The sequence below is a fragment of the Desertihabitans brevis genome (assembly GCF_003327535.1).
Classification (GTDB): domain Bacteria; phylum Actinomycetota; class Actinomycetes; order Propionibacteriales; family Propionibacteriaceae; genus Desertihabitans; species Desertihabitans brevis.
Genome location: NZ_QOUI01000009.1, coordinates 111,754 through 168,153, shown reverse-complemented (window position 1 = coordinate 168,153; position 56,400 = coordinate 111,754). Strand labels below are relative to the sequence as shown.

Annotated in this window: 50 protein-coding genes (2 of these 50 cut by a window edge); 36 read left to right on the top strand and 14 right to left on the bottom strand. The window is 74.0% G+C overall.

Going from position 1 to position 56,400, the window contains the following annotated elements; translation table 11 throughout:
• From DT076_RS14770 to DT076_RS14755, 4 genes are all read left to right on the top strand, one after another.
• Nucleotides 1-884: the 3' portion of a LacI family DNA-binding transcriptional regulator gene (locus DT076_RS14770; protein WP_199539206.1), read on the top strand. The gene continues 130 nt to the left of window position 1, outside the view; the window shows 884 of its 1,014 coding nt (coding positions 131-1,014); its start codon lies beyond the left edge, outside the window; it ends in the stop codon at nt 882-884.
• A gap of 217 nt (nt 885-1,101) precedes the next feature.
• A complete protein-coding gene (locus DT076_RS14765) occupies nt 1,102-2,013 on the top strand; it encodes an endonuclease/exonuclease/phosphatase family protein (protein ID WP_114127452.1) in 912 nt (303 codons plus the stop codon).
• A 128-nt stretch (nt 2,014-2,141) separates the two neighbouring features.
• Nucleotides 2,142-2,609 carry a DUF6069 family protein gene (locus DT076_RS14760; protein ID WP_114127451.1) on the top strand — a complete coding sequence of 156 codons (468 nt, stop codon included), beginning with the start codon at nt 2,142-2,144 and terminating at the stop codon, nt 2,607-2,609.
• Nucleotides 2,610-2,653: 44 nt separating this feature from the next.
• Nucleotides 2,654-3,523, top strand: coding sequence for an aldo/keto reductase (locus DT076_RS14755; RefSeq protein WP_114127450.1), 870 nt, complete (start codon nt 2,654-2,656; stop codon nt 3,521-3,523).
• Nucleotides 3,524-3,634: 111 nt separating this feature from the next.
• Here DT076_RS14755 and DT076_RS14750 read toward each other — a convergent pair whose 3' ends face one another.
• Nucleotides 3,635-4,678, bottom strand: coding sequence for a 4-hydroxythreonine-4-phosphate dehydrogenase PdxA (locus DT076_RS14750; protein WP_114127449.1), 1,044 nt, complete (start codon nt 4,676-4,678; stop codon nt 3,635-3,637).
• 180 nt (nt 4,679-4,858) lie between these two features.
• Between DT076_RS14750 and DT076_RS14745 the strand changes: the two genes are divergently transcribed.
• A complete protein-coding gene (locus tag DT076_RS14745) occupies nt 4,859-6,331 on the top strand; it encodes a family 43 glycosylhydrolase (RefSeq protein ID WP_114127448.1) in 1,473 nt (490 codons plus the stop codon).
• 22 nt (nt 6,332-6,353) lie between these two features.
• On the opposite strand, the gene DT076_RS14740 is transcribed toward DT076_RS14745, so the two are convergent.
• The gene (locus DT076_RS14740; protein WP_114127447.1) at nt 6,354-6,773 is read right to left on the bottom strand and encodes a Rid family hydrolase; all 420 of its coding nucleotides are present in this window, start codon (nt 6,771-6,773) and stop codon (nt 6,354-6,356) included.
• Nucleotides 6,774-6,868: 95 nt separating this feature from the next.
• Here DT076_RS14740 and DT076_RS14735 point away from each other — a divergent pair, with 95 nt between their 5' ends.
• From DT076_RS14735 to DT076_RS14705, 7 genes are all read left to right on the top strand, one after another.
• Nucleotides 6,869-7,360, top strand: coding sequence for a MarR family winged helix-turn-helix transcriptional regulator (locus DT076_RS14735; protein ID WP_199539205.1), 492 nt, complete (start codon nt 6,869-6,871; stop codon nt 7,358-7,360).
• 122 nt (nt 7,361-7,482) lie between these two features.
• A complete protein-coding gene (locus tag DT076_RS14730) occupies nt 7,483-8,427 on the top strand; it encodes a nucleoside hydrolase (RefSeq protein WP_114127446.1) in 945 nt (314 codons plus the stop codon).
• Nucleotide 8,428: 1 nt separating this feature from the next.
• Complete coding sequence (locus tag DT076_RS14725; protein ID WP_114127445.1) at nt 8,429-9,757, top strand: ABC transporter substrate-binding protein; 1,329 nt, start codon at nt 8,429-8,431, stop codon at nt 9,755-9,757.
• Between the two features lie 34 nt (nt 9,758-9,791).
• A complete protein-coding gene (locus tag DT076_RS14720; RefSeq protein ID WP_233493977.1) occupies nt 9,792-10,706 on the top strand; it encodes a carbohydrate ABC transporter permease in 915 nt (304 codons plus the stop codon).
• The gene (locus DT076_RS14715) at nt 10,706-11,635 is read left to right on the top strand and encodes a carbohydrate ABC transporter permease (RefSeq protein WP_114127444.1); all 930 of its coding nucleotides are present in this window, start codon (nt 10,706-10,708) and stop codon (nt 11,633-11,635) included. Before DT076_RS14720 ends, DT076_RS14715 begins: the two co-directional genes overlap by 1 nt.
• Nucleotides 11,632-12,534 (top strand): ribokinase, encoded by a 903-nt coding sequence (locus DT076_RS14710; RefSeq protein WP_114127443.1) that lies wholly within the window; start codon nt 11,632-11,634, stop codon nt 12,532-12,534. Before DT076_RS14715 ends, DT076_RS14710 begins: the two co-directional genes overlap by 4 nt.
• A 3-nt stretch (nt 12,535-12,537) precedes the next feature.
• Nucleotides 12,538-13,545, top strand: a complete 1,008-nt coding sequence (locus DT076_RS14705) for a LacI family DNA-binding transcriptional regulator (RefSeq protein WP_114127442.1) — start codon at nt 12,538-12,540, stop codon at nt 13,543-13,545.
• 9 nt (nt 13,546-13,554) lie between these two features.
• On the opposite strand, the gene DT076_RS14700 is transcribed toward DT076_RS14705, so the two are convergent.
• Nucleotides 13,555-14,496: a LysR family transcriptional regulator gene (locus tag DT076_RS14700; RefSeq protein ID WP_114127441.1), complete on the bottom strand. Its 942-nt coding sequence runs from the start codon at nt 14,494-14,496 to the stop codon at nt 13,555-13,557.
• Nucleotides 14,497-14,582: 86 nt separating this feature from the next.
• On the opposite strand from DT076_RS14700, the gene DT076_RS14695 reads away from it, so the two are divergent.
• From DT076_RS14695 to rhmD, 6 genes are all read left to right on the top strand, one after another.
• Complete coding sequence (locus DT076_RS14695) at nt 14,583-15,740, top strand: TDT family transporter (RefSeq protein ID WP_114127440.1); 1,158 nt, start codon at nt 14,583-14,585, stop codon at nt 15,738-15,740.
• Between the two features lie 512 nt (nt 15,741-16,252).
• Nucleotides 16,253-16,849, top strand: a complete 597-nt coding sequence (locus DT076_RS14690; protein ID WP_114127439.1) for a M15 family metallopeptidase — start codon at nt 16,253-16,255, stop codon at nt 16,847-16,849.
• 14 nt (nt 16,850-16,863) lie between these two features.
• On the top strand, nt 16,864-17,454 hold the full coding sequence (locus tag DT076_RS14685) for a M23 family metallopeptidase (RefSeq protein WP_114127480.1): 591 nt from the start codon (nt 16,864-16,866) through the stop codon (nt 17,452-17,454).
• A gap of 100 nt (nt 17,455-17,554) precedes the next feature.
• Complete coding sequence (locus DT076_RS14680) at nt 17,555-18,334, top strand: IclR family transcriptional regulator (protein WP_114127438.1); 780 nt, start codon at nt 17,555-17,557, stop codon at nt 18,332-18,334.
• A gap of 104 nt (nt 18,335-18,438) precedes the next feature.
• Entirely contained in the window at nt 18,439-19,485 is a 1,047-nt protein-coding gene (locus DT076_RS14675; RefSeq protein ID WP_114127437.1) for a zinc-dependent alcohol dehydrogenase, read from the top strand.
• Nucleotides 19,482-20,657 carry an L-rhamnonate dehydratase gene (gene rhmD, locus DT076_RS14670; RefSeq protein WP_114127436.1) on the top strand — a complete coding sequence of 392 codons (1,176 nt, stop codon included), beginning with the start codon at nt 19,482-19,484 and terminating at the stop codon, nt 20,655-20,657. Before DT076_RS14675 ends, rhmD begins: the two co-directional genes overlap by 4 nt.
• A 41-nt stretch (nt 20,658-20,698) precedes the next feature.
• On the opposite strand, the gene DT076_RS14665 is transcribed toward rhmD, so the two are convergent.
• The 4 genes from DT076_RS14665 to DT076_RS14650 form a co-directional block, all read right to left on the bottom strand.
• The gene (locus DT076_RS14665) at nt 20,699-21,034 is read right to left on the bottom strand and encodes a YnfA family protein (RefSeq protein WP_114127435.1); all 336 of its coding nucleotides are present in this window, start codon (nt 21,032-21,034) and stop codon (nt 20,699-20,701) included.
• Between the two features lie 60 nt (nt 21,035-21,094).
• Entirely contained in the window at nt 21,095-25,714 is a 4,620-nt protein-coding gene (locus DT076_RS20275; RefSeq protein ID WP_114127434.1) for a putative Ig domain-containing protein, read from the bottom strand.
• Between the two features lie 126 nt (nt 25,715-25,840).
• Nucleotides 25,841-27,085 carry an MFS transporter gene (locus DT076_RS14655; RefSeq protein WP_114127433.1) on the bottom strand — a complete coding sequence of 415 codons (1,245 nt, stop codon included), beginning with the start codon at nt 27,083-27,085 and terminating at the stop codon, nt 25,841-25,843.
• A gap of 43 nt (nt 27,086-27,128) precedes the next feature.
• Nucleotides 27,129-30,482 (bottom strand): GH92 family glycosyl hydrolase, encoded by a 3,354-nt coding sequence (locus DT076_RS14650; RefSeq protein ID WP_233493980.1) that lies wholly within the window; start codon nt 30,480-30,482, stop codon nt 27,129-27,131.
• A gap of 128 nt (nt 30,483-30,610) precedes the next feature.
• On the opposite strand from DT076_RS14650, the gene DT076_RS14645 reads away from it, so the two are divergent.
• Nucleotides 30,611-31,312: a CDP-alcohol phosphatidyltransferase family protein gene (locus DT076_RS14645; protein ID WP_114127432.1), complete on the top strand. Its 702-nt coding sequence runs from the start codon at nt 30,611-30,613 to the stop codon at nt 31,310-31,312.
• 28 nt (nt 31,313-31,340) lie between these two features.
• Nucleotides 31,341-31,769, top strand: a complete 429-nt coding sequence (locus tag DT076_RS14640; RefSeq protein ID WP_114127431.1) for a MarR family winged helix-turn-helix transcriptional regulator — start codon at nt 31,341-31,343, stop codon at nt 31,767-31,769.
• A gap of 40 nt (nt 31,770-31,809) precedes the next feature.
• On the opposite strand, the gene DT076_RS14635 is transcribed toward DT076_RS14640, so the two are convergent.
• On the bottom strand, nt 31,810-32,661 hold the full coding sequence (locus DT076_RS14635; RefSeq protein WP_114127430.1) for an oxidoreductase: 852 nt from the start codon (nt 32,659-32,661) through the stop codon (nt 31,810-31,812).
• A 101-nt stretch (nt 32,662-32,762) separates the two neighbouring features.
• Here DT076_RS14635 and DT076_RS14630 point away from each other — a divergent pair, with 101 nt between their 5' ends.
• Both DT076_RS14630 and DT076_RS14625 read left to right on the top strand, forming a co-directional pair.
• Complete coding sequence (locus tag DT076_RS14630; RefSeq protein ID WP_114127429.1) at nt 32,763-33,608, top strand: helix-turn-helix domain-containing protein; 846 nt, start codon at nt 32,763-32,765, stop codon at nt 33,606-33,608.
• A gap of 35 nt (nt 33,609-33,643) precedes the next feature.
• Nucleotides 33,644-34,447 (top strand): tryptophan-rich sensory protein, encoded by an 804-nt coding sequence (locus DT076_RS14625; RefSeq protein WP_114127428.1) that lies wholly within the window; start codon nt 33,644-33,646, stop codon nt 34,445-34,447.
• Between the two features lie 30 nt (nt 34,448-34,477).
• On the opposite strand, the gene DT076_RS14620 is transcribed toward DT076_RS14625, so the two are convergent.
• Both DT076_RS14620 and DT076_RS14615 read right to left on the bottom strand, forming a co-directional pair.
• Entirely contained in the window at nt 34,478-35,413 is a 936-nt protein-coding gene (locus DT076_RS14620) for an intradiol ring-cleavage dioxygenase (protein WP_114127427.1), read from the bottom strand.
• Nucleotides 35,414-35,502: 89 nt separating this feature from the next.
• Nucleotides 35,503-36,387, bottom strand: a complete 885-nt coding sequence (locus DT076_RS14615) for an aldo/keto reductase (protein WP_114127426.1) — start codon at nt 36,385-36,387, stop codon at nt 35,503-35,505.
• A 158-nt stretch (nt 36,388-36,545) separates the two neighbouring features.
• On the opposite strand from DT076_RS14615, the gene DT076_RS14610 reads away from it, so the two are divergent.
• The 14 genes from DT076_RS14610 to DT076_RS14545 are packed head-to-tail and all read left to right on the top strand — an operon-like array spanning nt 36,546 to nt 52,121.
• Nucleotides 36,546-38,480: a glycoside hydrolase family 127 protein gene (locus tag DT076_RS14610; protein ID WP_114127425.1), complete on the top strand. Its 1,935-nt coding sequence runs from the start codon at nt 36,546-36,548 to the stop codon at nt 38,478-38,480.
• A gap of 37 nt (nt 38,481-38,517) precedes the next feature.
• Nucleotides 38,518-40,224 carry an ABC transporter substrate-binding protein gene (locus tag DT076_RS14605; protein ID WP_114127424.1) on the top strand — a complete coding sequence of 569 codons (1,707 nt, stop codon included), beginning with the start codon at nt 38,518-38,520 and terminating at the stop codon, nt 40,222-40,224.
• Between the two features lie 2 nt (nt 40,225-40,226).
• Entirely contained in the window at nt 40,227-41,189 is a 963-nt protein-coding gene (locus DT076_RS14600) for an ABC transporter permease (RefSeq protein ID WP_114127423.1), read from the top strand.
• Complete coding sequence (locus DT076_RS14595; RefSeq protein ID WP_114127422.1) at nt 41,189-42,172, top strand: ABC transporter permease; 984 nt, start codon at nt 41,189-41,191, stop codon at nt 42,170-42,172. Before DT076_RS14600 ends, DT076_RS14595 begins: the two co-directional genes overlap by 1 nt.
• On the top strand, nt 42,169-42,987 hold the full coding sequence (locus DT076_RS14590; RefSeq protein WP_114127421.1) for an ABC transporter ATP-binding protein: 819 nt from the start codon (nt 42,169-42,171) through the stop codon (nt 42,985-42,987). The genes DT076_RS14595 and DT076_RS14590 overlap by 4 nt, the downstream gene beginning before the upstream one ends.
• Nucleotides 42,984-43,829: an ATP-binding cassette domain-containing protein gene (locus DT076_RS20270; protein WP_325048374.1), complete on the top strand. Its 846-nt coding sequence runs from the start codon at nt 42,984-42,986 to the stop codon at nt 43,827-43,829. The genes DT076_RS14590 and DT076_RS20270 overlap by 4 nt, the downstream gene beginning before the upstream one ends.
• Nucleotides 43,826-45,118 (top strand): alpha/beta fold hydrolase, encoded by a 1,293-nt coding sequence (locus DT076_RS14580; RefSeq protein ID WP_114127420.1) that lies wholly within the window; start codon nt 43,826-43,828, stop codon nt 45,116-45,118. The genes DT076_RS20270 and DT076_RS14580 overlap by 4 nt, the downstream gene beginning before the upstream one ends.
• Nucleotides 45,115-46,506, top strand: a complete 1,392-nt coding sequence (locus DT076_RS14575) for an aminopeptidase P family protein (protein ID WP_114127419.1) — start codon at nt 45,115-45,117, stop codon at nt 46,504-46,506. The genes DT076_RS14580 and DT076_RS14575 overlap by 4 nt, the downstream gene beginning before the upstream one ends.
• Nucleotides 46,507-46,536: 30 nt before the next feature.
• Nucleotides 46,537-47,436 (top strand): dihydrodipicolinate synthase family protein, encoded by a 900-nt coding sequence (locus DT076_RS14570; RefSeq protein ID WP_114127418.1) that lies wholly within the window; start codon nt 46,537-46,539, stop codon nt 47,434-47,436.
• Between the two features lie 25 nt (nt 47,437-47,461).
• Complete coding sequence (locus DT076_RS14565; RefSeq protein ID WP_114127417.1) at nt 47,462-48,463, top strand: proline racemase family protein; 1,002 nt, start codon at nt 47,462-47,464, stop codon at nt 48,461-48,463.
• A 12-nt stretch (nt 48,464-48,475) separates the two neighbouring features.
• The gene (locus DT076_RS14560) at nt 48,476-49,159 is read left to right on the top strand and encodes a GntR family transcriptional regulator (RefSeq protein WP_233493976.1); all 684 of its coding nucleotides are present in this window, start codon (nt 48,476-48,478) and stop codon (nt 49,157-49,159) included.
• Nucleotides 49,160-49,172: 13 nt separating this feature from the next.
• On the top strand, nt 49,173-50,327 hold the full coding sequence (locus tag DT076_RS14555; RefSeq protein ID WP_199539202.1) for an NAD(P)/FAD-dependent oxidoreductase: 1,155 nt from the start codon (nt 49,173-49,175) through the stop codon (nt 50,325-50,327).
• Nucleotides 50,324-50,596: a (2Fe-2S)-binding protein gene (locus DT076_RS14550; protein WP_199539201.1), complete on the top strand. Its 273-nt coding sequence runs from the start codon at nt 50,324-50,326 to the stop codon at nt 50,594-50,596. Before DT076_RS14555 ends, DT076_RS14550 begins: the two co-directional genes overlap by 4 nt.
• Nucleotides 50,589-52,121, top strand: coding sequence for an FAD/NAD(P)-dependent oxidoreductase (locus tag DT076_RS14545; RefSeq protein ID WP_199539200.1), 1,533 nt, complete (start codon nt 50,589-50,591; stop codon nt 52,119-52,121). The genes DT076_RS14550 and DT076_RS14545 overlap by 8 nt, the downstream gene beginning before the upstream one ends.
• 27 nt (nt 52,122-52,148) lie before the next feature.
• Here DT076_RS14545 and DT076_RS14540 read toward each other — a convergent pair whose 3' ends face one another.
• The 4 genes from DT076_RS14540 to DT076_RS14525 form a co-directional block, all read right to left on the bottom strand.
• Nucleotides 52,149-53,390, bottom strand: a complete 1,242-nt coding sequence (locus tag DT076_RS14540; RefSeq protein WP_114127416.1) for a M6 family metalloprotease domain-containing protein — start codon at nt 53,388-53,390, stop codon at nt 52,149-52,151.
• A gap of 75 nt (nt 53,391-53,465) precedes the next feature.
• Entirely contained in the window at nt 53,466-55,085 is a 1,620-nt protein-coding gene (locus DT076_RS14535; RefSeq protein ID WP_233493975.1) for an alkaline phosphatase D family protein, read from the bottom strand.
• Nucleotides 55,086-55,278: 193 nt separating this feature from the next.
• Nucleotides 55,279-55,983 carry a GAF and ANTAR domain-containing protein gene (locus tag DT076_RS14530; protein ID WP_114127414.1) on the bottom strand — a complete coding sequence of 235 codons (705 nt, stop codon included), beginning with the start codon at nt 55,981-55,983 and terminating at the stop codon, nt 55,279-55,281.
• 196 nt (nt 55,984-56,179) lie between these two features.
• Nucleotides 56,180-56,400 carry the 3' portion of a DUF2804 family protein gene (locus DT076_RS14525; RefSeq protein ID WP_147264156.1) on the bottom strand. 634 nt of this gene lie beyond the right edge of the window, so the window shows 221 of its 855 coding nt (coding positions 635-855); the start codon falls outside the window, past its right edge; the stop codon is at nt 56,180-56,182.

Sequence of the window (56,400 nt, the reverse complement as noted above, 5' to 3'; positions counted from 1 at the left end):
CCCGTGAGCTCGGCTACGTGCCCGACGCCGCCGCGGTGGCGATGCGCACCCAGCGCACCCGCACCCTCGGCGTGGTCACCGACGCCATCGTCACCACCGCCTACGGCGGGGACGTGCTGGCCGGGGCGATGGACGCCGCGGCCCGGTCCGGCTACGTGACGATGGTGGTCGAGACCGAGGACGACCCCGAGCTGGAGCAGCGGGCCTTCGAGGCGCTGCGCCGCCGCCAGGTGGACGGCTACGTCTTCGCGGCCGCGTCGATGCGCACCTACTCGGTGGCCGAGGAGGTCGGCAGCACCCCCGCCGTCCTGGCCAACTGCATCGACCCCGACCGCAGCCACGCCGCCTGGTACCCCGACGACGTCGGCGGCGGACGGCTGGCCACCGAGGCGCTGCTGGTCAACGGCCACACCGAGCTGGTCTGCCTGGCCGGTGCGGAGGAGACGATGGCGACCGGGTTGCGGGTGCAGGGCTACCAGGAGGCGCTGGCCCGCGCCGGTCGGCGTCCTGGACCGGTGCACCCGACCGGGTGGGAGATCGCCGACGGCCACCGGGCCGCGATGGCGCTGCTGACCGGTCCGGACCGTCCCACCGGGATCGTCTGCGCCAACGACCGGGTCGCGGTCGGCGTCCTGCTGGCCGCCACCGCGCTGGGTCTGCGGGTGCCCGACGACCTCTCGCTGGTCGGCTACGACGACGACGTCAACGTTGCGCCCACGCTGGTCCCGGGGCTGACGACGATCGGGCTGCCGCACCGCGAGATGGGCCAGCGCGCCACCGACGCCCTGCTCGAGCGGCTCGCCGGCGGGCCGCTGGAGCCGGCGCAGGTGGCGGTCGAGGCGACGCTGGTGCAGCGGGCATCGGTGGCGGCGCCGCCGTTCTGACGAGGCCGTGACCGATATCGACGGTCGGCCGCCGCGCCGGCGGGTGCGGAGGCCGTGGTGGCGCGGAGTCGCTGGCCGGGTCGGGACGACTGACCGGCGGAATCAGTCCCCGGGGATGACCGGTCGGCGTCACCGGACGCTCATCGGGTGGTCACGTGGCGGCCAGCGACCGTGACTAGCGTCGGCGGCGTCCCTGACCACCCCAGGAAGGAATCCCATGTCCCGCCGTCCTCGCACGCCCCACCGCCGGTCCCGCCTCGGCGCCGTCGCCGCCACCCTGCTCGCCGCGCTGCTGGCGACCTCCTCGCTCGCCACGGCCCCGGCCTCGGCCGCCGTGGAGGAGGAGCTGGAGGTGATGTCGTTCAACCTGCGCTACGCCTCCGACACGCCGCCGAACTCCTGGCAGGAGCGCCGCCCGGTCACCCGGCAGCTGCTGCAGCGGGAGCGTCCGCACCTCATCGGCACCCAGGAGGGGCTGTACGAGCAGCTCCGCGACATCGAGGACGACCTGCGCTCGCGCTACGACTCGATCGGGCTCGGCCGCGAGGGCGGCAGCCGTGGCGAGTTCATGATGATCTTCTTCGACCAGACCCGGCTCGACCCGCTGGAGTACGACCACTTCTGGCTCTCCGACACCCCCGACGTGGTCGGCTCGCAGACCTGGGGCGGCTGCTGCCCGCGGATGGTCACCTGGGTCCGCTTCCTCGACCGGGTCACCGGCCAGGAGTTCTACGCGGTCAACACCCACCTCGAGGCCTTCGACGCCACCGCCCGCGCCAAGTCCGCCGATCTCATCCTGGAGCGGATGGCCGCGTTCGACCCCGAGCTGCCGGTGGTCATGACCGGTGACTTCAACGAGCCGGCCGGGGCCGGCGGCCGCGTCTACGACACCCTGGTCACCGACGGGCCGCTGGTCGACACCTGGGAGGCCGCCGAGGAGCGGGGCGAGCTGGTCGGGACGTTCCCCAACTACCAGACGCCGGTGCCGGGCGGTCCGCGGATCGACTGGATCCTCACCAGCCCCGAGGTGGACGTCCGCCGGGCCGAGATCAACACGTTCCGCCGCGCCGGGCAGTTCCCGAGCGACCACCTGCCGGTGCAGGCCTCGCTGGTGCTGCCCACCAGCTGAACCACGGAGGGCGCGGACCCGTCGACGGGTCCGCGCCCTGACTCCTGCTCTGGTGGGCGCGGCGGTGGCTGGGTAGGAAGCACCCGATCGGGCAGGGCGCCCGGTCGGAGCGAGCCGGAGGAGCGACCATGAGCACACCGACGGGTCGACGACTGCTGACGCCCAAGGCGGTGCTGGTCCGGGGTGTCGTGGCCGCGGTGCTGGCGACGGTGCTCAACATGCTGCTGTTCGTCACCGTCCGCGGCCAGGGTGCGTCCATGGAGGTCGCCCCCTTCGGCGGCCCGGCGATGGCGGTCGTGGTCTCGGCGGTCGCGGTCGTCACCGCGGTGGTGGTACTCGTCGGGGCCGGCATCGCAGCGCTGCTGGCTCGCTGGTCCTCCCGCTGGGTGATGCTGTGGGCGTGGGCGGCCGTCGTCATCGGCATCGCCACTGCTTTGGTGCCGCTGTCGGCCACCGACGAGTTCGGCACCGCGGTCGGCCTCGCCGTCCTGCACATCGTCCCCGGGGCGGTGCTGGCGGTCGCGCTGCTGCGGCGGACGATCCTGCCGCGGCGCGACAGCGGGCTGGACGCCGAGCGGCCGGGCACCGGCGCCTGAGGCCGGCCGGGAATACCCCCGTGTCCACCGGGGCTGTCCAGACCATGACCTCGACGACTCTGGACGCCCGCGCCTCCGGCACCTACGACATCTTGGACCTCGGCACCGTGCACCGCCTCGGCTTCGGGGCGATGCGGATCACCGGCGACGGCATCTGGGGTGAACCCGCTGACGCCGACGTGGCCCGCTCGGTGCTGCGCCGCGCCGTCGAGCTGGGGGTGGACTTCATCGACACCGCCGACGCCTACGGCCCCGACGTCAGCGAGCGGCTGATCGCCGAGGCGCTGCACCCCTACGGCGACGTCAAGATCGCCACCAAGGTCGGCAACACCCGCACCGGTCCGAACCAGTGGGTGCCGGTCGGCGTCCCGGCCTACCTGCGCCAGCAGACCGAGCTGAGCCTGCGCAAGCTCAAGGTCGAGACCATCGACCTGCTGCAGCTGCACCGGATCGACCCGAACACCCCGCGCGACGACCAGTTCGCCGAGCTCGCCGCCCTGCAGAAGGAGGGCAAGGTCCGCGCGCTCGGGCTGTCGGAGGTGACGGTCGAGGAGATCGAGGCCGCCAGCCAGCACTTCACCGTCGCCACGGTGCAGAACCGCTACAACCTCACCTACACCGACGCCCAGGACGTGGTCGACTACTGCGAGGCCAACGGCATCGGCTTCATCCCGTGGGCTCCGATCGCCAGCGGTGAGCTGGGCAAGCCCGGCGGCATCGTGGCCGAGATCGCCGACCGGCTGGGCGCCACCTCCTCCCAGGTCGCGCTGGCCTGGCTGCTGCGCAAGTCGCCGGCCATCCTGCCGATCCCTGGCACCGGCTCGATCGAGCACCTGGAGGAGAACATCGCCGCCGCCTCCCTCGAGCTCGACGACAACACCTTCGCCGCGATCGCCGAGGCCGCCCAGGCCTGAGTCGTCGCCGCACCAGCCTCGACGCCCGTCGTCCACCTCGGACGGCGGGCGTCGTCGCGTCCGGTGGGGGATCGCCCCGTTCGACATGCTCAGGACGACGCCTCGACAGGCTCAGGGCGCTGGGCGCCGGTCAGGCGTGGTCGTCGCGCGGGTGAGGGCGGCGGTGGCGGTCGAGACGGCGATGTCGAAGGCGTTGATGGTGGAGGTGGGGTCGGCGACGCCGCGGCCGACGATGTCGAAGGCCGTCCCGTGGGCCGGGGTGGCGATCGGGACGGGCAGGCCGCCCTGGACGGTGACGCCGCCGGAGAAGCCGATCAGTTTCATCGCGATCTGGCCCTGGTCGTGGAACATCGTGACGATCCCGTTGAAGTCGCCGCGGCGGGCGGCCAGGAAGATCGTGTCGGAGGGGAACGGTCCCGAGACGTCGATGCCGCGGGCGCGGGCGCGCTCGACCCCGGGCCGGATCTGGTCGATCTCCTCCCGCCCGAAGGCGCCGTTCTCGCCGTTGTGCGGGTTGAGCGCGCACACGCCGAGCCGGGGCTCGTGCCCGGCGTCGCGGAGCGCCTCGTGCAGCAGGGTGGTGATCGCCTCGACCCGTTCGGCGGTGACCTTCCCCGCCACCGCCGACAGCGGGATGTGGGAGGTCACCCGGGCCGTCCACAACCCGTCCAGCACGTTGAGCTCGCTGGTCGGTCCGCTGTGGCCGAGCCGGCTGGCGAACCAGCGCAGCTCGTCCTCCTCGACCATCCCGGCCAGGTGCAGCGAGGTCTTGTTGAGCGGGGCGAAGACGATCGCGTCGGCCCGTCCCTCGCGGACCAGCCCGACGGCGCGGTCGAGCTGGTGCAGCGCCCGCGCGCCGGCCTCGGCGCTGGTCCGGCCGGGTGCGACCTGCGCCGGGGGAGTGCCGTCGTCGAGCAGCACCACGGTGCCCGGCGCGCCGTCCGCCCCCACCGGCAGCGGCGGGACGCCAGCGGCGCGGTAGGCCGCCTCCAGCTCGGCCCGGGCGGCCAGCACCAGCACCCGCGCCCGCTCGGTGGTGCGGGGACGGTGCAGCAGCCGGGCGACGAGCTCGGGTCCGATACCGGCGGGGTCGCCCAGCGTCAGGGCGACGGTCGGCCGGTGGTGGGCGTCGACGGGCGTGTCGGTCGTGCTCACAGGTACTCCCTCGTCCGGTGGCGGTGCGCCCAGCCAACCACCTCCCGGCAGAGCACTCCGCGGAGGGTGATGCTTCCGCGCCACGACAGCGTTACAACGTTGGCAGAAGGGGTTCCGCCGGACCCGTCGGCAGCGTTACGGTGGCCGGACCACCCCCTGGAGACGACGAGGTCCCCGCCCATGCTGCGCACCGTCCTGCTGATGCTCACCGCCGCCCTGACGATCCTCGCCGCCGCGCCGTCCACCCCGGCCGACCGGTCGGCCGAGGACGAGCCGCGAGCGGTCTTCCGCGCCCCGCTCGACCCGGGCGCCGACCCGTTCATGGTCACCGCCGACGGTCGCTACCACCTGATGACCACCAAGGGGAACCGGCTGGCGATCAAGACCGCCGACACCATCGCCGACCTGCCGCGGGCGCGGGAGAGGACGATCTGGCGCGGCGCCGACGACGACCCCTCCCGCAGCACCCAGATCTGGGCGCCCGCGCTGTACCGCTCCACCTCGCCCGCGGACGGCCAGGCGCACTGGTACGTCTACTACACCGCCAGCGACGGCGTGGACGCCAACCACCGGATGTACGTGCTGGAGTCCGAGGGCGACGACCCGCTCGGCCCGTACACGTTCAAGGCCAAGATCGCCGACTACGGCGGCTACATGATCGACGGCGAGCCGATCACCGTCGGCGGACAGCAGTACTTCACCTGGAGCGCGCCCGGGCGCGGCTTCGAGGGCGGCCCGCAGCAGATCTACCTGCAGCCGATGGACACCCCGTGGTCGACCACCGGCGAGACCGTCGCCCTGCCGGTCGACATCGGCACCTGCCCCGAGGTGCGCGAGGGGCCGACCTCGATCGTCCACGACGGCCGGCTCGTCCTCACCTACTCCAGCTGTGACACCGGCAAACCCGACTACTCCCTCTACGCCATCTCCATCGACGTTGACGGCGACCCCACCGACCTCACCCAGTGGCAGCCCCACGAGCGTCCGCTGCTGCAGCGCAACGACGCCGAGGGAGTCTACGGCCCCGGACACCACTCCTTCTTCACCAGCCCCGACGGCACCGAGGACTGGATCGCCTACCACGCCAAGAACACCCCCGACTACACCTACGACCACCGCACCACCCGGGCCGCGCCGGTGCGCTGGGCCGAGGACGGGCTGCCGCTGATCGACCCGCCGGTGGCCCTCGGCACCGACGTGCCGCTGCCGTCGGGCGACCCCGGCCCGGGTCCGCGGGCGATCAACGACACCGACGAGGGCACCGGCGACTTCACGGTCGGCTACGCCGGTGACTGGCGCTCCGGGGACGCCTGCGGCCCCACCTGCTACCGCGGCGACGACCACTGGAGCTGGACGCCCGGCAGCACCGCCACCTTCCGCTTCACCGGCACCCAGATCGCCCTGTTCAGCGTCCGCGACACCGGCAACGGCATCGCCGCCATCTCGGTCGACGGCCGCAACGAGGAGCTGGTCGACCTCTACGCCAGCCCGCGCACCGGCCAGGTGCAGCAGTGGACCAGCCGACGGCTGCCGCCCGGGGAGCACACGGTCACGGTCCGCGTCACCGGCGAGCGGAACCCCCGCTCCTCCGGCGCGGTGGTGAGCATCGACCGCGCCGAGGTCTGGGATGACCGTCCCGGCCGGTCCGGCTGACCGCCGGCGCGGCGCACCGGTCTCAGCGCTGCTCGCCCAGGTGGGCCACCACGCTGATCTCGACGTTCATCTCGGCCAGCCCGAGGGCGGTGACGCCGACCTGGGTCCAGATCGGTGCCCGCTCGCCCATCCGGGCACGGAGCTGCTCGACCATGACCCGGTTGTGGTCGTCGCCGATCGCGCCGGCGGCGACGCGGTGGTAGGAGGTCACCGAGACCACGTCGGACCAGCTCGCACCGGCCGTGGCCAGCGTCCGTGCGACGTTCTCGAAGGCCTGCACGATCTCCTCCTCGAGGGTGCCGGTAACCCGCGACTCGTCGTCCCAGCCGCCCTGACCCGAGATCTCGACGCGGTCGCCGATGCGCACGGCCTGGCTGTAGTGCAGCAGGTCGCGGTGCCGCTGGCCGTAGCCCGGCGTGAGGGTGAACTGCGGCTCGGTCATGGGATACTCCTCGAAGGTTGACTTCAAGCGTGAACTGACAACGCGAGCATAGTCACTTCACGAATGAAGTCAATTGCCCCGGCTAGAGTGCACGGGTGGCGAGCGAGACGGAGCGCTCCGGCGACGGCGACCCGGTGCCGTGGCTGGACGCGGAGGAGAAGGAGGCCTGGACGGGCCTCATCTCGCTGGTGCTGCTGCTGCCGGGGCGGCTCGAGGCGCCGCTGCGCGCGACCTCCGGGCTCACCCTCTTCGAGTACATGGTGCTCAGCCAGGTCTCCGAGGCGCCCGACCGTCGGCTGCGGATGAGCGAGCTGGCGTTCCTGGCCAGCGGCTCGCTGTCGCGGCTGTCCAACGTCGTCACCCGGCTCGAGCGGCGCGGCTGGGTGCGCCGCGAGCCCGACCCCGACGACGGCCGCTACACCCTCGCCGTGCTCACCGACGAGGGCTACGACCTCGTCGTCGCCGCCGCCCCTGACCACGTCCGCACCGTGCGCCGGCTGGTGCTCGACCCGCTCACCGCGACCGAGCGCCGGACGCTGGCCCGGATCGCCGCGAAGCTCCGCGTCCGGCCCGCCGACCTCGCCTGACCGCCACCGCCACCTCCCGCAACCGGCTCCGCTGATCGTGGCGAGACGGGTTGCACGTCGGTTCAACACGTGTAAACTCCGGCGCAGTCAACCCGTGTTGAGGAGCGTTCACTGTGGAACGAATGATGTTGGACGTGGATCTGGCGATGGGTGCTCCCGGGAGCGACATCGACGACGGATTCGCCCTCGCCCTGGCCCTCGCGGACCCGGGCATCTCGCTCGAGCTCGTCACGACGGTCAACGGCAACACCGACGTGGCCACCGCGACCACGCTCACGCTGGAGCTGCTGCACCGCCTCGGCCATCCCGACGTCCCCGTGCACCGCGGCGCCCGGGACCCGCTGCTGCGGCCGCGGGTTCGTCAGGGTGAGGTGCCCGCGGGTGTCGAGCGCCGTGAGCCCCGCCCGGGTCCGGCGGCCATGGCCATGGTCGACCTCGTCCGTGCCAACCCCGGCGAGATCACCCTGGTCGCCGTCGGCCCGCTGACCAACGTGGCGCTGGCGATGCGGCTGGACCCGACCTTCGCCGCCAACCTCAAGAGCCTCGTCATCATGGGCGGGGTCTTCAACCAGCACACCCACGCCCTGGGGATGCCGGGTGAGTACAACGTGTGGTGCGACCCGGAGGCCGCCGCGGTCGTCCTGGGTTCTGGCGTCGTGGCGCGGTGGGTCGGCCTCGACGTCACCCTGAAGGTGCGGGTCACCAAGGAGCAGGCCGCGCAGATGGAGGCCAGTGGCCGTGCCTTCGCCTCCTTCGCCGGCCGCTACACCTCCGCCTGGATCGACCACATCGTGCAGCGCCACCCCGAGGAGGGGGAGTCCTGCGCCATGCACGACCCGCTCGCCGTCGCCGCGGTGACCCACCCCGACCTGCTGACCTGGCGGGAGGCGCACGTGGTGGTCGAGACCGGTGACCGGCTGCGCGGCGCGATGGTCACCGACTACCTCGGCAGCGACTGGCTGCCCGACGGGACCACGGCCCGTCCGACGGCGAACGCGCTGGTCGCCCAGACGGTGCGCGCCGACCAGTTCAACCAGCTGTTCCTCGACTCGATGATGGAGATGTGAGATGAAGCGATCGACGACGATCGGTGTGGGGCTCGTCCTCGGGGCGGTGCTGACGACCAGCGCGTGCGGCGGCGGCGCCGACAGCGCTGCCGGCGGCGGGGACGGCGACTGGGTGATCCCGTCGACCGATCCCACCGCGACCATCGACGTGGTCGGCATCGTCGACCCGGTGTCGGAGGGGATGGACGAGGTGGTGGCCGCCTTCGAGGCCGACCACCCCACCATCGACGTCAACTACCAGTACGTGCCCTTCGACGACCTCAACAGCGTCCTGGACTCCCGGATCACGAGCAAGACCGGTGACCCCGACCTCTTCTGGGTCGACCAGCCCCGGGTGCCCGCCCTCGCGGCGCGCGGCTACCTGGAGGACCTGACGGCCCAGTTCTCCCCGCACACCGGTGCCCTGCAGGAGGCCACGGTGGCCGCCAGCACCTACCAGGACAAGCTGTGGTCGCTGCCCATCTCCAACTCCACCCAGCTGCTCTACTACAACCTCGACCTGCTCGAGGCCGCCGGGGTCGAGCCGCCCTCCACCGATCCCGCCGAGCGGATCACCTGGCAGCAGCTCAAGGAGGACGCCGCCACGGTGCAGGCCGAGGGTGGCGCCGCCAACGGGCTCCTGCTCGGTCAGCCGAACCGCTACTACCAGCTCGAGCCCCTGCCGGTCTCGGCCGGCGGCGGGGTCGGCGCCACCGGGGAGGACAACCTGACCCCGGCGGTGGACAACGAGGGCTGGGTCGAGTCGATGACCTACTACGGCTCGCTCTTCGAGGACGGCGTGCACCCGCGCGGGATCCCGGCGGAGCAGACGAACGCCACCTTCCTCGCCGGTGACACCGCCTACATGGTCGAGGGCAACTGGATGGTCGGGAAGCTCGCCGACAGCGACCTCAACTGGGGTGCGGCGCTCAACCCGGTGTGGGAGGGCGGCGAGCCCGCCACGCCCAACGGCTCCTGGTCGGTCGGCATCAACCCCTTCTCCCAGGACAAGGAGGCCGCGGCGGTCTTCCTCAAGTGGCTGGCGCTCGACGGCGAGAGCGGGTACGCCGAGCACCGTCCGTACGCCGAGCTGCCCGCCAACCTCGCGGGGCTGGAGGCCTACCTCGCCGGCCCGGCGTTCACCGGCTCCGAGGCCGGCCAGCAGGCTGCCGAGGTGATCGCCCACGAGACTGCCAACACGTCGGTGCCGCGGGTGTCGACGGTGGGCTACATCGAGTTCGAGGAGATCCTCGGACGGGCCTTCTCCGACATCGCGAACGGTTCGGACCCGCAGGGAGCGCTCCAGGGTGCCCAGCAGGAGCTGGTGAACGCCTGGCAGCAGTACCAGTGAGCCCGTCGGCCGACCACCGAGGAGAGGTCCGATCGTGACCACCGTGACAGCACCGGACGCGTCGACGGCCCGCCCCGGCCGCCGGCGCGCCCGGGGGCTGGGGACCATCCTGGTGTTCCTGGCCCCGGCCGTGCTCGCCATCCTGCTGCTGCGGATCGTGCCCTTCGTCGGGGCCGTCCGGTCCACCCTGTTCACCCGCGAGGGTGTGGGTCTGCTGGCCGAGGAGCGGTTCTCGGGCCTGGCCAACTACGTCACGCTGTTCTCCGACGAGCTGTTCCGCGAGACGCTGGTGCGCACGCTGGTGTTCAACCTCGTGCTCAACCCGCTGCAGATCGCGCTGGCGATGCTGGTGGCGCTGCTGCTCACGCAGCGGCTGCCGGCGCGGGGCCTGTGGCGCACGGCGGTGTTCATCCCGTGCACCATCCCGCTGGTGGGCTCCTCCATCGCCTGGGGTGTCGCGCTGCGTCCCGACGGCCCGGCCAACGGCATCCTCTCGGCGCTCGGCATCGGTCCGCAGCCCTTCTTCACCTCGCCGTCGCAGGCGCTGGTGAGCATCATGGTGGTCGCCTCGTGGGTCGGCATCGGCTACTGGATGCTCTTCCTCATCGCCGGGCTGAACGACATCGGCGAGGAGTTCTACGAGGCGGCGGCGCTGGACGGCGCCGGCCGGTGGCGCACCTTCTGGTCGATCACGCTGCCGATGATGCGCCGGCCCCTGCTCTTCGTGCTGGTGGCCGACACGGTGGCCAACTTCGTGCTCTTCGTCCCCGTCCAGCTGCTCACCAACGGCGGGCCGGAGAACTCGACCACCCTGCTCATGTTCGACGCCTACCGGCGCACCTACACCTACTCCACGCCCAACCTCGGGGCGACGTCCACGGTCGTGCTGACCCTCATCATGCTGCTGATCGTGGCCGTCCAGTTCCGTCTGCTCAGGGATCGCGACTGATGTCAACGACCACCTCCCCGCCCGTGCCGGGCGCCCGGGCCGTCCCTGGTCCCGGCGCCGCCGCCCGCCGCCGACCGTCCTTCAGCGGCCCCCGCCTGCAGCGCGTCCTGCTGCTGGTCCTGCTGACCACCGCAGCCGCCCTGGTGGCGCTGGCGTTCATGCTGCCGACCGTGTGGATGCTGCTCGGCTCGCTGCGTCCCGGCTCGCAGGTCATCTCCAGCGTCAGCCCGCTGGGCTGGCACACCCTGGTGCCGGAGACCTGGACGCTGGAGAACTACGCCGCCCTGTTCGGCCAGCTCGGGTTCGGACGCAGCATGGCCAACTCGCTGTGGGTGGCGCTGTGGTCGGTGGTGATCGGCCTGGCGCTGTCGATCCCGGCCGCCTACGTGCTCAGCGTGCTGCGCTTCCGGGGCCGGGAGGCGGTGTTCGCGGTGCTCGTGGTCGGGTTCATGATCCCGTTCGAGGCCATCGCCATCCCGCTCGCGCAGGTGTTCACCGAGTGGAACCTCAACAACACCTACCTCGGGCTGATCCTGCCCGGCATCGGCAACGGCCTGGCGATCTTCAACATGCGTCAGTTCTTCCTCGGTGTCCCGATCTCCCTCCGCGAGGCGGCGCTGATCGACGGCGCCTCGGAGCTGCGGATCATGACCCGGCTCTACGTCCCGCTCAGCGTCACCACGATCATCAACTCCGCCCTGCTGATCTTCCTGGCGCAGTGGTCCTCCTACCTCTGGCCGCTCCTGGTCATCAGCGACCAGGCCAAGCAGGTCGCGCCGATCGCGATCGCCCGCACCTTCACCGACACCGAGTTCAACTTCGGCCAGATGTTCGGAGGGGCGCTGCTCATCTCGGTGGTGCCGGCCGTGCTGCTGCTCCTGCTGCAGCGCTACTTCGCCCAGTCCGTGGCCCGGAGCGGGGAGAAGTGAGCGGGCCGGTCGTCGTCGTCGGCTCCCTCAACGCGGACCTCCAGCTCGCCGTCGACGCCCTGCCCGCGCCGGGTGAGACGGCGCTGGCGACCCGGGTCGAGAGCCGGCCCGGAGGCAAGGGCGCCAACCAGGCCAGTGCCGTCGCGCTCTGCGGCGGTGAGTGCTGGATGGTCGGGGCGGTGGGTGACGACGAGGACGGACGGTCGCTGACCACCGCGCTGCACGAGGCCGGTGTGCGGACCGACGCGGTGGCGGTGCTCCCCGGCGTCCGCTCCGGGCGGGCGGTCGTCATGGTGGCCCCCAGCGGGGAGAACGCCATCGTGGTGCTGCCGGGTGCCAACTCCGAGCTCACCGCCTCCGACGTGCACCGGCTGGTGGCCGGACTGCCCCCGGCCGAGGTGCTGCTGGCCCAGGGCGAGCTGCCGGTCCCGTGCATCGTCGCGGCGGCCGAGGTCGCCGCGGCCACCGGGGCGCGGTTCGTCCTCAACCTCGCCCCCTACGTGGAGCTGCCGGTCGAGGTGCTGGCCGCCTGCGACCCGCTGGTGGTCAACGAGCACGAGGCCGCGGCCCTGGGCGTCCAGCTCGCCGGACAGCCGCTGGAGGACGAGCCGTTGCTCGACGTCCTGGTGCAGCACACCCGCTCGGTGGTCATCACCCTCGGGGGCGCCGGAGCGGCCTACGCCTCGACGACCGAGCGCGGCTCGGTGCCCGCGCCGCGGGTCCCGGTGGTCGACACCAGCGGGGCCGGGGACGCCTTCGTCGGCGCCGCCGCGGTCGAGCTCGGCCGGTCGGGCGGTCTGGCCGCCGCCTGCCGCGCCGGGGTGGCGGCCGGTTCCTTGGCGGTGCAGCACCGAGGGGCCAGAATGCCTCGTGTGGACGACAGCGTGCGGACGGCCTGACCGGTGGCCGTCACCAGGGCCGAGGTGGCCCGGGCCGCGGGGGTGTCGCCCGCGCTGGTGAGCTACGTGCTCAACGACGGCCCCCGGCCGGTCTCGGCCGACGCGCGGGCGCGGGTGCTGCGGGCCATCGAGACGCTCGGGTACCGCCCCAACCGCGTGGCCCGGGCGCTGCGTCAGAGCCGCACGAACTCCATCGCGATGCTGATGCCGGACCACCAGAACCCGCACTTCGCCGAGCTGGCGCAGGCCGTGGAGGACGAGGCCTTCGCCGCCGACTACGTGCTGATGATCGGCACCACCGCCAACGACCCCGAGCGCGAACGCAGCTACCTGCGCTCCTTCCTCGACCGGCAGGTGGACGGGCTGCTGCTCATCTCGGTCGGCGGGCGCCCGGACCTGGACCTGATCACCGGTGCCTCGATCCCGGTGGTCCTGCTCGACCGTGCCCCTGCCGGCTCCGACGGCTTCTCCACGGTGGTCATCGACAACGCCCGCGCGGCCGAGCTCGCCGTCCAGCACCTGCTGGGGCACGGGCGACGGTCCCTGGTCTGCCTGTCGGGGCCTCCGCACATCGAGGCGGTCCGGCAGCGTGAGCAGGGCTGGCGGCGGGCGCTGTCCGCGGCCGGCTGCGCGGCGTCCCCGCCCCGCAACGTGACGTTCTCCCGCGACGGGGGCTACCGGGCGGTGCAGGAGCTGCTGGCCGAGGGGGTGCCGGTCGACGGCATCTTCACCACCAGCGACGCCCAGGGGATCGGTGCGCTGCGGGCGCTGGCCGAGGCGGGTCGCCGGGTCCCCGAGGACGTCGCCGTGGTCTCCTTCGACGGCACCGAGGCCGGCCGCTACGCCCAGCCGGTGCTGACGTCGGTGGCCCAGGACGTGGGCACGCTGGCGCGGACCGCCATCGCGACCCTGCGGGCGCAGATCGAGGCGGGCCAGACCGCACCGGTGCACGAGGTGCTGGTGCCCGCGTTGCGGATCGGGGCCTCCTGCGGCTGCCACGCCGGCAGCTGACCGCCGGCCTCACCGGACGGCGGGAGGTCCCGGTGCGAACCCGGGAGCCGGCTGGCGCTGCGCGATCGCGAGCAGCAGCCGGGCCTCCTCACCGGGCCGTCCCCGCCACACCGCGGTGAGCGGGCGCCGCAGCGGCAGCCGGCAGGGCACCAGCACCAGGCGGGACGCCTGCAGGTCGACCGCCACCGACGTCCGGCTGATCACCGCCGGCGCCAGCCCGGAGGCGACCGCGGCGCGGATGCCGGTGCTCGAGGTGAGCTCGGCCGCCGGCGGCACCGGCTGCAGCGGCGGGTCGAGCGAGGCCAGCGCGCGCTCGAGCGTCCGGCGGGTGCCCGACCCGCTCTCCCGGCTGACCAGCGGGGTCCGGGCCAGCAGCGCCGCGGTGACCGGACGTCCGCGGGAGGCCCAGGGGTGCGTCGGCGCCACCACCAGCACCAGGTCGTCGTGGCCGACGGTGGCCGTGCTGAGGTCGTCCGGGACGTCGGGGGTCTCGACGAAGCCGAGGCTGCCGGGGTGGTGGCGCACGTGGTCGAGGACGAAGCTGCTGTTGCCCGAGAGCAGCCGGACGCCGGCACCTGCACCGACCGGGGTGGTGCGGAGGGTGGTCAGCCACTGCGGCAGCAGCTCCTCCGAGATGGTCTGGCTGGCGGCCACCTCCACCACCGGCTCGCCGCTGTGGTCCAGGGCGGCCATCGCCACCGCGAACCGGTCAGCCGCCTCCAGCAGCGGCCGGGCCCACTCCAGCACCAGCACACCGTCCTCGGTCAGCCGCGATCCGGTCCGGGTGCGGGTGGCGAGCACCCGTCCCAGCCGGCGCTCCTGACGGCGCAGCCGGGCCGAGGCCGCCTGCTGGCTCATCCCCAGCGCGGCGGCCGCGGTGCCCAGGCTCTCGTGGTCGGCGAGCAGCCGCAGCAGCCGCAACGTCACCAGGTCCGGCTCGTCGGCCAGCACGGCACTCCTCTCCCCACAACCGCTCGTTGTGACCTCCCAACGAGGAGACCGTAGTGCGTCGCCGCCCGCCGACGGAGGCTGGGCCCATGCTCCAGCCGCGCCCCACCGCCGACCCGGCACCCCTCCCGTCCCGCCGCCGCTGGCTGCGTGAGCTCGCCCACCCGGCGCTGGCGGTGGCGAACGTGACGCCGAACTGGTTCGCGGTGGTGATGGGGACGGGCATCGTCGCCACCGCCGCGGCCGGTCTGCCCTGGCAGCCCCCGGGGCTGCGTCCGGCGGCCACGGTGGTGTGGGGTCTCGCCGCCCTGCTGCTGCTCGTCCTGCTGCTGGCGACCGCGGCGCACTGGGTCTGGTTCGGCGCCACGGCGCGGCGTCACCACGACGACCCGGTGCTCGCCCACTTCTACGGCGCCCCGGCGATGGCGCTGATGACCGTGGGTGCCGGTTCGCTGCTGCTGGGCCCCGACGTGCTGGGGGAGCGGCTCGCGGTGGGTGTCGCCTGGGTGCTGTGGGCCGCGGGGACGCTGCTCGGGCTGGCGACCGCGGTGCTCGTGCCGTACCTGACGTTCACGCGGCACCGCACCACGGCCGACAGCGTCTTCGGCGGCTGGCTGATGCCCGTCGTGCCGCCGATGGTCTCGGCCGCCACCGGTGCGCTGCTCCTGCCGCACCTGCCCGCCGGCCAGCTGCGGCTCACCCTGTTCCACGGGTGCTATGCGATGTTCGGGCTCTCCCTGCTCGCCGCCTTCGCCATCATCACCCAGCTCTGGCAGCGGCTGGCCCTGCACAAGGTCGGGCTGGCGGCGATGGTGCCGACGCTGTGGATCGTGCTCGGACCGCTCGGGCAGTCGATCACCGCCGCCAACCTCCTCGGCGGGGACGCCGCCCTGGTGCTGGACCCGACCGCGGCCCGGGTGGTCGAGCTCGGCGGCGTCCTGTTCGGCGTCCCGGTGCTCGGCTTCGCGCTGCTCTGGGCCGCGATCGCGACGCTCATCACCCTGCGCGCCGTCGGTGGGCGGCTGCCGTTCGGCCTGACCTGGTGGTCCTTCACCTTCCCGGTCGGCACCTGCGTCACCGGGGCCAGCGCGCTGGCCCAGCACACCGGCGTGGTCGCCCTCGGCGTCCTGGCGACCGGGCTCTACCTGGCGCTCGTGGCAGCCTGGCTGGTGGTCGGCGTCCGCACCCTGCACGGCGCCCTGGTCACCGGCACCCTGCTCGCCCCGCCCGTCGCCCCGGCGCCGTGATCCCCGGGCCCCACCCGCCGGCCCGCGACTGTGGCCGACCCGCCCCATCCCGTCCGCGAGTGTGGCCGATCCGTCGCTTCGCCGACACCCATTCCGACGATTCCGCCACAGTCGCGCCATCGGTGCGGTGGGAACCCGGGGCGCGTGTGGTCGGAACGTCGGTGTGGGGCCCTGGCCCTTCTGACCGCCGGACTCCATCCGTCCCGTCCGCGACTGTGGCCGTCCCGTCGCTCCGGCGGCACCGATGCCGACGGTTCCGCCACACTCGCGCCACCGGGGCGGTGGGCACCGGCGGCGCTCGCGGATCCCGAGCGGCGGGGACGACCTGTCCCGCGCGGCTGTGGTTGATCCGTCGGTCCGGGGGTGGCCGTTCCGACGGTCCGGCCACACTCGCGAGCGCGCGGGCGGGTGGCGGCGGGCAGGGGCGGGGGTGACCCTGTGGCGTGGTGGTGTCGGTACCGACGGCGACGGAGCCGTCGTCGTCCGACCACCCCCCTCAGGAGGACACCCCCATGTGCGAGCACCCCACCCCCGCCCACCACCTCGGACGCCGAGGGCTGCTGCTGGGCGCCGGCGCCGGCACCCTCGGCCTCGGTCTGGCTGCCACCGGCCTGGCCGACCCGCTGGTTGCCGGCGCGGCCTCCGGCACGTCCCAGAACGGCTGGTACGCCGCCGACGACATGGTCGCGCGGAACATGATCAACCAGGAGTTCGCGGCCGGCGGCGTCCGGTTCCCCGCGGGCGTCCGGCGCAAGGCCCCGACGGTGATCCTGGGCTACGTCGCCCGGCAGTTCCACCGCCACGTCGAGCCGCTGCGCAACCCCGGCTGCTGGGGCTACAACTACCGGCCGGTCACCGGCGGCACCGAGCTGTCCAACCACGCCTCGGGCACCGCCATCGACTGCAACGCCCCGCAGCACCCCTACGGCGCCTCCGGCACCTTCGGCCGCGCCCAGGTCAGAGAGATCCGCAAGATCCTCACCTTCTGCGAGGGCACCGTGCGTTGGGGCGGGGACTACAACGGCACCAAGGACGAGATGCACTTCGAGCTGAACGTGGGCCCGAACAGCCCCAAGATCGACCGCATCGTCAACAAGATCAAGGGCTGAGGGGACTGGTGACCATGCTGATCAGCCGACGCCCGCTGACCACCCTCGCCGCCCTCGGTGCGGCGGCGGTCCTCGCCCTCGGCAGCCTGCTGGCGCCCCCGGCCGCCTCCGCCGACACCAACGGCACCGACCAGACGACGGCCCGTCCGTCGTTCCGGGTGCCGTTCCCCTGCCGGCAGGAGTGGCGGGCGGGCACCCGCGCCAACCACCGTCCCGCCAACGCCGTCGACTTCAACCGCGGCAGCGGCAACTCCGACCTCGGGCTGCCGGTCAAGGCCAGCGCGGCCGGCACGGTCGCCTCGGTCAGCACGACCGCCGGCCAGGGCTACGGCCTGCACATCGTCATCAACCACGGCGACGGCTGGTCCACCCTCTACGCCCACCTCCAGGCCGGCAGCGCCCGGGTGAAGAAGGGCGACCGAGTGAGCGCGACCACCACCATCGCCAACGTGGGCAAGACCGGGCTCGACCCCAGCGACCCGGCCCAGACCTCCCACCTGCACTACGAGCAGCGCCAGGGCGGAAACGACGTCAGGGTCCGGTTCGGCAGCTACGCGCTGCCCTACCCCGGCGAGCCGACTCTCAGCCGCACCCGCTGCGGCTGACCCACCCCCGGCGACGGCCCGGACGCCCGCGTCCGGGCCGTCGTGCGTCTCCGGCCGGCGCGTCCGGCGGCTGCCAGAATGCGGCCGGGAGGTGGTCGCGATGGCGTCACGCGGGCCGGTGAAGTCGGCCGACCGGGCGCTGGCCGCTGTCGAGCTCGTCGCCGAGCGGGGGTCGATGACCTTCGCCGAGGTGCTGGCGGCGCTGCAGCTGCCGCGCTCCAGCGGGCACGGGCTGCTGACCACCCTGGTGGACTCCGGGTGGCTTGAGCTGCAGGGCGAGCCGCGGCGCTACCGGCTGGGGCTGCGCAGCTGGCAGGTCGGCCAGCGCTACGACGGCCACCAGCTGCTGCTCGACACCGCGCTGCCGTTCCTCGACCGGCTGGTGGCCGAGACCGGGGAGACCGCGCAGCTGGCCCGGCTGGACGGCATCGAGAACGTCTACATCGGGATCCGGCTCTCTCCGCACCCGATGCGGATGGCGTCCTCGGTCGGCATGCGGCTGCACGCCCACGCCACGGGGATCGGCAAGGCGCTGCTCAGCGTGCTCGACCCCGAGGACGCACGCCGGCGGCTGTCGGCGGTGGTGCTGCCGCGGCTCACCCCGCGGACGGTGACCGACGTGGACGAGCTGCTGCGGGTGCTCGAGCGGGTCCGGCTGACCGGGTTCGCCACCGACGACGAGGAGTTCGTCGAGGGCTGCCGGTGCATCGCCGTCCCGCTCACCACCGAGGCCGAGACGGGGATCGCCTCCGCGGTCAGCGTCACCATGCCGACCTCGCGCACGGGCGAGCGCTGGCCGCACGGCCTCTACGCACCGCTCCGGGCGGCCGCGCAGGAGGTCCGCGAGCAGCTCGGCCTGGCGGGCAGCCTGTCGCCCTGAGGAGTGGCTGACCGCCTTGCCCGCCCCGGAGGCCGCTGCGATACTTCCGCGACTTCGCGGCCGTGAACCTCCGTTCACGAGCGTGAACCAATGGAAGGAGCCCGATGCAGGCGTTGCGGCTGGAGGAGATCGGCCGGCTGGCCGTGGTGGAGCTGCCCGACCCCGAGCCCGGACCCGGGGAGGTGCGGCTGCGGATCCACGCCACCGGCATCTGCGGGTCCGACATCCACGGCTTCACCGGGGAGAACGGCCGGCGCCACCCGGGGCAGGTGATGGGCCACGAGAGCGTCGGCGTGGTGGACGCCCTCGGCGACGGCGTGCACGGTCTGGAGGTGGGCCAGCCGGCCACCTTCAACCCGGTCGTCGTCCCCGAGGACGAGCTCGCCGCCTGGGCCGGCCGGGAGCAGCTGGCGCCGGGCAAGCACGTCATCGGCGTCCGCCCCGACGTGGTGGCCGGGTTCGCCCAGCTGCTCTGCGTGCCCGAGCGCAACGTGGTCCCGCTGCCGGCCGGCATACCGCTGGAGCTGGGCGCGCTGGTGGAACCGCTGGCGGTCGCGGTGCACGCGGTCCGCCGGGCCGGCGTCGGTGCCGGCGACCGGGTGCTGGTCACCGGCGGCGGGCCGATCGGGCAGTCGGTGGTGCTCGCCCTGCAGATGCTCGGCGTCGAGCGGGTCGCCGTCAGCGAGGTCTCGGCGACCCGGCGGGCGCTGGTGGAGCGGCTCGGCGTGACCGCGCTGGACGGGACCACGGCCGACGCGGCCGCGGTCGCCGACGCCCTGGGCGGGCCGGCCGACGTCGCGGTCGACGCCGTCGGGATCGACCCGACGTTGGCGCTGTGCCTGCAGGCCACCCGGCTCGGCGCGACGGTCTGCCTGGTCGGGATGGGGGCGAGGAGGGTCGCGCTCGACGCGTTCGCGATCAGCACCCAGGAGCGCACCCTGGTCGGCAGCTTCACCTACACCGCCCGCGACTTCGCCGACGCCGCGGACTGGATCGGCCAGACGCCGCCGCAGGCCGCCGAGCTGATCACCCGCACCGTCCCGCTGGCGGCCGGGCCGGAGGCCTTCGCCGAGCTGGCCGGGCCCAACGACGTCGCCGGGAAGGTCCTGGTCCGGCTGGAGGCCGACGAGCAGCAGGAAGGACGAGCATGAGCCAGCGCACCATCCGCGAGGTCCGCGCCTACACGGTGCGGGGCAAGGGCGCGGACTACCACGACCAGGAGGGCGCCCACTGGATCGACGACCACATCGCCACCCCGATGGCGGTCTACCCCGAGTACCGGCAGTCACGGCGGTCCTTCGGGCTGGACGTGCTGGGCACCCTGGTGGTCGAGGTGGAGGCCGACGACGGCACGGTCGGGTTCGCGGTGACCACGGCCGGTGAGATCGGCGCCTGGATCGTCGAGAAGCACCTGGCCCGCTTCCTCGAGGGCCGTGCGGTCACCGACCTGGAGCGGATCTGGGACCAGATGTACCGCTCGACCCTGTTCTACGGCCGTCGCGGGGTGGTGCTCAACGTCATCAGCGGCGTCGACCTCGCGCTGTACGACCTGCTCGGGCGGCTGCGCCAGGAGCCGGTGTACGCACTCCTCGGCGGGCCGGTCCGCGACGAGCTGCAGTTCTACGCCACCGGCGCCCGCCCGGACCGGGCCAAGGAGCTCGGGTTCCTCGGCGGCAAGATGCCGCTGCACCACGCCCCGGGCGAAGGTGTGGAGGGCTTCCGGAAGAACCTCGACGCGCTGGCCGACATGCGCGGACGGGTCGGCGAGGACTTCTGGCTGATGCTCGACTGCTGGATGTCCCTGGACGTCGACTACGCCACCCGGTTCGTCCACGCCGCCGCCGAGCACGGGCTGAAGTGGCTGGAGGAGGCGCTGATCCCCGACGACTACTGGGGCTACGCCCAGCTCAAGCGGCAGGCCCCGCCCGGGGTGCTGATCAGCACCGGTGAGCACGAGGCGACCCGGTGGGGGTTCCGGCAGCTGCTGGAGACCGGCGTCGACATCATCCAGCCCGACGTCAACTGGTGCGGCGGGATCACCGAGCTCATCAAGATCTCCGCGCTGGCCGACGCCCACGGCGCGCTGGTCGTCCCGCACGGCAGCTCGGTGTACTCCTACCACTTCGTGGTGACCCGGACGAACAGCCCGTTCGCGGAGTTCCTGATGATGCACGAGACGGCGGAGGAGGTCGTGCCGATGTTCTCCCCGCTGCTGCTGGGAGAGCCGGTGCCGGTGGACGGGCGGCTCCGGGTGCCCGAGACGCCCGGCTTCGGCGTCGAGCTCAACCCCGAGGTGCCGCGGGAGAGGCCCTACACGCACTGACGTGTCGGCCCGCCTGCCGAGCCCTCCGGTCGGCGGCCGGGTCAGTCGGGCCGCGGGGCGTACATGATGATGGCGACCCCGACCAGGCAGACCGCCGCCCCGAGGACGTCCCAGCGGTCCGGTCGGAACCCGTCGACGACCACACCCCACAGCAGCGAGCCGGCCACGAAGACGCCTCCGTAGGCGGCGAGGATCCGCCCGAAGCTGGCGTCGGGCTGGAGGGTGGCGACGAAGCCGTAGATCCCCAGCGCGACCACGCCGGCGCCCATCCACAGCAGCCCGCGGTGCTCGCGGACGCCCTGCCAGATCAGCCAGGCGCCTCCGATCTCGGCGAGCGCAGCCACCACGAACAGGACGATCGAGCGCACGACGGTCATGGCCGCGAGCCTAGGGGCGGGGACCGCCCTTCGACGGGCTCAGGGCGTTGGGAGAGCGGGTCAGCGGCGGCGGGCGCCTCGGAGGGTCGCGGTGGCGGCGGCGAGGAGGACCAGACCGAGGCCGGCGAGGCCCAGCGCCGGACCGCCGGTGGCGGCCAGACCGTCGCCCCGGTCGGTGTCGGACGGGTCCGCCGGTGCCTCGTCGTCGGTGCCGGGGTCGGTCGGCTCGGAGGTCGCGGTGGGCTCGGTGGTCGGGTCGGGCTCGTCCGTCGGCTCGCCGTCCGGCGCGGTCGAGGGGTCCTCACCCGGGCCGGGCTGACCGGTCGGGTCCGCACCCGTCGGCGAGGGAGACGGGGCCGGCGTAGGAGCCAGCGTCGGCGTCCCGGTCGGCGTCGGCGAAGGGGTCTCGGTCGGCGTCGGTGTCGGCGTGTCGGTCGGCGTCGGCGAGGGGGTCTCGGTCGGCGTCGGCGAAGGGGTCTCGGTCGGCGTCGGGGTGGGCGAACCGGTCGGCGTCGGGGTGGGATCGGGGGTCGGGGCGGCGGCGATGACCAGCTCGAGGGGCTGGCGCTGCTCGCCGACGGCCAGCAGCTGGGGGCCGCCGCCGGTCGGGGTGTTGCTGGCGACCAGCTCGACGAGGTAGGTGCCGGCGGTGCCGGCCGCGGGCGTCCCGGACAGCTCGCCGGTGCCGTCGCCGCGGTCGGTGAAGGTCACCCCGTCCGGCAGCACGCCGTCGACCGCGAGGGTCGGCGTCGGGTAGCCCTCGGCGGACACCGGCACGCTCGCGGGCTCACCCTCGGTGAGCTCGGCGCGGGCCGGGGCGTCGATGACCGGCAGCGCGGTCACCTCGACCTGCACCTGGACCTGGACGCTGCCGCGGGGGTTGGTCGCCGACAGCACGACGGTGGTCGCCCCGGCCTGCTCCACGGTGCCGGTGAGCAGCGCGGTGCCGTCGCCGCGGTCGGTCAGGGTCAGCCCGTCGGGCAGGGCGGTGGCCGCGATCTGCGGGAGCGGCCAGCCCGAGGCACTCAGCTCGACCGACACCGGCTCGCCGCGGTCGAGGGTCAGCGCGGTCGGCCCGGTCCACCGCGGGGCGGCCTCGGTGGTCACCGTCACCCGCTGCTCGGTCTCGCCCTGGGCGTTGGACGCGAGCAGGACCAGCTCGGAGACCCCACCGGGGCCGGTCGGCGTCCCGCTGAGGAGGGCGGTGCCGTCGCCGCGGTCGGTGAGGGTCAGCCCGGCGGGCAGGCCGGAGGTCGCGGTGATGACGACCGGGGCGGTGCCGCTCGCGGTCACCTCGGCCGCCACCGGCTCGCCCACCACCAGGGCCAGGGTGTCGGGGCTGGTGAAGGCGGGTCGCGCGGTGACGACGAGGGTGACCTCGAGAGTGGCGGTGGCCTCGGCGTCGTCGGTGGCGGTGACCACCAGCGGGTAGCTGCCGGCGGTTCCGGGCTCGGGCGTCCCGGCCAGCACGGCCGTCCCGTCGCCGCGGTCGGTGAAGGTCACCCCGGCGGGCAGGTCGCCAGCCACGGTCAGCCCAGGAGCGGGGAACCCGGTGGCGGCCAGCACGTGCTCAGCCGCGTCGCCCTCGACCAGCTCGACGGTGATCGCGTCGCGGTCGAAGGCCGGTGGCGCGGTGACCCGGAGGGCCACCTCGGCCACGTCCTCACCGACCCGGTTGGTGGCGGTCACCCTGACGGTGTGGTCACCCGGCTCGGTGGGCGTGCCGACCAGCCGGCCGTCGACCACCTCCAGACCGGCGGGCAGCCCGGTCGCGGTCACCTCGGGCACCGGCCAGCCGGAGGCCTCCAGCGGCAGGCTGACGTCCTCGCCGACGGCCAGCGTGAGCTCCGCGGGCAGCGAGAGCTCCGGGACGCTGGTGACCTCGAGCACCAGCTCGTCGGTGGCCGGAGCGCCCACCACCCCGTTCTCCGCGCGGAGCGGGATGGTCAGCAGCCCGTCCTCGGTCGGCGTCCCCCGCAGCCGCGGGTCGCCGTCGACGAGCACCAGGGCCAGCCCGACCGCCTCCAGGTCGGCGCTGCTGGTGACCTCGGGCACCGGGTAGCCGGTCCAGCCGACGAGGACGTCGACCGGGTCGCCGAGCGCCACCTCGACCCGGTCGGGGACGCTCACCGTCGGCACCGTGCGGACGGTCAGCGCCAGCGTCTGCTCGGCGCTGCCGGCCGGGTTGGACGCCACCAGCTCGAGCTCGGTGGGACCGCCCGGCCCGGTGGCCGGCACGGTGAGCACGGCCGTCCCGTCGCCGGCGTCGGTGAGGGTCCAACCCGCCGGCAGGGCGGTGGCGGTCAGCGTGGGAGCCGGGACGCCGCTGGCCGAGACGACGAAGGTGCCCCCGTCCTCGACGGGCGTCAGCTCGACCCCGGCGGCGGAGGTGAAGACCGGGCGCTCGTGGACGGTGAGCGTGAAGATCTGGGTGGCGGTGCCGGCCGTCAGCGTGAGCACGTGCGCCCCGCCGGTGCCGCTGGCGGGCGTGCCGGTGATCGCGGCGGTGCCGTCGCCGCCGTCGGTGAAGGTGAGGCCGTCGGGTAGGTCGCCGTCGAGCTCGATGGCCGGCACCGGGAAGCCCGTGACGGTGATCGGCAGCGTCACCTCCTCGCCCGCCACCACGGTGGCCCGGTCGTCGCTGGTGAAGGCGGCGTCCTCGGTGACGGTGAGGGTCAGCGGCGCCCGCTCGGCCCCCAGACGGTTGGTGGCGACCACCTCCAGCGCGAACCCGCCGGACTCCGTCGGGGTGCCGGTGATCGCCGGGCCGGTGCCGCCGTCGGTCACCGCGAGACCGGTGGGCAGGGTGCCCTCCAGCTCGACGTCCGGAGCCGGGAAGCCGGTCGCGGTCAGGGGGAGCGTGAACGGCTCACCCACCTCGGCCTCCACTGACGTCGGGGTCGTGACGACCACGTCCTCGGTGATGACCAGGTCGAACGTCGCCGACATGCTCCCACTGGGATTGATGGCGGTGACGATGACCCGCTCCTCGAAGGTCTCCTGGGGGACGCCGCTCAGGATGAAGGTTCCGCCGTCGGAGTCGCTGAGGGACAGGCCCGACGGCACGGAGCTGAGGAACAGCTGCGGTTCCGGGAAGCCGGTCACGCGGAACGAGATCTCTATCCGCTCACCCCGACGCCCCACCTGCTCGGTGGTCGGGGCCTCCACACCCGGGGGCGCGAGCACGGTGATGGTGAAGGTCCTGGTCACGCTGCCGAAGGCGTTGGACGCGGTGTAGCTGACCCAGTGCACCCCGCCCGGCCCGGTCGGGGTCCCGGTGATCCCGGTCGCGGTCGCCGTCAGCCCCCCGGGCAGCCCCGCGACCTCGACCGAGGGGTCGGGGTCGCCTCCGACGACGATCGGCACCGAGGCCGGCTCGCCGACGGTGACCTCGACATCGTCCACGGGGGCGATGGTGGGGGGCGTGCCGACGAGGAGCGGCAGGACGACCCCGAAGATGCGGTAGCCGTTGTCCACCGCGACGGTGACCTCGTAGCGGCCGGTCGTGGTCGGGGTGCCGGAGAGCACGCCCTCCCTGCTGAGCGTCAGGCCGGGCGGCAGCATCCCCGCGGTCACGCTGTAGTCGTAGTCATCGGGGTAGCCGCCGCTGGCGGCCAGGTGGTGGGAGTAGGCCTCACCGGCGACGGCCGGCGGAGGCGGCACGACGGCGGTGGCCGGTTCCGGCGAGCGCAGCGTCACCCGGGTCTCGGCCGAGGCGAGGGTCCGCTGACCCCACCCGTCGACCAGGACGCCGGCCGGCACCTGCACGGTCACCTCACCGGGACCGGTGACCGGGCCGATGCTGAGCAGGGACCCGGACAGGCTGACGTCCGTGCGCCCCGGCGCGGTCCCGCCGACCGTGACGTAGGAGGCCCGCAGCCCCTCCGAGCTGCCGGGTTCCCGGTTGACCGGCACCTCGACGCCGTCGCTGCGGAAGCTGATCTCGTAGCTGAGCGTGCGGGGCCCGTCGAACAGCAGGGTGCCGCTCGGGCCCTCCAGCACCGGGGTGGCGGGCGTGGGGACGGCCCCGCCGGTGGGGGTGGTGCTGATCTCGTCGACCACCGCGGTCAGCGTGCCTTCGGACACGTTGCTCGGGAACATCACCCGCAGCTGGACGCCGGTGATGCTGCTGAAGCTGGCGTCGCCCTGGAAGCACGCCGACGCCCCGCCGGTGCAGTCGAAGTTGAGCACCACCGCGAACCGGCCGGTGTTGCCCAGACTGGTGGTGTACGTGCTCCGCCGGCCCGCGTCGTCGGTGACGGTGATGCCGACGTTGGCCGCGGTGGGGTCCTCCGGGGTGCGGGTGATCGAGGCGAACTGGACGAAGAACTGGGTGTTGCTCAGCCCCGAGCGCAGGTCGGTGGCCGGGAAGGCGTAGTCGAGCTGGACCCCGGCGGCGCGGTTTCCGCTGCCGGTGGCGGTGATGGTGCCGAGGCCACCGGCCTGGCTGAACTGCCCCAACGGGGTGGTCCCGTCCGGGTCGAGCAGGGTCACCGTGCGGGTGCCGCGGACGTTCCCGCCGAAGTCGTCGATGAGGACCGGTTCACCGACCGCCTGCGCCGGGGCGGGGGCGCCCAGGGCCAGCACGGCGACCAGCAGGGCCAGCAGCAGCGCGAGCGGGCGGCGGCGCCGCAGAGGGCGGGAGCTGCGAGCAGGCAGGACGGAAGCCGTTCGGCGCATGACGATCCTCGGTGACGGCGCACGCCCCCGCAGCACGCACTGGACGCCCGACCCCCCTGGCCGGACGTCCGAAGTCTGGCAGCACCGCCAGCCACTCCGCCAGTGGTCCGCCCGAAGTTCCCGGGCTCAGGACGCCGGGGCGGACCGACCTCGGGCGAGGCGCAGGAGCACGACGAGGCCGAGCCCGGTGAGCACCGCGGAGACGAAGAAGATGTGCGGGATGCCGAGGAGGGCCACGCCCAGCCCGCCGATGGCCCCACCGAGGCCGCCGCTGAGCATGATCGAGCTCATGAACACCGACGACGCCAGCCCGACGCCGTCGGGGTAGAGCTGCTGGGCGACGGTCACGCCCAGGCCGGCCACCGCCGCCCACAGCGCCGCCATCAGCAGCTGGCCGACGAAGAGCCCGGCGACGTGCGTGCTGGTGGCGTAGGCGATGTTCGCCGCGATGCCGAAGGCGGCGCCGATGGTGATGACGCGCAGCGGGCCGATCCGGTCGGCGAGGCGGGCGAAGAGCGGCATCAGGGCGAGCTCGACGAGGGGCTGGATGCCGATCACCGCACCGCGCAGGGCGTCGGAGATCTCCAGCTGGTTGGCCATGTAGAGGGGGAGGAAGGCGAACTTGATGGTGTCGCCGTTCATCAGCAGCACGCAGGCGAGGACGAACACGTACAGCGGGGCCCGGCTGGTGCGGGCGGGCACAGCCTGGCCGGTGCCGGGTGCGCCGGGAGCGGTGGTCGGCGCGGGGACGCTGTGGCGGGGCACCCGCTGCAGGCCGAGCGGCAGCAGCTGGCCCACGGTCAGCGCCGCGGTCGCGAGCAGCAGCGGCCGCAGCCCCACCGCGGCACCGAACCAGCTGCCCAGGACGGGCCCGAGGATCCAGCCGGTGGTGAACGCCATCCGCACCGCCGACACCACCCGGTGGGCGGCGGTGCTGCCGTGCCGGGTGAGGTGGTCGCGGACGGCGGCGAAGAGCAGTCCCATCGAGGCGCCGGAGACGCTCAGCGCGACCGCGGCGACGGCGAAGGGCATCCACACCTGGGTGGCCAGCGCCATCGCCACCCAGCCGACGCCACCGACCAGCGAGCAGACGCGGTAGGAGCTGAGCCGGTCGCGCTGCCGGTCCGAGAGGCTGCCCAGCCAGTAGCCGGCCAGCGGGGCGAGCAGATTGGTCAGGTAGTACAGCCCCGCCACCGGTTCCGATGCGCCGAGCTCGTCGACGAGGAACAGCGTCATCTGCGGGATGGTCGCCGACACCGCGATCCCGGAGAGGAACAGCGACGCGAACGCCGCCCGGAGGAACGGGTCGCGCCAGATCGCGCCGGCGGCCGAGGACGTGCGAGCCGTCCGCGGAGGGGCAGGGGCGGTCATCGGGCTCCGGATCGGCGAAGGGGACGCTGGGATCAGCAGCAGCCTACGAGCCCGGGGCGGCGAACAGCTCCAGCTCGGCCAACCGCAGCGGCTGGTCCGGTTCGCCTCCCAGCCGCAGCCGGACGCTCGCCCACGCCCGCGGCTCCCCGCTGATGGCGAACGGCCGGGTGCGGGTGCCGGAGGGGAACCTCGCGCCGCTGCGGGCGTCCAGCTCGACCCAGGTGTGCCCGTCGGTCGACCCCTCGAGCACCCACCAGGTCGGCGCCCGGTCGGTGCCGGCGCTGGTCAGCGTGTAGCCCGACAGCCGCACCGGCCCGTCCCCGGGGGTGAACACCAGCTCGGCCGAGCCGGTGCCGAGGTCGACCGCGGTCCTCATGTCGTCGTCGGTCAGCGCCGACAGGTCGAGCCCGCCGCCGGCCAGTCGGCCGGTGGACGTCAGGTCGGTCAGCCCCGGGGGCGGCGACAGCGGCTCGTCCAGGTCGACCGCGCCCCAGTCGGTGGGCTCGTCCGACATCGTGAAGCGCAGGGTGCCGCCGCGGCGCAGCAGGTCGCCGTCGACGGTGACGTCGGTCAGCGGGACGCCGTCCAGCTCCAGCCCGGCGACGTGCACCAGCCCGTCCGAGGCCCCGGGTGCCTCGACCGTCAGCGACCGCCCGCTGCCCAGCGGCCTCACCGTGATCCGGTCGAAGGTGGGCGAGCCGACGGTGTAGCCGCCCGAGCCGACCCGCAGCGGGTAGAAGCCGAGCGCGGAGAAGACGTACCAGGCCGACATCTCCCCGTTGTCCTCGTCCCCGGAATAGCCCTGGCCGATGTCGCTGCCGACGAACAGCCGCTGCTGGATGTCGCGGACCAGAGCCTGCGCCCGCGGCGGGTCGCCGGCCCCGGCCAGCACGTAGGGGATGTGGTGGGCGACCTGGTTGGACATCCCCAGCATCCCGATCCGGACGTCGCGGGCCTCCCGCGCCTCGTGGATGGTGGAGTAGCCCGCCCGTTCCGGGGTGGTGAGGAAGGCGTCCAGCTCGGCCAGCAGCCCGCGGCGTCCGCCGTAGAGGGCGGCCATCCCGTCCACGTCGTGCGGGGCGTGGAAGGCGAAGGTCCACCCCGAGGCCTCGGTGAACGCCCCGCCCCAGTCGGCCTTGTCGAAGTCGGCCCCCACCGGCCAGGACCCGTCGGCGTGGCGGGCGGTGAACACCCCGGCGGCGGGGTTGAACAGCTCGGTGAACTGCCCGGCGCGGGCCCGGAAGTAGACGGCCTCCTCCCGCAGCCGCGGGACCCGGTCGGCCGGGGTGGCCGGGTCCTCGGCCAGGGCGGTGGCCATCTCGGCGATGCCGAAGTCGTTGATGTAGCCCTCCAGCCCCCACGAGGCGCTCTGGTGGACGTCCTCGGGGGTGAAGCCGAGGAAGATCGAACGCTCCAGCCCCTTGCGTCCCACCGCCTCGTTGGCCGGCAGCACGGTGGCGTTCGTCAGCGCGGCGTCGTAGGCGTCCAGCGCCAGGTCGGTCGGCAGCGCCCCGGCCAGGTACGTCTCGGCGAAGGCGACGTCGGAGCTGGTGCCGGTCATCAGGTCGGCGTAGCCGGGGGAGGACCAGCGGGCCACCCAGCCGCCGTCGCGGTACTGCTGGACGAAGCCGTCGACCAGCTCGGCGGTCAGGCCGGGGTAGAGCAGCGCGTACAGCGGCCAGGCCGTGCGGTAGGTGTCCCAGAAGCCGTGGTTGACGTAGAGCTTGCCGTCCTTGACCGCGGCGTTGGTCTCGGTGTCGCTGGCCCCGCCCGGGGCCGGACCCTCGAGCGGGTGGACCGGGCTGGCGTAGCGGTAGCGCGGCTCCTCGGCCGTCCCGGTGTTCTCGAAGGAGGAGTTGGGGTAGAGGTTGAGCCGGTACAGCCCCGAGTAGAGCGTCACCAGCTGCTCCTCGGTGGCGCCCGCCACCTCGGCCACCACGGACAGCCGCTCCTCCCAAGCCGCCGCGACGTCGGCGTGCACCTCCTCGAAGGTGCGTCCCACGAGCTCGAGGTCGTGGTTGCGCCGGGCCTGCTCGAGCGAGATGAACGAGGTCGCCACCCGCAGCTCGACCCGGTCGGCGTCGAAGGCGGCGAAGCGGGCGGTGCTGCTGCGCTCCCCGCGGGCCGCTCCGGACGTCCGCGGGCGGGTGTCGAACGCGCCGTGCACGAACATCCGCGAGCGACCGGGCCAGCGCGACCCGCCCTCGACCCAGCCGGAGAGCATGCCGTCGTCGCTGATCGACAGCGCCGACTCCCCGACCACCTGGTCGACCAGCACCGAGCCGTGGCCGGCCGGGAAGTCGAAGCGGTACACCCCGCCGTGGTCGGTGGGGGTGATCGCGGCGGTGAGGCCGTCGGTGGAGGTCACCTGGTAGAGGTCGGGACGGGCCACCTCGTCGGCGTGGTCGAACTCCAGCGCCCGCTCCGACAGGCCGGAGTCGGGATCGTGCGTGGCGGCGGGCAGCACCGCCAGCTGGTTGCGGTCACCCATCCAGACGGACGGCTGGTGGGAGATGCCGATGCCCTGCAGCTCGGGCAGGTTCCGCTCGTTGTTGTGGGCCTGGTAGGCGTAGAGGGTGCCGATGGTGCCCGCGTCGGTCATCGGGGTGAAGAAGGTGAACCCGTTGGGCCAGGCGGCGGCGGGGAAGTTGTTCCCGCGGGAGTAGCCGCCCGAGGCGTTGGTGCCGCGGCGGGTGTCGACGTGGCCGAGCGGACCCGCCGAGGCGTCGAGGCGCTCGGCCGGGCCGATACGGACGTCGTCGAGCCAGCCCTGGATCCGGGTGCCGGCGGGGGCGTCGGGGCAGGAGTAGGCGAGCAGCACCTTCACCACCCGGCGACCGGCCAGCGCGGACAGGTCGACCCGCACCGAGTTCCACTGGTCGGGCCACAGCACGGCGGAGGTGCCCTGGCCGCGGGCGTCGGCGGGGTAGCCGTAGACGTCGGTGGCGTCGGTGCCCGACAGCCGGGTGCCGTCGTCGAGCAGCAGATCGACCGCGACGTGGGTGCTGGCGAAGGTCTGGGCCTCGTCCAGCACCGGGAACACCAGGTAGTGCAGCTGGTGGCCGGCGACGATCTCGACGTCGACGTCGAACAGCTCGTTGGTGGCCACCGCCTCGCCGTCGGCCAGGTGGCGGCCGCCGTACTCCAGCGACCGGGTGCCGGTGAAGCCGACCCCGGGCTTCGCGGTGGCCGAGGCGGTCGGGCCGCCGGCTGGCACGGTGCGCATCGGCGTGGGCACCGGCTGGTCGTCGCCGCTGACGTTGCGGGTCTCGTCGCCGAAGGGTCGCGACACGGCCGGTGGGGCCTCGTCCTCCTCGAAGGAGCTGGAGAAGCCCGTGGTGGTCCGTCCGTTCGGCTGCGGGCGGCGGTCAGGGCGGGTCGACGGAGGCAGAGACATCACGCAGCGGACCTTCGCGGTCGGGGTGCCCGCGGGGAGCCGGTCGCGGGTGGCGACATCCCGGGTGACACCGCTGTCAGGGGTGTGGCGCCAACCTAGCAGCGGGGTGGGGAGGCAGGCTTCCCTCCATGAGCGGTGTGCTGCCGACCCGGACGGTCGGTCGCGACCTGTCCCTGGCCGTGCTGCTCGTGCTCGGCGGCGGCACCGGCTGGCTGCTGGCGCACCGGCCGGGCCCCGTGCTGGGGGCGGGGGTGCTGCTCAGCGGGGTGCTCGTCGTCGCCGGGGCGACGGTGTCGCTGTGGCGGCGGCGGACCCGGTGCGGGCCCGCGGACCGGGTCACCCTGCTCCGGCTGTCGATGACCGCGGTCTGCGCCGGCGGGGTGCTGCTCGCCGTGGCCGGCGTGGTGCCGGAGCGCACCTGGTGGCTGGCCCTCCTCGGCGGGGCGTCCGCACTGCTCGACGGCGTGGACGGCTGGGTGGCCCGGCGCACCGGCACCGCCTCCGACGCCGGCGCCCGCTTCGACGTGGAGGCGGACGCCGTCCTGCTGCTGGTCCTGTCGGTGGCGGCCTCGCTCGTGGTCGGGGTGTGGGCGCTGCTGATCAGCCTGCTGCGCTACCTCTTCGTGGTCGCCGGCCGGGTCTGGCCGCGGCTGCGGGCGCCGCTCCCGCCGCGTCCCTCCCGCCGGGTGGTGGCCGGTCTGCAGGCGATGGCGCTGGTCGTCGCGCTGCTGCCCCCCGCCCCGGCACCGGTGGCGGTCGTCGTGCTCGGCCTCGCGCTGGCGCTGCTGATCTGGTCCTTCGCCGTCGACCTGTGGGCGCTCACCCGGTGACCCTCCGGCCGCGGGCTACGGTGGCCCGGTGGCGGAGGACGACCTGGGTGACTGGTCGCTGGGCCGGCTGCTGTCCACCGCCGCCCGGCACGTCGAGCGCGACTGGAACGCCTACCTCTCCGGACGCGGGCTCACCCACGCCGGGCTGCTCGTCCTGCACGCGCTGGTGGACGGCCCGCGCAGCCAGCGCCAGCTCGCCGCGGCCAGCCAGGTCGAGGAGCAGACCATGGCCCGGGTGGTGGAGCGGCTGGTGCGCACCGGGCACGTCACCCGCGAGCGCGACCCCGCCGACCGCCGCCGGCTGCAGGTGCGGCTGACCGAGGACGGCCGCGCCGCCTACACCGCGATCACCGCCGGCGGGGTGGCCGACGACCTCGTCACCGGCCCGCTGGTCGACCCGGACGCCTTCCGCGCCGAGCTCGTCCGGCTGGTCCGGGCGGCCCGGCGCGGCGGCTGACCGCGGCGGCTGACCGCGGCGGCTGACCGCGGCGGCTGATTCAGCCCTGCTCGAGGGTCGCCAGGTCGTCGGCCGACAGGGTGACGTCCCCGGCGGCCACGTTCTCCTCCAGGTGGGCGACCGAGGAGGTGCCGGGGATGAGCAGGACGTTCTCCGCCCGCGCCAGCAGCCAGGCCAGCCCGACCTGGCTCGGTGTCGCCCCGACCCGCGCGGCCACCGCGCGCACGGCCGGCTGCTCGGTCACCTTCGCCATCCCCGGGATCGCCGAGCCGAGCGGGAAGAACGGCACGTAGGCGATGCCCTCGCCCGCGCACAGGTCGAGCACCTCCTCGTCGGAGCGGTCGACCAGGCTGTAGGCGTTCTGCACGCAGGCCAGCCCGACCGGCAGCGCCGTCCGCACCTGGTCGGCGGTGGCGTTGGACAACCCGATACCGGCGATCAGGCCGTCCTCGCGCATCGCGACCATCTCGGCCAGCTGGTCCTCCAGCAGCCCGTGGGATCCGCCCTCCATCAGGCGCAGGTTGACCGCGGTGAGCCGGTCGGTGCGCAGCGTGCGCAGGTTGGCCTCCACGCCGGCGCGGAGGTCGGCCGGCTGCTGGGCCGGCAGCCAGGCACCGGACCCGTCGCGGACCGCGCCGACCTTGGAGACGATGGCCAGCCCCTCGGGGTAGGGGTGCAGCGCCTCGGCGATCAGCTCGTTGGCGACGTCGGGGCCGTAGAACTGGGCGGTGTCGAGGTGGTCCACGCCGAGCTCGACGGCCCGGCGGAGCACCCGGACCGCCTCGTCGTGGTCGCGGGGCGGGCCCATCACGCCAGGGCCGGGCAGCTGCATCGTGCCGTAGCCGATCCGGTGCACGGACGTGAGGTCGGAGGAGAGCGGTGTCGTCGTCATGGCTCCACCGTGCCCCCGGCGCCCGGACCGGACCAGCCACCGTCCTTCCTGGTACCCGCAGGGACAGGCAGGGCCGCCGCGGCCGGAGCAGACTGGGCGCCATGGACTCCGAGCTGGCCACCGTCCTGCGCGTCTGGCGAGACCGCACCACCCCCGAGCAGGTCGGCCTGCCGGTCAACGGTCCCCGTCGGGTGTCCGGGTTGCGCCGCGAGGAGCTGGCGATGCTGGCCGGCGTCTCGATGGAGTACGTCACCCGGCTGGAGCAGGGACGCGCCGAGGCCCCGTCGGCGTCCGTGCTGACCGCCCTCGCCCGGGCCCTGCAGCTCGACGACGACGAGCAGGCTCACCTCTTCACCCTGGCCGGGCACGCCGCCCCCGGCCGGACGCGGGTGCTGCGCCAGGTGCCCGCCAGCGTCCGCCGGCTGACCGAGCAGCTCGGCGCCAACCCGGTGGCGGTCGCCGACGCCGGCTGGGGTCTGCTGCTGTGGAACGAGCCGTGGGCCGCGCTCTTCGGCGACCTCTCCGCCGCCCGCGGTCGCCGGCGCAACGTCGCCTGGCGGCGCTTCGCCGACGGTGCTCGCGGCGGGATCACCCACCTCGACGAGGACGCCTTCGAGCGCGGGCTGGTGGCCGACCTGCGCACCGCGCTCGGGCGCTACCCCGACGACGAGGAGCTGCGCTCGATGGTGGGCGACCTGCGCGCGAGCAGCCCCCGCTTCGCCGCGCTGTGGCAGCAGAACCGGGTCGGCGTGCACCGCGGCTCGCGCAAGACCATCGACCACCCGCAGGTCGGCCGCCTCACCGTGGACTGCGACGTGCTGACCGCCGACCGTGGCGACCTCAAGGTGATCGTCTACACCGCCCCGGCGGGCAGCGAGGCCGCCGGCAAGCTCGACCTGCTCCGCGTCCTCGGCCGGCAGGACCTCACCGGCGACCGCACCCGCTGACCGGCGTCCACCCGCCCCGACGTACGATACTCAGCATGCTGAGCGAATCGTCGTCGGGCGACCTGGCGCGTCGGGTCGTCACCACCGCCGCCGAGCTGTTCTGCCTGGTCGGGACGGCGGTCGGCACCGGCCTGCTGGGCACCGCGATCGAGGACGCCGGGCAGGGCTCGCTGTCGGCCCAGGCCACCCTGGTCGCCCCGGCCGGCCCCGCCTTCAGCATCTGGTCGGTGATCTACCTCGGGCTGTTCGCCTTCACGGTCTGGCAGTGGCTGCCGCGCAACGCCGCCGACGCCCGCCTGCGCCGCCTCGGCTACCTGCCGGCGGCCTCGATGGTGCTCAACGCGGTGTGGATCCTCGTGGCCCAGACCGGCCTGGTCTGGCTCACCGCGGTGGTCATCGTGGCCCTGCTCGCGGTGCTGGCGCTGATCGCGCTCCGGCTGGGGGCCACCGGGTCGGGTCGTCGGGTGGAGACGCTGATGGTCGACGGCACCTTCGGGCTCTACCTCGGTTGGGTCGCGGTCGCGACCTGCGCCAACCTCGCCGCCGCCCTGGTCGACCTCGGCGTCGAACCGGGCGTGCCGGTCGCCACCGTGCTCGGGGTGGTGCTGGTGGCCGGTGCCGTCGCCGCCGCTCTGGCGCGGCGGTTCGGCGGCCGGGTCGCCGTGGGGCTGGCCGTGGCCTGGGGCCTGGTCTGGGTGGCCGTCGGCCGGCTCACCGACGCCCCGCAGTCCGCGCCGGTCGCGGTGGCCGCGCTCGTCGCGGCCGCCGTCGCGCTGGGGGCCGTCGCCTGGGTGCGGCTGCGCCGGGACGCCGGGACGTCTCCGCCCACCACCGGCTGACGGCCCAGGCGCGGCTCCCGGCCCAGGGCCTCAGCGCGGCGGCTGGCCCGTCGGTGCCCCGCTCGGCGGCGTCCTCCCGGGACCGCCCGCGCCGCCCATCCCGCCGCCGGTCGGCTCGGTGGCGGTGTCGACCCCAACAGTGAGCCGGGCCAGGTAGCCCGAGCTGACGTCGCCGGTGACCGTGGCCAGCTGGGTCTCCCCGCCGTCGTCGCCGAAGACGCCGTCGGAGTCGAGGCCGACCGCGGCCAGGTTGGCCACCGACGGCTCGTAGCCGGGTTCGGCGTAGACCGCGCTGCAGACGTCCTCGGGCAGCGCCAGCTGGGACGTGGCGACCGCGGTGGTGCTGTCGGTGATGTCGGCCTCGGCGGCGTAGACCTCGAAGTGCACGTGCGGCCACCGGCCGGCGTAGCAGGCCGGGACGATGCTGGTGAACCGCACCAGCCCGTCGGCGTCGGCCACCTGCACCCCGCGCAGGTAGTTCTCGTCCTCCACGCCCTCGCTGTACATCGAGTAGCGGCCCTCGCGGTCGCAGTGCCAGACGTAGACCGCCGCGCCGGCGAAGGGCACCCCGCCGTTCGCGAGGTCGAGGACGGTCAGCTCCAGCTCCATCGGCACGCCCTCGGCCGTCCCGGTGGACTCGCCGAAGCTGGAGCGCAGGTCGCTGCGGACGATCCCGCTCTGCTCCAGCACGTCCGGGCCGTTCGAGCCGTCACCGGGGTAGGGGCCGGCGGTCTCGTCGGGGATCTCGGTGGTGCCGCCGCCCGTGGTCGCCGCGGCCGCACCGCCGGTGGCGTCCGCGCCCACCCCGCAGGCCGCCAGACCCAGCACCGACAGCCCGCCGCCCAGGGCGGCGAGCAGCCGGCGCCGGTCGACCAGGGTGACGACGTCGAAGCCCAGCCCCTGGTCGACCACCTCCTCCCCGGGTCGGGGGAGCGGGCGTCCTTCGTAGGTGGGCTGGTCGGCCATCGGGTCCTCCTCGGTGGGTTGGTGTGCTCCCACTGTGCGGAGGGATCCGGTGCGTCCGGTGGGCCGCGGCTGTGCGGTTCCTTTGAGGATCAGTCCCGGTTGAGCGCGGTCAGCTCGTCCGGGGTGAGCTCGAGGTCGGCGGCCGCGGCGGAGTCGCGGATCGACTCCGGCCGCTTGGCGCCGGGGATCGGGATGACCACCGGGGACTGGGCCAGCTCCCAGGCCAGCGCCACCTGCTGCGCGCTCACCCCACGGGCCTCGGCGACCTGCTGGAACGCCGGGTGCTGGGTCGCCAGCTCCTTGGCGTCGGACAGCCCGCCCAGCGGGCTCCACGGCAGGAAGGCCAGCCCCAGCTCGGTGCACACCTCGATCTCGGGCTCGCTGCTGCGGAACTTGGGGCTGTACTGGTTCTGCACGCTCACCAGCGCGTCGCCCAGCGCCTCCTTCGCGGCGCGGATCTGGTCGGGGTCGACGTTGGAGAGCCCGATCATCCGCACCTTCCCCGTCGCCGCGATCTCGCCGAGGATGCCGATCGTCTCGGCGTAGTCGCGCTGGGGATCCGGCCGGTGGTGCTGCCACAGGGCGATCTGCTCCACCCCGAGCCGCTGCAGGCTGTCGTCCACGGCGCGGTGCAGGTGCTCCGGGGAGCTGTCCTGCGCCCACCCGCCGCCGTCGGTGCGCAGGCACCCGCCCTTGGTGGCCAGGAGCACCCGGTCGCGGACGCCCAGCTCGTCGAGGATGGAGGCGATGAGCTTCTCGTTCTCGCCCTGGGCCGCCGCGCCCAGCTCCTGGCCGGGCCCGTAGGCGTCGGCGGTGTCGAAGAGGGTGACGCCGGCGTCCAGCGCGGCCCGGACGGTCTCGACCAGCTGCTCGCGGGGTTGGTGACCGGTCTGGTCGAAGGTCATCAGGCCGAGCCCGATGGCTCCGACCTCGACGCGGCCGACGGTGTCGTTGCCGATTGCACGTGTCTGCATGGGCCGACCCTACGGAGCCCGGGCGGCCGCCTCCGGAGCGGGTCGTCAGACGTCCTGTGTAACGCCTTGGTGACGCTCGCGCCGAACCATAGACCACTACAACGTGCAAGTGTAATGTCACGCAGCAATCACCCGATGACAGCTCGAAGGGATCGCGCGTGCAGTTCTCCGACACCAGCACGACCCCGGCCCCCGTGGTGGCGGCGGCCGGCCCCCGCGGCCGCGTCCTGGGCGCCCCGGCGGTGCGGATCCGCGGTGGCCTGCTGGGCCGCTGGCAGCAGCGCAACCGGAGCGCCACCGTCCCGCACACGGTCGAGCAGCTGCGCCGGGCGGGCAACCTGGAGAACTTCACCCGGCTCCCCGATGGCGACGAGGCCGGCTACCGCGGGCGGTACCCCTTCCTCGACACCGACGTCTACAAGACCCTCGAGGGCCTGGCGCACGTGCTGGCCGACGACCCGGACGCCGGGGCCGACGTCCGGCAGTTCTGGGAGGAGGCGGTCGCCGCCATCGACGGGGCCCAGCAGCCCGATGGCTACCTCAACACCTGGTACTCCGCCCCCGACGTGCCGGCCGAGCCCTGGAGCGACCTCGGCTGGGGTCATGAGCTGTACAGCCTCGGTCACCTCGTCCAGGCCGCGGTCGCCGCCCGGCGCCGGCTCGGCGACGACCGGCTGCTGGCCGTGGCCACCCGGTTCGCCGACCTCGTGGTGCGGCGCTACGGCCCCGACGGCGAGCCGCTCTACTGCGGGCACCCCGAGGTCGAGATGGCGCTGGTCGAGCTCTACCGCGAGACCGGCGACGAGCGCTACCTCACCCAGGCCTCGCTGTTCGTCGAGCGCCGCGGCTCGGGCCGGATCAGCCACCGGATCTTCCCGCCCGACTACTTCCAGGACGCCGTCGCCCTGCGCGAGCTCGACTCGGTGGTCGGCCACGCGGTGCGGATGGTCTACCTCGCCGCCGGCGCCACCGACGTCGCCCTCGAGACCGGCGACCGCGCGCTGCTGGAGCGGATGGAGCTGCTCTGGGACGACATGGTCGCCAGCAAGCTCTACCTGACCGGAGGGCTCGGCTCGCGGCACAGCGACGAGGCGGTCGGCGACCGCTTCGAGCTGCCGTCCGAGCGCGCCTACAACGAGACCTGCGCGGCGATCGGCACCCTGCAGTGGGGCTGGCGGCTCTTCGTGGCCACCGGCCGGGCCGACGTGCTGGACGTCTGCGAGCGGGTGCTGCACAACGCCTTCGCGGTCGGGCTGTCGGCCGAGGGCACCGCCTTCTTCTACGACAACCCGCTGCAGCGCCGCCCCGACCACACCCAGCGCAGCGGGGCCGAGGCCGACGGCGGGCTGCTCCGGCTGCCCTGGTTCGGCTGCCCCTGCTGTCCGCCCAACGTGGTGCGCTGGATGGCCCAGCTGGCCGACCACCTCGCCGTCGCCGACGACACCTCGCTCACCCTGGCCCAGCTGGCCGAGGCCGAGATCAGCTCCCCGGCCCTGGACGTCCGGGTCGCCACCGGCCACCCCTTCGCCGGCACGGTGTCCGTCACCGTCACCCGGGCGGCCGAGCACCCCGCGGCCCTGGTGCTGCGGGTGCCGTCCTGGGCCGACACCGTGGCGCTCCGCGTGGACGGCCAGCCGGTGCCGGCCGAGGCCGTCGACGGCTGGCTGCGCCTCGAGCGGCGCTGGATGCCCGGTCAGCGGGTCGACCTGGAGCTCGGCATGCCGGTCCGGCTGGTGCGCGCCGACCCGCGGGTGGACGCCGTCCGCGGCAGCCTCGCCGTGCTGCGCGGGCCGCTGGTGCACTGCGTCGAGCAGACCGACCTCGACGTCGACGTCGAGGACCTGGTCCTCGACCCCGCCGCCGCCCGCGACGCCGAACCGGCGGCAGCACCGGAGGACGTCCTGGTCGACCCCGCCGCGGCGGCGGTGCGGCTGCCCGTCGGCGTCCGCGAGCGCGGCACGGCCCCGCTCTACCGCCCGGTCGACCTGCCGCCGGATCCGGTCCGGCCGCACCCGCCCGTCCCCTTCGTCCCCTACTTCGCCTGGGGCAACCGCGAACCCGGCGCCATGCGCGTCTGGCTGCCCGAGACCTGATCGACCCGACCGACCACCGAACACCCGGAGGACTCCCATGACCCGACGTCCGATCCTGGCCGCGACGGCGCTGGCCGTCGCCGTCACCCTCAGCGCCTGCGGCGGAGGTGGCGGCGGAGGCGGTGCCGGCACCGGTGCCGGCGCCGGCGCCACCTCGCTCACCGACGAGCCGGCCCAGGGCGGCACCGTCAGCGTGCTGCTCAACGCCGACTTCTCCTACCTCGACCCGCAGCGCGGCTTCGACGGCGGGGTGAACAACTTCTACCGGCTGGTCTACCGGACGCTGACCACCGCGGCACCCGGCAACGCCGAGGACCCGTCGGCGATGGTGCCCGACCTGGCCACCGACCTCGGCACCGTCTCCGAGGACGGCCTCACCTGGACCTTCACGCTCAAGGAGGGGGTGGCCTTCGACGACGGCACCCCGATCACCTCCGCCGACGTGCGCCACGGCATCTCCCGCGCCTGGGACCCGGCGCTGGGCATCGGCTCGCCCTACGCCAAGCAGGTCATCGACGCCCCCGAGGACTATGAGGGCCCCTACCGCTCCGGTGAGCTGGAGACCATCGAGACCCCTGACGACCAGACGATCGTGTTCCACCTCAAGGAGCCGTTCCCCGACTTCCCGGCGGTGCTCGGCCAGCCCAACACCGTCCCGTTCCCGGTGGGCACCGGCGAGGGCGAGGAGTTCCTCACCGACATCATCGCCTCCGGCCCCTACGACCTGGCCGAGTACCAGCCCGGCCAGTCGCTGTCGCTGGTACGCAACGAGGCCTGGGACCAGTCAACCGACGAGGTCCGCACCGCCAAGCCGGACGCCTGGGAGTTCACCTTCGGCCTGGACGGGGCCACCATCGACGAGCGCCTGCTCGCGGGCCAGGGCGCCGACGTGAACGCCATCGGCGGCGCCGTGCAGTCGGCCACGGTGGCCCGGCTGCAGACCCCGCAGGTGCAGCAGCGGGTCTTCGAACCGCAGGGCGTCTGCACCACCTACATGGGGCTCAACACCACCAAGGAGCCGCTGGGCGACGTGCGCGTGCGGCAGGCGATCAACCTGGCCATCGACAAGACCGCGGTGCAGAACGCCTCGGGCGGCACCCAGCTCGCCACGGTGGCGACCACCATCCTGCCGCCGAGCATCGCCGGCCACGTCGACTACGACCTCTACCCGCGCGACGTCGAGAAGGCCCGTGCGCTGCTGGAGGAGGCCGGGGTCGGCGACGGCTTCGAGCTCGTCCTCGACATCCGCTCCCAGCCGAAGATGCAGGCCCAGGCCGAGGCGGTGCAGCAGTCGCTGGCCGAGGTCGGCATCGACGTCTCGCTCAACGTCATCGACACCTCGACCTACTACGAGACCATCGGCACCACGACCCAGCAGAACGACGCGGCCATCACCGGCTGGTGCCCGGACTGGGCCTCCTCGGCCAGCACCTTCATCCCGCCGCTGTTCTACGGCCCGAACATCGTGGAGAAGGGCAACTCCAACCTCGCCCAGATCGACGACCCGGAGATCAACGCCGCCATCGAGGAGGCCCAGCTGATCACCGACCGTGCCGAGGCGAACCAGGCCTGGGGCGAGCTGGACCAGCTGGTGATGAGCAAGGCGCCGGTCGTCCCGCTGCTGGTCGAGACCGGCCTCACCGTGGTCGGGGAGAACGTCACCGGGCTGCACGCCAGCCCGGGCGCCGCCACCGGCGGCATCGACTACGTGCTCGTCGGCCTGCGTGACCCGGAGGCGGGCTGACCGTGGCGCTCTCCAGCGGCGTCGACCTGGAACCGTCGGCCCGGGCCGGGCACCGTGACCCGGCCCCGGCCGGCGGCCCGGGCCGACGGGCGGTGCTGCGGGTGCTGCGCTCCGACATCGCGGTGGTGCTGTCGGCCGGCTACATCGCCCTGGTGCTGCTGGCCGCGGTGGCGGCCCCGCTGCTGGTCCAGGTCAGCGGCTGGGGGCCCTACGACTTCGACCAGGCGGCCATCGACCCGAACCTGGGCGGGCTGCCGGTGGGCTGGGGCGGGGGCATCTCGGCCGAGCACTGGTTCGGCGTCGAGCCCGGCAGCGGGCGCGACATCTTCGCCCGCATCGTCTACGGGGCGCGCGTCTCGATGACCGTCGCGCTCGCCGCCACCGCCCTCACCACGGTGATCGCGGTGGTGATGGGCCTGCTCGCCGGCTACCACGGCGGGGTGGTCGACCTGGTGATCTCGCGGGTGATGGACTTCCTGATGGCCTTCCCGGCGCTGATCTTCATGATCGCGGTGCTCTCGGCGCTGCCGGCGGAGAACCGCCAGCTGCTGCTGGTCGTGGTGATCGCGGTCTTCGGCTGGCCCTACCTGGCGCGGGTGGTGCGCAGCCAGACCATCAGCCTCACCCAGCGCGAGTTCGTCGAGGCAGCCCGGGCCTCCGGCGCCGGCGGCTGGACCATCGTCTTCCGCGAGGTGCTGCCCAACCTGCGCTCCACCCTGGTGGTGATGACCACGCTGGCGGTGCCCGGCTACATCGGCACCGAGGCCGGGCTGTCCTTCCTCGGTGTCGGCGTCATCCCGCCCACCCCGAGCTGGGGGCAGATGATCGCCTCCTCGGTCAGCTGGTACGCCGTCGACCCGGCCTACTTCCTGATCCCGTCCGTCTGCCTGTTCCTGCTCGTGCTCTCCTTCACCGTCCTCGGTGACCGGCTGCGCACGATCACCGACTCGGGGGAGCTGCGCTGATGCTGCGCTACATGGGGGTGCGGCTGCTCGGGATGGTCGTCGTGCTGTTCCTGGTGAGCCTGTTCACCTTCGTCATCTTCTTCGTGCTCTCCCCGGACCCGGCCGTCCAGATCTGCGGGAAGAACTGCACCCCGGAGCGGATCGACCAGATCCGGGGCACGCTCGGGCTGGACCAGCCGTTCTGGACCCAGTTCGGGCAGTTCCTCTCCGGGGTGGTGGCCGGACGCACCTACGCCGACGGCCAGGTCTGCCCCGCACCCTGCCTGGGCTACTCCTTCCAGAACAGCCTGCCGGTGTGGGACATGCTCGTCGACCGGCTGCCGGTCTCGGCCACCGTCGCCGTCGGCGCGGCGGTGCTGTGGCTGCTGGCGGGGGTGGCCGGCGGCCTGCTCAGCGCCCTGAAGGAGGGCACCTGGTGGGACCGGGGCGCGATGGTGCTGGCCCTCGGCGGGATCTCGGTGCCCAACTACGTGCTCGCGCTGGTGCTGCAGTACGTGCTGGTGGTGCAGCTGCAGGTGCTGCCCTTCCCGCAGGCGGTCGACTTCGCCGACGGCCCCGGGCAGTGGTTCGCCAACTACCTGATGCCCTGGGTGGTGCTGTCGTTCCTCTACGCCTCGCTGTACGCCCGGCTGACCCGGGCCAACGTCATCGACACCCTGGGGGAGAACTACGTGCGCACCGCGCGGGCCAAGGGCCTGCCGGGCTGGCTGGTGATCCGGCGGCACGCCCTGCGTCCCGCCCTCACCCCGGTGGCGACGATCTTCGCGATGGACTTCGCCGGGCTGCTGGGCGGGGCGCTGATCACCGAGACGGTGTTCGGGCTCAACGGGATCGGCAAGCTGGCCGCGGACTCGATCACCCAGAACGACCAGCCGGTGATCATGGCGGTCACCCTGCTGGCGGCGTTCTTCGTGATCGTCGGCAACATCGTCGTCGACCTGCTCTACGGCTGGCTCGACCCGAGGGTGAGGACGGCCAGGTGACCGCGCTGCTGGACGTGCGCGACCTCACGGTCGCCTTCGAGACCCCCCGCGGGCGCACCGAGGTGGTCCGCGACGTCTCCTTCGAGCTCGCCCCCGGCGCCTCGCTGGGGATCGTCGGGGAGTCCGGCTCGGGCAAGTCGATGACCAGCCTGGCCGTGATGGACCTGCTGCCGCCCGGGGCCACCCGCCGCGGCTCCATCCGGCTGGCCGGCACCGAGCTGACGACGCTGCCGCCCCGGGAGATGCGCAAGGTGCGCGGGGCCCGGGTGGCGATGATCTTCCAGGACCCGCTGTCCTGCCTCAACCCGTACTACACCGTCGGGCTGCAGATCTCCGAGGCCTACCGGGCGCACCGGCCACGGGCCACCCGGCGGGAGGCCCGGCGGGCCGCGGTGGAGGCGATGGAGCGGGTGCACATCCCGCACGCCGCCGAGCGGGTCGACCACTACCCGCACCAGTTCTCCGGCGGCATGCGCCAGCGGGTGATGATCGCGATGGCGCTCAGCGGCGAACCGGAGCTGCTGATCGCCGACGAGCCGACCACCGCTCTCGACGTCACGGTGCAGAAGCAGATCCTCGACCTGATCGCCGAGATCCGCCGCGACACCGGTGCCGGTCTGGTGATGATCACCCACGACCTGGCCGTGGTCAGCGAGATCGCCGACGACGTGCTGGTCATGCAGCACGGCGACGTGGTGGAGCAGGGCGGTGCCGAGCAGGTGTTCAGCCGTCCCCGCCACCCCTACACCCGGCGCCTGCTCGAGGCGGTGCCGCGGATCGACGACCCGCTGGTCGGACCGGGAGGAGCGCGGTGAGCGAGACGGTGATGCGGGCCACCGGGCTGGTCAAGGAGTTCGGCGGCGGCGGGCTGCGGCGGCGTCGGCCCTTCCGCGCCGTCGACGACGTCTCCTTCGCCATCCCGCGCGGGCAGACGCTGGCGCTGGTGGGGGAGTCGGGTTCGGGCAAGTCGACCACCGCGCGGATGGCGGCCCACCTGGTCGAGCCGACCGCGGGTCGGATCGAGCTCGAGGGCGAGGACGTGACGCGGCTGCGCGCGGAGGCGCTGGCCCGCTTCCGCTCCCGGGTGCAGGTGGTCTTCCAGGACCCGTTCTCCTCGCTCAACCCCCGGCACTCGGTGGAGCAGATCGTCACCGCGCCGCTGCGCTACCAGGGCCGTAGGGTGCCCGGCGGGGAGCGGGCCTTCACCCGGGCGCTGATGGAGCGGGTCGGTCTGGACCCCGACCACTCCCGGCGCCTGCCGCGGCAGTTCAGCGGTGGTCAGGCCCAGCGGATCGGCATCGCCCGGGCGCTGGCGGTGGACCCGAGCGTGGTGATCTGCGACGAGGCCGTCTCCGCCCTGGACGTCTCGGTGCAGGCCCAGGTGATCGAGCTGCTGGTGCGGCTGCAGGCCGAGCAGCAGCTGAGCTACCTCTTCATCGCCCACGACCTGGCCGTGGTGCGCCAGATCGCCCAGCAGGTGGCGGTGATGTCGCAGGGTCGGGTGGTGGAGTCCGGCCCGCGTGAGCAGGTCTTCGACGCCCCGCAGCACGAGTACACCCGCGCCCTGCTCGGGGCGGTCCCGAGGATCCCGGCGGAGTGGGACGCCGCCCGCCGGGCGATGGTGGAGCAGCAGACGGTGCAGGAGGAGATGGCATGACGACGACGGCGGAGTACCTGCTGCCCGGCATCTGGGTGCGCGAGCACGAGGTGGCGGTGCCCCTCGACCACGCCGACCCGGACGGGGAGACCATCACCGTCTTCGTCCGCGAGCTCTGCGACCCGGTCCGCCGGCGCGAGGAGCTGCCGCTGCTGCTGCACCTCCAGGGTGGTCCGGGCGGCAAGGGGCCGCGGCCGGTCGACCGCTCGGGGTTCCTCGAGGTCGCTCTCGAGACCCACCGGGTGGTGCTGCTCGACCAGCGGGGCACCGGGCGCAGCACCTTCCTCGACGGCGAGCGGCTGGCCCGGCGCGGCACGCCGCAGCAGCAGGCCGACCACCTCGCGCTGTTCCTCGCCGACTCGGTGGTGGCCGACGCCGAGCTGGTCCGCCAGCAGGTCTACGGCGGTCGGCGCTGGGCCACCATCGGGCAGAGCTACGGCGGGTTCCTCACCCTGACCTACCTGTCGACGGCACCGCAGGCGCTGGCCGCCTGCTACGTCACCGGCGGCATCCCCGGCGTCCCGCCCGAGGCCGCCGAGGTGTACCGGCGCACGGTCGGACGGGTGCGCGAGAAGGTGCGCCGCTACTACGCGCGCTACCCCCAGGACGTCGACCGGGTCGCCGCCATCGCCGACGTGCTCGCCGGCGGCGACGTCCGGCTGCCCGACGGCGACCCGCTCAGCGTGCGCCGGTTCCAGAGCCTGGGCATCGACCTCGGGATGAAGCCGGGCGCGGAGCGGCTGCACTGGCTGGTCGACGAGGCCTTCGTCGAGCCGGGTCGGCTGGGTGCGGACTTCCTGCAGCAGGTGCAGGTGCGCACCTCGCAGGCGGGGTCGCCGCTGTTCTGGACGCTGCAGGAGGCCATCTACGGCGAGGGTGACCTCCGCACCGGGTGGGCCGCCGAGACCGAGGTGGCCCGCCACCCCGACTTCGACCCGGCCGCCCGCCCGCTGCTGTTCACCGGCGAGATGACCTTCCGCTGGATGTTCGACGAGATCGCCGCGCTGCGCCCGTTCGCCGCGGCGGTCGACCTGCTGGCCGAGCGGACGTCCTGGGGGCGGCGGCTCTACGACCCCGCCCGGCTCGCCGCGAACGAGGTACCGCTGGCGGCGGCGGTCTACCACGACGACATGTTCGTCGACGCCGGGCTGTCGCTCGGCACGCTGGCGGGGATCGGCAACGCCGAGGCCTGGGTGACCAACGAGTGGGAGCACGACGGCCTGGGCGACCCCCGGGTCTTCCGCGGGCTGCGCGACCGGGTGGCCGCGCGGGGAGGAGAGCTGCGATGAGTCTGACCGAACGGACCGTGCCCTACCAGGGCACCCGGCCACCCCGGCTGGCCGAGGTGCCGGCCTTCGTGGCCGGGATCGGGCAGGGCTGGGCCGACGTCCGGACCGAGCCGCCGTTGGTGCCCGGTGCCGCCCAGGCCGGGGCCGACCACCGTCGCCGGCTCTCCGAGGCACTGCCCGGGCGCACCCTGGTGGCGCGCGCCGGTCGGGCGCCGGTGCGCGCCAACGACACCTCCTACGACTTCCGTCCCGACAGCGACTTCGCCTGGCTGACCGGCGGTGTGGCCGTCGAGGACGCGGTGCTGGTGATGGTGCCGACCGGCAGCGGTCACGACGCCACGCTGTACCTGCCGCCACCGCTCGGCCCCGGCCTCCCCGGGTTCTTCGCGAACGCGGCCTCCGGCGAGCTGTGGGTCGGGCCGTCGCCGTCGCTGGCCGTCTGGGAGCAGGCGCTGGGCCTGCGGGTGCGTGCGCTCGACGACCTCGACCCGGCGGTCGCCGCGGACGAGGAGCAGCAGCGCGTCTGCGCGCGGCTGCGGATGGTCAAGGACGCCTGGGAGGTGGGCCAGCTCCGCGAGGCGGTCGACGCCACCGTGGACGGGTTCGCCGCCACCGTCGCCGAGCTGCCGCGGGCCGTGGGTGAGCCGGGACGTCCGGGGCTGGGGGAGCGCTGGTTGCAGGGCACCTTCGACCGGCACTGCCGCACCTTCGGCAACCAGCCGGGCTACGCCACCATCGTCGGCTCCGGCCCGCACGCGCCGACCCTGCACTGGGTCCGCTGCGACGGCCCGGTGCTGCCCGACGCGCCGCTGCTGCTCGACATGGGGGTGGAGGGCCGCGCGTTCTACACCGCCGACGTCACCCGCACCGTCCCGCCCAGCGGCCGCTTCGACGACGTCCAGCGCCGGGTGCACGACCTGGAGGAGGCCGCCCACCGCGCCGGGATGGCCGCGGTCCGCCCCGGTGCGCTGTTCAGCGACTTCCACTTCGCGGCGATGGAGGTGGTCGCCACCGGGCTGCACGAGTGGGGTCTGCTCGACGTCTCGGTGGACGAGGCGCTCTCACCCCAGGGCCAGCAGCACCGGCGGTGGCTGGTCTGCGGGATCGGGCACCACCTGGGGCTCGACGTGCACGACTGCAGCGCCACCGCCCCGGCCAGCCACCAGGAGATGGTCCTGGAGCCCGGCATGGTGCTCACCGTCGAGCCGGGCCTGTACTTCCACGCCCACGACCTCACCGTCCCGCCGGAGCTGCGCGGGATCGGCGTCCGGCTCGAGGACGACCTGCTCGTCACCCCGACCGGTGCGGAGGTGCTCTCGGACCGGCTGCCGATCGACGCCGCCGGGGTGGAGCGCTGGACGCAGCAGCAGCTCATCTCTAGTATGTGACATTGTACTGACCTACGAGAACGGACTGACATGACCGCACGCCCCGCGTGGCACGGCATCCACGTGGCCACCGCCCTCCCCTTCACCGACGACCTCGAGGTCGACCTCGACGCCTTCGCCGAGCACGTCGCCTTCCTGGCCGCCTCCGGCTGCGACGGGGTGGCACCCAACGGCTCGCTCGGGGAGTACCAGACCCTCACCCCGGCCGAGCGCGAGCAGGTGGTGCGCACCGCCGTCGAGGCCGCGCCCGAGGGCTTCACCGTGATGCCCGGGGTGGCCGCCTACGGCCAGGCCGAGGCCCGCCGCTGGGCCGAGCAGGCCGCCGAGGCCGGGGCGGACTCGGTGCTGCTGCTACCGCCGAACGCCTACCGCGCCGACGACGACACCGTCGTCGAGCACTACCGCGAGGTGGCGAAGGTGGGCCTGCCGGTGGTGGCCTACAACAACCCGATCGACACCCGGGTCGACCTCACCCCCAGCCTGCTGGCCCGGCTCCACGCCGAGGGCCTGGTGGTCGGCGTCAAGGAGTTCAGCGGCGACGTCCGCCGCGCCTGGGAGATCCGGGAGCTCGCCCCCGACCTCGACCTCATCATCGGCGCCGACGACGTCCTGCTCGAGCTCGGGCTGGCCGGGGCCGTGGGCTGGATCGCCGGCTACCCCAACGCCATCCCCGACGCCACCGTCGAGCTGTACCGGCTGGCCACCTCCGACGACCCCGCCGACATCGCCAAGGCGGTGCCGCTGTACGCCCAGCTGCACCCGCTGCTGCGCTGGGACTCCAAGACCGTCTTCGTCCAGGCCATCAAGCTGTCGATGGACGTCGTCGGCCTGCGGGGCGGTCCCAGCCGCCCGCCGCGCAACCCGCTGCCGGTCGAGGTCGCCGACGTGGTGCGCACCCAGACCGAGGCGGTCGTGAAGGCGCTGGTGTGATGTCGGCGCCGGCCGGGGCCCGCTGATGCGCACCACCCGCGTCCTGCACGCCGTCGACTCCCACACCGAGGGCATGCCGACCCGCGTCGTCACCGGCGGGGTCGGCACGCTGCCCGGGGCGACCATGGCCGAGCGGCGCACCTGGTTCATCGACAACGCCGACGACCTGCGCCGGCTGCTGATGAACGAGCCGCGCGGGCACTCGGCGATGAGCGGGGCGATCCTGCAGCCGCCCACGCACCCCGACGCGGACCTCGGCGTGCTCTTCATCGAGGTCAGCGGGGTGCTGCCGATGTGCGGCCACGGCACCATCGGGGTCGCCACGGTCGCGGTCGAGACCGGGCTGGTGCCCGTCACCGAACCGGTCACCCGGATCACCATCGAGGCCCCGGCCGGTCTGGTCGAGGCCGAGGTCGCGGTGCGCGACGGACGCGCGGAGTCGGTGACCCTGCGCAACGTCGCCTCCTTCGCCTCCGCCCTGGACCAGCAGGTGGAGGTGCCCGGGCTGGGCACCGTCCGCTACGACCTGGCCTTCGGCGGCAACTTCTACGCCATCGTCGAGCTGGAGCAGCTGGGTCTGCCCTTCGACCGGGCCGAGAAGGACCGGCTGCTCGAGGCGGGGCTCGGGCTGATGGCCGCGATCAACGCAACCGATCCGCCGGTGCACCCCGAGCGTCCCGACATCCGCGGCTGCCACCACGTCTACCTGGCCGCCCCCGGCTCGGACGCCCGGCACTCCCGGCACGCCATGGCCATCCACCCGGGCTGGTTCGACCGCTCCCCGTGCGGCACCGGCACCAGCGCCCGGATGGCCCAGCTGCACGCCCGCGGCGAGCTCGGGCTGGGCCGGGACTTCGTCAACGAGTCCTTCATCGGCACCCGCTTCATCGGGCGGCTGGTCGAGGAGACGACCGTGGGCGGACGTCCGGCCGTGGTGCCGACCATCACCGGGCGTGCGTGGATCACCGGCACCGCGCAGTACATGCTGGACCCCAGCGACCCGTTCCCGACCGGGTTCGTGCTCTAGACGGAGGGTGTGGTGAACACGGTGGTCCAGCCGATCCAGGGATTCGCCCCGCTGCGCAAGCGGGAGTCGCTGCGCGACGCCGTCGGCTTCGCCATCCGGGCGGCCATCATCTCCGGCGACATGCGTCCGGGGGTGGTCTACTCCGCGCCGACGCTGGGGTCGATGTTCGACGTCTCCGCGACGCCGGTGCGGGAGGCGATGCTCGACCTCGTCCGCGAGGGCATGGTCGAGGCGCTGCCCAACAAGGGCTACCGGGTGACCGAGGTGGGCGATGAGGAGCTGGACGCCATCACCGAGGTGCGGCTGCTGCTCGAACCGCCGATGGTCGGGCGGGCGGTGCCGCTGGTGCCGGCCGAGGAGCTGCCCCGGCTGCGGGCGCTGGCCGAGGAGATCGTCGACGGCGTGCGCCGCTCGGAGCTGCCGGCCTACGTGGAGGCCGACCGCCGCTTCCACCTGGCCCTGCTCGAGCACGCCGGCAACCCCGTCCTCAACCGGCTGGTCTCCGACCTGCGCGCGCGGACCCGGCTGTTCGGGCTGGCCCCGCTGCTGGAGTCGGGCCGGCTCGAGGCCTCGGCCCAGGAGCACCACGAGCTGCTCGACCTCGTCGAGGCCGGCGACGCCGCGGGGGCGGAGGCGCTGATGGTGCGTCACATCGGCCACGTCCGCGGCGAGTGGGCCGGCAGCGGTGGCGCGTGAGCCGGAGGTCGCGGTGAGCGGGGGCTCCGACGTCGTCGTCATCGGCGCCGGGGTGATGGGGGCCGCGGTGGCGTGCTTCTGCGCCCGGGCGGGGCTGTCGGTGACGGTCCTCGACCGCGGCGCCCCGGGCGGCGGGACGTCCAGCGCCGGCGAGGGCAACCTGCTCGTCTCGGACAAGGAGCAGGGCCCCGAGCTCGACCTGGCGCTGTACTCGCTGGGGATCTGGTCCGGCGAGCTGGCCGAGGGTGCCGACCGCTGGGAGTACGAGCCCAAGGGCGGCATCGTGGTGGCCCGGCACGAGACCGAGCTGGCCGCCCTGCAGGAGCTGACCCGCGCGCAGCGGGCGGCCGGGGTGGAGGCCGTCGACGTCGACCTGCCCGACCTGCTCACGATGGAGCCGCACCTCGACCCCGGGATGGCCGGCGCCGCGTTCTACCCCCAGGACGCCCAGGTGCAGCCGGTGCTCGCCACCCTGCACCTGCTCGCGCTGGCCCGCGCCGCCGGCGCCGTCGTCCGCCCCGGGGAGACCGTCACCGCGATCGAGCGCTCCGGCGACCGGGTGGTGGCGGTGCGGACCGACCACGGCCGGGTGCCCTGCGGTGCGGTCGTCAACGCGGCCGGGCCCTGGGCGGGTGCGGTGGCCGAGCTGGCCGGGGTGTCGGTGCCGGTGCTGCCGCGCCGGGGGTTCGTGCTGGTCTCCGAGCCGGTGCCGCTGACCGTGCGGCACAAGGTGTACGCCGCCGACTACGTGGCCGACGTCGGCAGCTCCGACGACGCCCTGCAGTCCTCGCCGGTGGTCGAGGGGACGCCCGCCGGGACCATCCTCATCGGCTCCACCCGGGAGCGGGTCGGCTTCGACAAGACCGCCTCCCCGGTGGCGCTGGCGCGGCTGGCCCAGGGCGCGATCGGTCTGTTCCCCGGGCTCGCCGGGCTGCGGGCGCTGCGCTGCTACTCCGGGTTCCGGCCCTACCTGCCCGACCACCTGCCGGCCGTCGGCGAGGACGCCCGGCTGCCGGGGCTGTGGCACGCCTGCGGCCACGAGGGCGCCGGCATCGGGTGCTCGGTGGGCACCGGCAAGCTGCTGTCCCAGGCGCTCCGCGGAGAACGCCCCGACCTCGACCTCACCCCCTTCGCGCCGGCCCGCTTCGAGGAGGTGCTGGCCGCGTGAGCGCCCAGATCCACTGGCAGGGCCGGGTGCTGCCCGCCCGCCCGGAGCAGAGCGTCGGCGCAGCCCTGCTCGCCCACGGTGTGCGCTCGACCCGCCGGACCCGGCGCGAGGGCCGTCCCCGCGGGCTGTTCTGCGGGATCGGCGCCTGCTTCGACTGCCTGGTCAAGGTCGACGGCGGCCCCGACGTCCGCGCCTGCCTCGTCCCGGTCCGCGACGGCATGCGGGTCGAACCCGGCGGCCCCGCCCCCGAGGAGCCGATGGGTGTCTGACGATCCTGGCTCCGACGCCCTGAGCTCATCGGAGCGTCGTCCCGAACCTGTCGAAGCGGGCGACCCCCAGGCCCACCCCGGCGTCCCGACCCCGCGCCGCTGGCCGGTCGCGGTGGTCGGGGCCGGCCCCGCGGGTCTGGCCGCCGCCGTCACCGCGGCCGACCGCGGGGTGGAGGTGGTGCTGCTCGACGCCGGCCGCGCCCCCGGCGGGCAGTACTGGCGCCAGCGCGGCGACGTCACCCACCCGCCGACCGCGGGTGCCGGCGGGGAGCCGCACGCCGAGCACGGCAGCCGCCGGCTGCGAGCGCTCTGGTCACGGCTGGCCGAGCACCGCGCCGCCGGCCGGGTCACCCTGCTCAGCGGCACCTCGGTCTGGCAGATCACCCGCAGCCCCGACGGCTTTGTCCTCTGGCTCACCCCGTCCCCCGGTCGCCCGGCCGACGGGCCCGCGCGCGTCGCTGCCGAGCGGGTGGTGCTCTGCCAGGGCGGCGCGGACCGCCAGCTGCCCTTCCCCGGCTGGGACCTGCCCGGTGTGATGGCCGCCGGCGGGGTGCAGGCGCTGCTCAAGGCGTCCGGCACCGCGGCGGGCCGTCGGGCGGTGGTGGCCGGGACCGGACCGTTCCTGCTGCCGGTGGCGGTCGGGCTGGCCGAGGCGGGGGTCGAGGTGCTGGCCGTCTGCGAGGCCGGGCGCCCGACCGACTGGGCGCGCAGCCTGCCCGCCGTCCTCGGCGTGCCGAGCAAGGCGGTCGAGGGAGCCGGGCTGGTGGCCGGCATGGTCCGCCACCGCATCCCCTACCGCACCCGGACGGTGGTCCGGCGAGCCCTCGGCGAGGACGCGCTGACAGCGGTCGAGCTGTCCCCGCTCGACGCGGACGGGCGTCCGCGCGACCTCGTCCGCCGGGTCGAGGACGTCGACCTGCTGGCCGTCGGCTGGGGGTTCACCCCGTCGGTCGAGCTGGCGCTGCAGCTCGGGGCGGCCAGCCGGGTCGACGTGGACGGGTCCCTGGTGGTGGCCGTCGACGAGCAGCAGCGCACCGACGTCCCCGGCGTGTGGGTGGCCGGCGAGGGCACCGGGGTCGGCGGGGCCGTCCTCAGCGATCTCGAGGGACGCCTGGCCGGTGCCGCCGCGGCCGCCGACGCCGGGGCGTCCGGTGGGCTCCCGCGCCGAGGCGGGATCACCCGCCACCGCCGGTTCGCCGCCGCCATGCACCGCCGCCACCCGGTCCCCGCCCACTGGGACGAGTGGCTCACCGAGGACACCGTGGTCTGCCGCTGCGAGGAGGTCACCGCCGGCCGGGTGCTCGAGGCGCACCGCTCGCTCGTCGTGCAGGACGCCCGCTCGGTCAAGCAGGTGACCCGGATCGGGATGGGCTGGTGCCAGGGCCGCGTCTGCGGGTTCGCCGCGTCCTGCCTCACCGCGGCGCTCGAGGGTCGCCGGGCCGACGAGGCCGACCTGCGCGGGATCGGGTCCCGCCCGCTGGCCGCCCCCGTCACGCTGGCCGAGCTGGCCCGGCTCGAGGACTGAGCCGGCGCCGCTCGGGCGGCCGTGACCTCAGCCGCGGCCGGGACGCACCTGGACGGTGTCGGTGCGGTCGGTGCTGCGGACCACCCGCACCGTGGTGCCGGACTCAGGGTCGGTCCAGCTGTGCCGGGCGGTCAGCGTGGCGTCGTCCTTGTCCAACGCGCTGCCCGGGGTGGTGTCGTGCACCTCGACCGGGCCCGAGCCGGTGGGCACGGTGGTGTCGACGGTGTAGACGAGCGCCCCCTCCTGGGCGATCTGGTGGTCGTAGCGCAGCGCCCTGCGCGACTCGACGACCAGCGCGCGGGTGTCGCTGAGCGGCAGCACCGCCATCGCCGTGCCCCCACCGGCCTCCACGGCGGTGAGCTCGACGGTGGCGGTGCGGGCGTCGGGGTCGAGGCAGGCGACCTGCTCGTCGTCGACCCACTGCAGCATCCAGCGGTGCCAGGCGAGCAGCTCGGGGGCCCGGCCCGAGATCAAGCCCATCACGTCCCAGCCGCCGGCGAAGGAGTGGTAGTCCAGCCCGCCGTCCTCGTCGGGGACACCGGCGAAGGTGTAGAGGTCGGGCAGCCCGAGCGTGTGCCCGGTCTCGTGGGCCAGCACCAGCCCGCCCCAGTGCCACTGGTCGTAGCCGAACGTGACGGCGTGGCCGAGGTGCTGGCCGTCGGCGGTGACGTCGAGGAAGTTCGTGGTGGGGGAGAAGGAGATGGCTTCGGCCTCCCTGGTGGCCACCACCCAGACCACGTCCACCTCGGAGAAGTCCATCACCGGGTCGGCCGCCACGACGGCGTCCTCGATGTAGCGGACGTGGTCGGCGTAGCTGAGCCCGCGCTGGAAGGGGTAGTCAGCGGCCGGCTCGGGCATCCGCACCCACTGCTCGCTGGAGGTGGTGACGACGTCCAGGGCGCCACCGGAGACGGTCTCGAGGTACTCGATGCCGGAGCGGAGGTTCTCCTCGGCCGCGGGCAGCGAACCGCTCGGGGCCTCCGCGTCGGAGAAGTCGACGTAGATCATGGCCGCCCGCAGCTCGCCGCGGGCCGGCAGGGCCTGGGCGGCGACCGGGAAGCCCTCGGCCAGGTTGGTCTGCGGGGTGGGCAGCCGGCAGGTGCCGGTGGGGGCGGCGGCGGTGGACGGGCGGACCGGGACGACGTCCACCGCCCGGGCGCCGGCCGCCCCGCGGTCGGCCGCCGCGGCGGGTGCCACCGAGACCGCTGCCGGCAGGGCGAGCAGCGCGGCGGAGGTCAGCATGGCGAGCGGAGCGGTGCGTCGGTGCATCGGGGCTCCTCGTTGACGGGATGGTGCTCCGATACTGCGCCGCCCCACCCCCGCAGGGGAAGGGGCCGGGCCCTCTCAGAAGAGGCTGACGTCGGCGATCCCGGCCCGCCCCGACTCCACCGTCACCACCGAGCGGGTGCGCACCGGCGCGCCGGGGACGGTCACGGAGTCGCAGACGCGGTACTCGCACTCGAGGGTGTCCTGGTCCAGCCGGACGACCTGGTAGCCGCGCTGCTTGTTGTGGAACTTCATGTGCGGGTTCTCCGCCAGCCACACCCTGCCGAGGTCGTCCTGGTCCGAGCCGTTGCCGCCGGAGGTGATCGAGGTGCCGAGGAACTCGGTGCCGACGGTCGGCGAGGACGGGTCGGAGAAGTCGAGCTTGAGGTCGGCGGCGACGCTGCGGTGGGCGTCCCCGGTCACCATGACGAAGTTCTCGACGCCACGGCGGTGCAGCTGGTCGAACAGCCGCTGGCGGGCGGCGGCGTAGCTGTCCCAGGTGTCGCCGCTGTAGCGCACCTCCGGGCCGGCCTCGTGGTCGGCCTCGAAGCAGAACACCTGGTTGCCCAGCACGTTCCAGCGCGCCCGGGAGCTGTCCAGGCCGTTGAGCAGCCAGCCCTCCTGGCGGCGTCCCAGCATGGTGCGGCGGGGGTCCCAGCGGCCGTCCAGGACGGCCTGGTTGCCGCCCTCGATCTGGTCGTCGCGGAACCGGCGGGTGTCGAGCATGCTGAGCGAGAGCAGCCGCCCGAAGGTCAGCCGGCGGTAGATGTCCATCTCCGGGCCCTGTGGCAGCGAGGAGCGGCGCAGCGGCATGTTCTCCCAGTAGGCCTGGTAGGCGGCGGCGCGGCGCTGGCGGAACACCGCCGGGTCCTGGTCGGGCTCGGTGTCGACCTGGGAGATGTCGCCGGCCCAGTTGTTCTCGACCTCGTGGTCGTCGGGGGCGACCGCCCAGGGGGCGTGGGCGTGGGCGGCCTGCAGGTCGGCGTCGGCCTTGTACTGGCTGTAGCGCAGCCGGTAGTCGGCCAGCGTGAAGGTCTCCTTGCGGGAGGTGTGCGCCCGGCCCAGGGCGTCCTGGGTGCCGGCGCCCTCGTAGATGTAGTCGCCGAGGTGGACGACCAGGTCGAGGTCCTGGCGGGCCAGGTCGGCGTAGGCGTTGAAGTAGCCCTCGGGGAAGTTCTGGCAGCTGGCGAAGGCGAAGGTCATCGCGGCCACCTCGGCATCCGCCGCCGGCGCGGTGACCGCGCGGCCGACCGGGCTGAGCTCGCCGTTGGCGCGGAAGCGGTACCAGTACTCGCGGGCCGGCTCCAACCCGGTCACCTCGGCGTGCACCGAGTGGTTCCCCGCCAGCCGCGCGGTCTCGGTGCCGCGCCGGACGACCTGGCTCATCGCCTCGTCGGTGGCCACCTCCCACTCGACCTCCACCTCCGCGTCGGGCATCCCGCCCAGGCCGTCGGCGGCCAGGGGCTCGGGTGCCAGCCGGGTCCACAGCACGAAGCCGTCGGGCCACGGGTCGCCGGAGGCGATGCCGAGGGTGAAGAGCTCCGAGGCCAGCCGCGGGCCGACCACCGGACGCCGGTCGCGGGCCAGCGCGGGGACGCCCACCCCGGCGAGACCGGCACCCCCGAGGGCTCCGGCGGCGAACAGCCCACGGCGGCTGATCGGGGTGCGGCTGACGGGGGGCAGGGCAGGGCGGGACACGACGGCTCCTCCGGGGGTGGCGGGATCTGCTCGGACCATCCCACCGCCTCACCCCGGGTCGGGGGAAGGGCGCCGGCCGGGGTTCACCGAGGCTTCACGGCGAGGTCACCCCGAGCCCGTGGCCCTCGGCGGCCCAGGAGCCGAGCGGCCGCAGCCGCTCGGCCGAGGGCGACCCCGGGTGGGTGGACGCCTGCTAGCTCGTCGGGTCGGCCTTCAGGATGCCGGTGTGCACGAGCTCGTCGGCCACGGACCTCAGCTTGGTGTTGGTCTCCTGGGAGGTCCGGGTGAGCAGGTTGAAGGCCTGGTCCGCCGAGATCTTGTACCGCTCCATGAGGATGCCCTTGGCCTGCTCGATGGTGGCCCGGGAGAGCATCGCTGTCCGCATGTCCTCCAGCTCCTGCAGCGTCTGGGCGGTGCCCTCGGCGTTGCCGACCGCGACCGCCACCCAGGCCGCGACCTCCTGACCCAGGGCGAGGTCGAGGTCGCCATAGGCCCGCGGCCTACGGGCGTAGGTGTTCACCACCCCGATCGTGATCCCCTGGAAGGGCAGCGGGATCGAGAGCGAGGCGCCGACGCCCTGGGCGGCGGCGTGGCGGCAGTAGTCGGGCCAGCGCTGCTCCTCGGCCATGTCCTCGATCAAGAAGGACTGCCCGCCGCGTGCGGCGTCCAGGCAGGGGCCGTATCCGCGTTGGTACTGCAGCTCGTCGGCCTCCAGGGCCAGCTGCCCCACGTGGGCGGCGGTGAACGCGTTCTCACTGCGGATCAAGGTGATGGACGCGGCGTCGGTGTCGGGCATCGCTTCACGGGCGATGCCGACGATCTCGGTCAGCACATCGCCCAGCGGGCGATCGACGAAGATGACCTGACCGAGCGAAGCGTGCAACCTGTTGACTGGCATGCGGTCTTTCCGTCCGACGTTCGACCACGCCGCCCGAGGGCTCAGCGTGGTAGGCGACGACTGCCGCTCATCGCGGCATCCTACGGCTCGTGCACGGCTGCCGCACGGTGGAGCGAGCGGGGCACTCGCGGACGGGTGCGTCGGCGACCGTCGCCTCCCGGCGGGAGCGCGGGCCGTGCGGGTGCCGAGCAGGTGCTCACCACAGCGCGGTGTGGTCCTCCATCACCCCGACGCCGCCGGTCAGCTGCAGCCCGCCGGGCAGCGTCCCGGTGTAGGTGCCGAAGGGCTGGCGGTAGGCCGAGCGGACCACGAACAGGTCGGTGGTGCTGGCCCGCTCCGCCTCGGCGCTGAAGCGCAGCGTGCCCCCCTCCGCGAGGTGCACCGCCGACAGGTCGGGCTCGAACCGCACCGGCCCGA

What these genes read in the sequence shown, in the direction of transcription:
- DT076_RS14655 (WP_114127433.1), bottom strand. Translation starts at nt 27,085, where the DNA reads ATGACCGCCCCTGCCCCTCCGCGGACGGCTCGCACGTCCTCGGCCGCC.
- DT076_RS14665 (WP_114127435.1), bottom strand. Translation starts at nt 21,034, where the DNA reads ATGACCGTCGTGCGCTCGATCGTCCTGTTCGTGGTGGCTGCGCTCGCC.
- DT076_RS14565 (WP_114127417.1), top strand. Translation starts at nt 47,462, where the DNA reads ATGCGCACCACCCGCGTCCTGCACGCCGTCGACTCCCACACCGAGGGC.
- DT076_RS14680 (WP_114127438.1), top strand. Translation starts at nt 17,555, where the DNA reads ATGGCGTCACGCGGGCCGGTGAAGTCGGCCGACCGGGCGCTGGCCGCT.
- DT076_RS14580 (WP_114127420.1), top strand. Translation starts at nt 43,826, where the DNA reads ATGACGACGACGGCGGAGTACCTGCTGCCCGGCATCTGGGTGCGCGAG.
- DT076_RS14760 (WP_114127451.1), top strand. Translation starts at nt 2,142, where the DNA reads ATGAGCACACCGACGGGTCGACGACTGCTGACGCCCAAGGCGGTGCTG.
- DT076_RS14615 (WP_114127426.1), bottom strand. Translation starts at nt 36,387, where the DNA reads ATGCAGACACGTGCAATCGGCAACGACACCGTCGGCCGCGTCGAGGTC.
- DT076_RS14730 (WP_114127446.1), top strand. Translation starts at nt 7,483, where the DNA reads ATGATGTTGGACGTGGATCTGGCGATGGGTGCTCCCGGGAGCGACATC.
- DT076_RS14650 (WP_233493980.1), bottom strand. Translation starts at nt 30,482, where the DNA reads ATGTCTCTGCCTCCGTCGACCCGCCCTGACCGCCGCCCGCAGCCGAAC.
- DT076_RS14530 (WP_114127414.1), bottom strand. Translation starts at nt 55,983, where the DNA reads ATGCCAGTCAACAGGTTGCACGCTTCGCTCGGTCAGGTCATCTTCGTC.
- DT076_RS14540 (WP_114127416.1), bottom strand. Translation starts at nt 53,390, where the DNA reads ATGCACCGACGCACCGCTCCGCTCGCCATGCTGACCTCCGCCGCGCTG.
- DT076_RS14635 (WP_114127430.1), bottom strand. Translation starts at nt 32,661, where the DNA reads ATGACGACGACACCGCTCTCCTCCGACCTCACGTCCGTGCACCGGATC.
- DT076_RS14755 (WP_114127450.1), top strand. Translation starts at nt 2,654, where the DNA reads ATGACCTCGACGACTCTGGACGCCCGCGCCTCCGGCACCTACGACATC.
- DT076_RS14695 (WP_114127440.1), top strand. Translation starts at nt 14,583, where the DNA reads ATGCTCCAGCCGCGCCCCACCGCCGACCCGGCACCCCTCCCGTCCCGC.
- DT076_RS14630 (WP_114127429.1), top strand. Translation starts at nt 32,763, where the DNA reads ATGGACTCCGAGCTGGCCACCGTCCTGCGCGTCTGGCGAGACCGCACC.
- DT076_RS20275 (WP_114127434.1), bottom strand. Translation starts at nt 25,714, where the DNA reads ATGCGCCGAACGGCTTCCGTCCTGCCTGCTCGCAGCTCCCGCCCTCTG.
- DT076_RS14715 (WP_114127444.1), top strand. Translation starts at nt 10,706, where the DNA reads ATGTCAACGACCACCTCCCCGCCCGTGCCGGGCGCCCGGGCCGTCCCT.
- DT076_RS14725 (WP_114127445.1), top strand. Translation starts at nt 8,429, where the DNA reads ATGAAGCGATCGACGACGATCGGTGTGGGGCTCGTCCTCGGGGCGGTG.
- DT076_RS14570 (WP_114127418.1), top strand. Translation starts at nt 46,537, where the DNA reads ATGACCGCACGCCCCGCGTGGCACGGCATCCACGTGGCCACCGCCCTC.
- DT076_RS14690 (WP_114127439.1), top strand. Translation starts at nt 16,253, where the DNA reads ATGTGCGAGCACCCCACCCCCGCCCACCACCTCGGACGCCGAGGGCTG.
- DT076_RS14675 (WP_114127437.1), top strand. Translation starts at nt 18,439, where the DNA reads ATGCAGGCGTTGCGGCTGGAGGAGATCGGCCGGCTGGCCGTGGTGGAG.
- DT076_RS14625 (WP_114127428.1), top strand. Translation starts at nt 33,644, where the DNA reads ATGCTGAGCGAATCGTCGTCGGGCGACCTGGCGCGTCGGGTCGTCACC.
- DT076_RS14605 (WP_114127424.1), top strand. Translation starts at nt 38,518, where the DNA reads ATGACCCGACGTCCGATCCTGGCCGCGACGGCGCTGGCCGTCGCCGTC.
- DT076_RS14685 (WP_114127480.1), top strand. Translation starts at nt 16,864, where the DNA reads ATGCTGATCAGCCGACGCCCGCTGACCACCCTCGCCGCCCTCGGTGCG.
- DT076_RS14645 (WP_114127432.1), top strand. Translation starts at nt 30,611, where the DNA reads ATGAGCGGTGTGCTGCCGACCCGGACGGTCGGTCGCGACCTGTCCCTG.
- rhmD (WP_114127436.1), top strand. Translation starts at nt 19,482, where the DNA reads ATGAGCCAGCGCACCATCCGCGAGGTCCGCGCCTACACGGTGCGGGGC.
- DT076_RS14765 (WP_114127452.1), top strand. Translation starts at nt 1,102, where the DNA reads ATGTCCCGCCGTCCTCGCACGCCCCACCGCCGGTCCCGCCTCGGCGCC.
- DT076_RS14745 (WP_114127448.1), top strand. Translation starts at nt 4,859, where the DNA reads ATGCTGCGCACCGTCCTGCTGATGCTCACCGCCGCCCTGACGATCCTC.
- DT076_RS14575 (WP_114127419.1), top strand. Translation starts at nt 45,115, where the DNA reads ATGAGTCTGACCGAACGGACCGTGCCCTACCAGGGCACCCGGCCACCC.
- DT076_RS14740 (WP_114127447.1), bottom strand. Translation starts at nt 6,773, where the DNA reads ATGACCGAGCCGCAGTTCACCCTCACGCCGGGCTACGGCCAGCGGCAC.
- DT076_RS14595 (WP_114127422.1), top strand. Translation starts at nt 41,189, where the DNA reads ATGCTGCGCTACATGGGGGTGCGGCTGCTCGGGATGGTCGTCGTGCTG.
- DT076_RS14620 (WP_114127427.1), bottom strand. Translation starts at nt 35,413, where the DNA reads ATGGCCGACCAGCCCACCTACGAAGGACGCCCGCTCCCCCGACCCGGG.